The following is a 57,671-nucleotide window of genomic DNA, read 5'->3' as shown; positions in this document are numbered from 1 at the left end:
GCGGCACCATGCGCCTGGGTGCGCAAACCTGCGCCATTCGCCCTGACACACTGGCCGCAGAAATCTACGGCAACGTCGTGACCGAGCGTCATCGTCATCGTTATGAAGCAAATAACCATTACCTTGGTCGCGTGGAAGCTGCGGGCCTGATCGTTGCTGCCCGTACGCCGACAGAAGATTTGTGTGAAATCATGGAATTGCCACGTGATGTGCATCCATGGTACCTGGGTGTGCAATATCATCCGGAATTCAAATCGACACCACGTGATGGTCATCCTTTGTTTATCTCGTTTGCCAAGGCAGCAATTGCGCATAAAAATGCGCTGGCCAGCAAGGATTGAAGTAGTTATTGACCACGTTGATGCAGCGTGTGATGCAATGTCATTACGTGGTCAGAAGATGGGTCAGATTCGTTTTTACTTTGTTCGCAATATTGATTGTTTAGGAGAATTGAATGAGTGCCATCGTTGACATTATCGGTCGTGAAATCCTGGATTCACGCGGTAACCCAACTGTTGAATGTGATGTACTGCTGGAATCCGGTGTCATGGGTCGTGCTGCTGTGCCTTCTGGCGCATCAACCGGTTCCCGCGAAGCGATAGAGTTGCGTGATGGCGACAAGTCCCGCTATCTGGGCAAGGGCGTGTTGAAAGCCTGTGAACATATCAATACAGAAATCGCTGAAGCCATCATGGGCCTGGACGCCAATGAACAGGCTTTCCTTGACCGTACCCTGATTGATCTGGATGGTACTGAAAACAAGAGCCGCCTGGGTGCGAATGCCATGCTGGCGGTTTCCATGGCCGTAGCAAAAGCAGCTGCTGAAGAAGCCGGCCTGCCACTGTACCGTTATTTTGGCGGTTCTGGTGCCATGCAATTGCCAGTGCCTATGATGAACGTCATCAACGGCGGTGCACATGCTGACAATAATCTGGATATTCAGGAATTCATGATCATCCCGGTTGGCGCGCCAACTTTCCGTGAAGCAGTTCGCTACGGTGCAGAAGTATTCCACGCATTGAAAAAAATCCTGCATGACAAGGGTTTGACGACAGCAGTTGGTGATGAAGGTGGTTTTGCTCCTTCTGTTGATAACCACGAATCAGCGATCAAACTGATTATTCAGGCGATTGAAGCAGCCGGTTATGAACCAGGCACGCAAATCGCGCTTGGCCTCGATTGTGCTGCCAGCGAATTCTACAAAGACGGCAAATACCATCTGGAGGGCGAAGGCCTGACACTGTCTTCTGCTGATTTCACCAATCTGCTGGCAACCTGGGTCGACAAATATCCTATCATCTCCATCGAAGATGGCATGGCAGAAGGCGATTGGGATGGCTGGGCTATCCTGACTGAAAAACTGGGCAAGAAAGTCCAGATCGTGGGTGATGATCTGTTCGTCACCAATACCAAGATCCTGAAAGAAGGCATACAAAAAGGTATCGCCAACTCTATCCTGATCAAGATCAATCAGATCGGTACCCTGACTGAAACTTTCGCTGCCATTGAAATGGCCAAGCGTGCCGGTTACACAGCAGTGATCTCGCATCGCTCCGGTGAAACTGAAGACAGCACGATTGCAGATATCGCTGTTGGCACCAATGCCCTGCAAATCAAGACCGGTTCGTTGTCCCGTTCTGATCGTATGGCCAAGTACAATCAATTGCTGCGTATTGAAGAAGATCTGGGCGAAATCGCCAGCTATCCTGGTCGTGATGCCTTCTACAATCTGAAGTAATTTGGTTTGGTAAAAAAGGGGGAACGCCGTTCCCCTTTTTTTCTGAGTGACAAGTTTTGAACCGATAGCCTTGCGCCCGTGCGTTTAATAGCTCTTTCCTTTGCTGCGCTGTTGCTGCTGATCCAGTACCCCTTGTGGCTGGGTAAAGGGGGATGGCTGCGCGTTTGGGAACTGGACCGGCAGGTATCGCAAGTCAAAGCCAATAACGATAAACTCAAAGAACGTAATGGCAAACTGGAGTCTGAAGTACAGGATTTGAAAAACGGTACCGATGCCGTCGAAGAACGTGCCCGCTTTGAACTGGGCATGATCAAGAAAAACGAAATTTTCGTCCAGATTCTGGCCCCGAATGCTGTCATGGCAAATAAACCTGATCACCCCGTTCAGGAAACAGCTAAGCCTTAAGCAGGCTTTTTGAAGTGATTTTGCCGTCAACTGGCATCAATCACATCCTTTCGCATTGATTGAAATTCGTTTGCTAATTTATTTGCAGAATTTCTTGATTGATTGAGCGACAAAACGCTTTTTTCAATGTTAGAATCGCAATTCTTTATTTTACAGTTCGTTACAAGTTCTTTTGCGCAGCGATGAATGCAGCTGTCGCTTAAATAGTTGCCTGTTGCGACGGACTCTTATCCGGCATTCACTCATGAACAAAATCAATCGTCCTGTTATCGCCACTAGCTTGCTCGCTCTGGCACTGGCTCTGAGTGCCTGTGGTGGAGGTGGATCGTCCACTCCAACGGCATCCAATGCGACCTCTGCCATTGCAGCAAACAGCAGTCGCCAGTTCAATGGTCTGGCAGCAAAAGGCAGAATCACTGGCGCACGCGTACAGGCTTTTTCACTTGATGCATCTGGTAAAAAAGTAGGTGCAGCTTTTGCCGATACCATTACTGGTGGTGATGGTGCTTACACGATTTCTGTTCCTGCCGGCATGTCCAGTTTTTTGATTGAAGTCGGCACTGCCCCTGGCGCCCTCATGTATGACGAGGCTACTCAGGTCAATTTACCTTTTCCTGATGAATTGAAATTGCGCAGCGTGGTCAGGCAGGGTGCCAATCCCGAGCTTGTATATTGGGGTAGCGTTACGCCATTGACGGAATTGATTGTGCAGGCCGCAGAAAAAGCGGGTGGCCTGACTGCTAGCAATATTGATCGCGCCAGGGCCGGTGTGCAGGCGTTACTGGGTTTTGATCCGCAAAGGGTGGCTGTGGTTCACACTGTCAGCGATAACGCGGCCGATGCGTACGTCGATGAAAAGCTGCAGGCCCTTAGTCTGACCGCCATTTCTCAATTGGCGCTGGACAAGGCATTTTCATGCAATGCCGATAGCCAGGGCAAGCGTGTAGTCTGTGTTGTCAGCCAGATCGCCAATGCCGGCAAGCTTGATGGTAATACCTTCCTGTTTAATGAAGATGTACGCCTTGCCTTGCGTTCTGCACTGGAAAAAGTGACCGCTGACGACAGCGTCAATAAATCCGGTAAAACTTCGGTGGACGGGGTCAGCACTTTTATCAGCAGCAGCCTGCCTGCACCAGCTCCCGAGACGGACAAGGTAGCGGCAACCAGGCAGTTCTTTTCCAGTCTGCGCAACAATATTTACTCGCTGACGAACGGGCAGCAAAACGGGGCCATCGATATGCGTCTGAATGCAGTCAAGGCTGATTTTGAAAAAGCCAGCGCGCCTATGGACAAGGATTTGCTGATCTGGTCGAAAACACTGACGGAAGGCATCGATCAGTTTAACAAGTTCAAGGCTGGCACCAGTAAGGATACATCGGTTAATGGCCTGTTTTATGGCGCCACAGCCTTATGGAGTGGTTATCAGAATGTCGGTAATCTGGGCGATTGCAGTGTCATGCGTGACAAGGGCAACGTCGCGCGCACGCCGGCAGAAGCGTTGGGTCTGGAATGCCGTTTTTCCCGTGTTGTGTTGCCTGGTACTTTTAAAGCCAGTTATCGCTACCAGGTGGAGTGGATGGAAATCATCGACCGGGTGTGGCTGGAACCTGTCGCCGGTGATTCAGGGAGATTCAGTTATAAATCTGAACTGGTACAGCAAAAGACCGTATTTGGCTGGAATCAGGATAAATTCGATTTCATCAGGACGGCAGCCAATGATGCCAATGCAACGGTCATCAGTGGCTATTCCACGAATGCATTTACTGGTCAGATCAGTTATGCCATGCAGGGCAAGAATGTGACAGCCTTGATTGTGGATGGCCTGATGCCGCCGCGTACCGACGGCAATGGCAAATTGCTGACTGACTTTGAAAGCTGGAATCTGCGTGTGGATCGCAATGATACTGCTGACGGTTTTTATCGTTATGATTTTAGCGGTGAACTCAAGTCCTATGTGTCAAGCCAGGTCAGCTCCAGACTGGCCATAGAAAAGGGGTCCTATGCCAAAGTAAGCCTGGACAGCAGCGGCAGGCTGGCTAAATTTGGCGCGAAAGAATTTGCCTTGCTGCTTACTGGTGAAGCAGGCAAAAGCAAGGTGCATGGAGAATTGAAGCTGTCGAACGCCTCAGCCGACAAAAATGGGCTGAACTATGCGCCAAACCGGGTCGATTTTACTGGCGTTATCAGCAACAGCACAGGCCTGGCTACTGCACTGGAATTTTTTAACGGCAAGTTAAGCGTGGAACGTTTTGGGTATACCAGTTTTGACAATAGCAAACCTGAATCTGCAAGCAATTTTGCCCGCACCTCAGCCGCGATTGTTGGCGTGATACAGCTACCTGATCGCCCACCGCTGAAGTTGAACGTCAGTGGCAGTAGTGATGCTTTCAATAGCAGTAGTATTTTCGCGCAATATGATGATGGCAGTAATGTCATTAATGCCAACCTGACGGATAGTCCGGGCAAGACAAGAGTGTTGCGTGTCAGCAGTGCTACCGGCGTGTCTTTTGACTTATATGGCAGCAATGAAGTGGCCGACATCCTGAAAGATGGTGCCAAGGTCGGCTGGCTGGATTTGAAGGCAGGCCGTATCAGTTATGTCGATGGCAGTTTCGAATCCATAAAGTAAGTTGAATTTTTTCAGAGTACGCCCGCTGCCTGTCAGCGGGCTATTTTTTTGAGTGTATTCCATGTTCTTATCCAGACTGACCGTATTGCTAGGCACGGCTTTGCTTGCTCATCAGGCATATGCCATGGATGAACTGTGGTCGCAAAAAAATGACGACGGCTGGCGTAGCTTTGCCAGTATTGACCTGTGGGAAGCGTCTGATTTTATGCCTGCTCGCAAAATAGAGGGTGACTGGAGCGGTGATTTTTCGCCCAAAGAAGGTCAAAATGTCAGCCTGCGCCGTTATCGCACAGAACTGGGCATGGGCTACAAAGAATGGCGTTTGAATCTGGAAGGACGCCAGGAAGGCATGCTGAAAGCCAGTGCATCTACCCTGGCATTTGTGAAAGCGTATAAGCAGAGTGGTTTGCCGCAGCAGGCAGTCAGCTACCAGCTTGGGGCACAGATGGAAAGCTGGTCAGGCTTCGGTCTGCGGGCAGGGCGCTGGTTCAGTCTGGGTGATGAGTATCAGCCGCGCTTCTTTGCCAGTGCCGTGTATTACATGAAGCCGCAATACCGCTCGGTACAGGCAACAGGGGCTGCCAGTTACGTCGACAATCAGCACTACAGTTTTTCTGCAACCGAGCTGGATGTCAATAGCCGCTATCAATACCTGTTTCAGCAATTTGAACCTGAGGCCAAAGGCTATAGCTCCAGTCTGGCTATGGATTGGCAAATCAATCCGGCATGGCGTGTGCAATACCAGCTTGAGGATGTATTCAACCGTCTGGCATGGCAGAATTTGCCTGAGTTGCAGCAAAGCCTTAGCTCTGCGGTTGTGCAATATGACAGCAAGGGTTATTTGAATTACGCACCTTTGTTACAAGGCGTAAACCGCCAAAGAACCCGCTCAGTCTCGGTGCCGCAAACACATACTGCGCGTGTTGCCTATCAAAACCAGCAATGGGAATTTGCCGCGCAAGTCCGGCATTTTTACGGCGTTAATCTGCCGACCCTGAGTGTCGCCAATAACTCGGTCTATGGCCGCTTTGATGCCAGTTTTGATACGCGCTATAAATCAGTTGGTATAGGCTGGAGTAACCGTATCGTGGGCCTGCATTTACAGACAGATAATCTGAACTTGAGTCACGCCAAAGTGCTTGGTGTGGGTGTGCAAGCTCAGTACAAGTTCTGAATCGCTGTACTTGAATTGGGTCAGACACCCACATACTTTTGCCAGGTCTCTGGTGATTGCCTCAGGCTTTCGCTATTGCCATGCCAGACTATCTTGCCCCGTTCCATGATGCTGTGCTGGTCTGCCAGAGGGATGAGTTTTTCTACATATTTATCGATAACCAGTGTGGTTTGCCCCTGATCGCGCAGTTTCCGCAGGCAGACCCAGATTTCTTCACGCACCAGTGGTGACAGGCCTTCCGTCGCTTCATCCAGTATCAGGAGATGTGGATTGGTCATCAAGGCGCGTGAGATGGCCAGCATCTGCTGTTCACCACCAGATAACTGGTTACCCATATTGCCGGCGCGCTCGGCCAGACGCGGGAAGAGTTGGTAAATTTCTTTCAGGCTCCATGGCGTTTTGCTTTGATTGCGATTGACTGCAAAGGCGATGAGGTTTTCCTTGACGGTCAGGTTAGGGAAAATCTGTCGGCCTTCCGGCACTAGGGCTATGCCCATCCTGGCGATTTTATCTGTCGTCATTTTTTCTATGCGCTGGCCCATGAAATGGATATGGCCGCTATGCGCTGGTGTCAGACCCAGTATTGAACGCAAGGTCGTTGTTTTGCCTGCGCCATTGCGTCCCAGCAGGCTTGCGACTTCGCCCTGACGTATATGCAGGTCTATGCCAAACAAGACCTGGCTGTGTCCATAGGCGGTAGCGATATGTCCGACTTCCAGTATGGTCTTCATGCAACCTCCTTGAGTGCGCTGTCCATTTCATCACCGAGATAGGCTTTCTTGACTTCCGGGTTCTGGCGTATTTGTTCTGCCGTGCCAGTAGCAATGATGGAGCCTGCCACTAAAACAGAGATGCGGTCAGCCAGTTTGAAGACGGCATCCATATCATGTTCTATCAAGATCACGGCTGCCTTGCCGCGCAGGGCTGCGATCAGATCCAGCATCTTGCCTGATTCTTCATGTCCTGTGCCTGCCATGGGCTCGTCCAGCAGGAGCAGTTTGGGTTCAGTCGCCAGGGTCAGTCCCAGTTCCAGCTGGCGTTGCTCACCATGCGCGAGTTCACAGGCTTTGCTGTTGCAGTGCTCGGCCAAACCTATGTCGCTGGCGAGCTGCCGGGCTTGCTCAAAAAGTGCCTGTTCATCTATGGCCTTGCGCCAGAATCGCATGCTGCTGCCTGAGCGCGCCTGTATTGCCAGACTCAGGTTATCGATGACCGTATATGACTGGAAGATATTCGTGATCTGGTAAGACCGTGCCAACCCAAGTCTGACACGTTCATGCATGCTGGTGGCAGTAACATCCACGCCATTGAATATGATTTGTCCCTGATTGGGTGTAATGGCACCGGATATCTGATGTATCAGCGTGGTCTTGCCTGCGCCATTCGGACCTATGATGGCGTGGATTTCGCCGGGCAAGATATCCAGGCTCAAATTGTTGGTAGCAACCAGGCCGCCATAGCGTTTGACCAGGCCTTTTAACTGTAAAACGCTCATGCCTGATCCTCCTGCGGTTTTTTGATGGGCATGAATTTTTGTGGCAGGCTGGCCAGGCCATTTGGCAATAGCATGACCACCAGCAGCAGGATAATGCCCAGATACAGTTGCCAGTGTATGGTGTAGCCAGACAGGATTTCTTCCAGCATCAACATCACTACCGCACCCAGTATGCCGCCAGATAGATAACCTACACCGCCCAGTATCACCATCACCATCAGGCTGCCGGATTGTGTCCAGTGCAAAAGATTGGGGCTGACCAGCATGTTCTGGTTTGCCAGCAGGGCACCGGCCAGACTGGCGATGCTGCCTGCAATCGCAAAACACAGCAGTTTGTAGCGAAACACCGGGTAACCTATGGCTTCCATACGGGTTTCGTTTTCCTTGATGGCTTGTATCACCCGTCCAAAATGGGAATTGATAAGTCTATAAAGAACGAAGAGAAATATGGTGCAAATAACCAGCACCAGATAATAAAAATTGCTGTCATTTGCCATATCCAGACCAATGGCGGAACGTTGCGCCAGGCTCAGGCCATCGTCACCACCATAATTTTTCAGCGACACAAACAGAAAGTACAGCATCTGCGCAAATGCCAGCGTGATCATGATGAAATACACGCCGCGCGTCCTGAGTGAGACACTGCCTATTGCCAGTGCCAGCACAAAGCCGGTCAGCATCGCCGCCGGCCAACTGATCCAGGCAGATGAGACTCCGTGCTGCATCAGTATGCCCACAACATAAGCACCACTGCCAAAGAAGGCGGCATGCCCGAGGCTGATCATGCCGCCAAAACCCAGTATCAGGTTCAGGCTGCTGGCTACCAGGGCAAAAATCATCAAGCGGCTTAACAGGCCTATATAAAATTCCTGGGCGAAGTAGGTCGCCAGCAGGGGGAAGGCAAGCAGCAGGAACAGAATGCCGGTGCTGGACTTGCGCGATATGCTGTGATGTAGGCTGCTTTGCATGATGACTCCCTTAGCCTCGCGCAGGGAACAGGCCCTGGGGTTTGTAAAACAGCACGGCTGCCATCAATACATAAATAAGTATTGACGCCAGGGCAGGGCCGAGGTTGGTGGCCATCTCCAACGGCATCAACAATTTCAATGCGCCGGGCAGCAAGGTTTTACTTAAAGTGTCAACCAACCCCACCAGCAATGCGCCTGCCAGTGCCCCACGTATCGAGCCTATGCCGCCAATGACGATGACCACAAACGCCAATATCAGGATACTTTCACCCATGCCCACCTGTACTGCAAGTATGGAACCTAGCAGCGCACCAGCGATGGCGCACAGGGCTGCACCAAAGGCAAACAGCAATGTAAACACCAGCTTGATATTGATACCCATGGTGATCGCCATTTCACGGTTCGATGCCCCGGCCCGTACCAGCATACCTATACGGGTTTTGGTAACCACAAAATACAGCAGGCCAGCGACAGCCAGCCCGGTGGCAATGATGAACAGACGGAAAGAAGAGTAAAAGAAGTCAGGCAGCAATTCCACTGGCTGTGCCAACTGCGGCGGAATATTCAGCATCAGCGGCTGTGCACCCCAGATCATGCGCGCGCCTTCGTTGAAGATCAGTATCAATGCAAAAGTCGCCAGCACGTGGGACAAATGATCGCGCTGGTATAAATGCCGGAAGACCACCACTTCCAGTATCACACCCAGCAGCGCAGTCGCTATCACCGCTGCCAGCAGGCCCAGCCAGAAAGAACCTGTCATGCCGGTAAAGCTGGCGGCGAAATAAGCACCTGCCATGTAGAGAGAGCCATGGGCCAGGTTAATGAAATCCATGATGCCAAAGATCAGCGTCAGGCCCGCTGCCAGCAGGAAAAGCATGAGGCCAAATTGCAGGCCGTTTAAGCCGTGCTCCAACAAAAGCGTGATGTTCATTCTGATATCCCTGATGGTGCTGCTTAGGTATTCGATGAAATTACTTTAGGCCTAAAATATACTATAAGCGACGCATTTGAAAATATTTTCTTTGAGAAAAACTGGATTCTGATGTGAAAAAACACTTTACCTAAAAATAGTTTAGGTTTAAAGTAGTTTGGTGTTTTCGGGGTTGCTGTATCTATATTGTGTACCAAAGCCGGAGAAGAAATGAATTCAACTGCGCTACCAGGGTCTGCCCATCTGGATACCTTTGCTTTTGATCACTTGCCGCCACGCGAGCAATGGCCGGAACTGATTTTTTCTTTGCCTGAGTTGCAATACCCTGAACGTCTGAATTGTGTCGCCGATTTGCTCGACAAGATGTGTGCGACCGGCCATGCAGACAGCATTGCCATCCGCAGCCAGACAGAAAACTGGACTTACTCCCATTTACTGGCCACCGTCAATCGTATATCCCACGTCTTGCTCGAAGATATGCGTTTGCAGCCTGGTAACAGGGTATTGTTGCGTGGCGCTAATAATCCGATGATGGCTGCCAGTGTACTGGCTGTCATCAAGGCCGGTTGTATTGCTGTTCCCACGATGCCATTGTTGCGCGCCAAGGAATTAGGCGTGATCGCGAACAAGGCTGAAATTGCCGCTGCACTCTGTTCAGAAAATCTGCGCGAAGAGATGGAACTGGCGGTGCAGGCCAATCCCATATTGACGCAAGTGCTGTACTTCAATCACAAGGGTGATGATGGCCTGGAAGCACTCATGGCTGGCAAGTTAACTGAATTTGCCGCTGTCGATACCCTGGCCGAAGATGTCTGTCTCATCAGCTTTACTTCTGGCACGACCGGCATGCCCAAGGGCACCATGCATTTTCACAGGGATGTGCTGGCGATCTGCGATTGCTTTCCACGCTCTACCTTGCAGTCTGCACAAAGCGATATTTTCATAGGCACACCGCCATTGGCATTTACATTTGGCCTGGGCGGTTTGCTGCTGTTTCCCTTGCGCGTAGGTGCAACTGCGGTGCTACTGGAAAAACTGACGCCGGAATCCTTGCTGAAAGCCATAGACGAATTCAAGGCCACAGTCTGTTTTACCGCGCCTACCTTTTATCGCCAGATGGCCACGCTGGCAAAGAATTTTGACTTATCCAGCCTCAAGAAAACCGTTTCTGCCGGTGAAGCGCTGCCTGCCGCAACCCGTGAAGCCTGGCGTCAGGCGACTGGTCTGGTCATGATAGATGGCATAGGCGCGACCGAGATGCTGCATATATTTATTTCTGCCGCAGGTGACGAGGTGCGGGCAGGGGCAACCGGCAAGCCCATAACCGGCTACCAGGCTTGTATATTTGATGAGCATGGTGAAATGGCAGGCCCCGGTGTGGTTGGCCGCCTGGCAGTCAAAGGGCCGACAGGTTGTCGTTACCTGGCTGACGACAGACAAAAGAAATACGTCCATCAAGGCTGGAATCTGACAGGTGATGCTTATGAAATGGATGCCGATGGATACTTCTGGTACCGCGCCCGCACTGACGATATGATCATTTCTGCTGGCTACAATATTGCCGGGCCAGAAGTGGAAGAAGCCTTGCTGAAACATCCTGCTGTAGCTGAATGCGCAGTCATAGGCCAGGCTGACGAAGAGCGCGGTCAGATCGTCAAGGCTTTTGTCGTATTGAAGGCAGATGCCCATGCATCAGCAAGTCTGTGCAAGGAAATCCAGGATTTCGTCAAGAACAGTATTGCCCCCTATAAGTACCCGCGCGCCATAGAATTCATGACGAGTTTGCCGAGAACAGAAACCGGAAAACTACAGCGCTATAAATTGCGTACGCCTGCTGCCAGCTCCAGCTAACTATAACGTTTGAAAATATTCGTCCATGCCCATTAACCCGAAGGAGACGCTCGTGAAAAAGACCTTGCTGTGTTTATTGTTATCCAGTATTGCCGCAACGAATGCGAACTGTGCTTTTGCTGCAGACAAAGTCAAAGTCGGCATGGTCACCACCTTGTCTGGTGCGGGCGCTGGACTGGGTGTTGACATACGCGATGGCTTTTCCCTGGCCATGAAACATCTGGACAATAAATTTGGTAATTTGCCTGTCGAAGTCATCACGGGTGATGATCAGCAAAACCCTGACGCGACCAAGCAGTTGGTGGACAAGCTCATCAAGAAAGACAAGGTCGATTTGATGACCGGTATCGTGTTTTCCAATCTGATGCTGGCAGTGGGGCCAACGATTTTCGGTGCCAAGGTGCATTACATCAGCGCCAATGCCGGTCCTTCGCAATATGCGGGTGAACAATGTAATCCCTATTTCTTTAACGTGGCCTGGCAGAACGACAGCCTGCATGAAGCTGTCGGCAAACAGGTCAATGACAAAGGTTTTAAGAATGTCGCTCTGGTGGCACCTAATTATCCGGCAGGTAAAGACGCATTGACAGGCTTCAAACGCTATTACAAAGGCAAGGTTGCTGAAGAAATTTATACCAAACTGGGACAGCTTGATTATGCGACTGAACTGGCACAGATACGTGGCCTGAAGCCGGATGCCGTGTATATTTTCCTGCCCGGTGGCATGGGTATCAATTTCATCAAGCAATTTGTGGATGCCGGTTTATCCAAAAATACCCAACTCTTTGGACCAGGCTTTTCTGCCGATGAAGACATCATCAAAGCAGTAGGTGCGCCCATGCTGGGCATGTTCAATGCATCGCAGTGGGGGCATGATATGGATAACCCGCAAAACAAACGTTTTGTAGCCGACTTCCAGAAAGAATATGGCCGCCTGCCATCGCTGTATGCATCGCAGGGCTATGATGCTGCCATGTTGATGGATAGTGCCGTGCGCGGTGTCAAGGGCAAGATAGAAGACAAGGACGCGCTGGGTAAAGCCATCAAGGCAGCCAACTTCAAATCTGTACGTGGCGACTTCAAGTTCAACAGCAATCATTATCCTGTGCAAAATTATTATGCACGCATCATCAGCAAGGATGGTCAGGGCAGGGTGACCAACAAAACCCTGGGCGCTGTATTTACCAATCACCCTGACGCTTATGTCGCCTCTTGCAAAATGCAATAGTGCATTGATTGATCAAACAAAAAATTAATCTTCAAGGTAATTTAATGAACATCCTATGCATAGGTGGTGGTCCGGCTGGCCTGTACTTCAGCCTGCTGATGAAAAAGAACAACCCGGCGCACCAGATTACCATCGTCGAACGCAATCGCGCTTACGATACCTTTGGCTGGGGCGTGGTATTTTCTGACCAGACCCTGGGTAACCTGGTGAATGCCGATGAGCAGACAGCCCGTTCCATCTTGCAGTCTTTTAATCACTGGGATGATATTGATACCCATTTCAAGGGGCAGGTTGTTACCTCTGGTGGCCACGGGTTTTGCGGCATAGGTCGCAAGCGTTTGCTGAATATTTTGCAAGAGCGTTGTGAAGAACTGGATGTCAAGCTGGTCTTTGAAACGGATGTGACAGACGATCAGGCACTGGCGCTGGAATATGATGCTGATCTGGTTATTGCTTGCGACGGCCTGAATAGCCGCGTGCGTACCCGTTACGAGCAAAGCTATCAACCTGATATTGATACCCGCAAATGCCGTTTCGTCTGGCTGGGTACCAAAAAGCTGTTCTCGGCTTTTACCTTTGCCTTTGAAGAAACCGAGCATGGCTGGTTCCAGGCACATGCCTATCAATATGATGGTGATACCGCGACCTTTATCGTCGAGACACCGGAAGAGACATGGATCAAGGCTGGCATAGATAAAATGAGCCAGGAAGGAGCCATCGCTTTTTGTGAAAAACTGTTCGCCAAATATCTGGATGGCAATGTCCTGATGTCAAATGCTACGCATTTGCGCGGCTCTGCCAACTGGATCAAGTTCCCGCGCATTATCTGCAAGAACTGGGTGCACTGGAATCAACTAAATAATAAGCGTGTGCCTGTAGTTTTGATGGGCGACGCTGCCCATACTGCCCATTTCTCCATAGGCTCAGGCACCAAGCTGGCATTGGAAGATGCCATAGAACTGGCACGCAGTTTCGAGAAGCATGGCGAGCAAGGCATGGATGCCGTGCTGGAAGCCTATCAGGATTTGCGTTCCATAGAAGTCTTGAAGATACAAAGTGCTGCCCGCAATTCCATGGAATGGTTTGAAAACGTCCAGCGCTATACCGCCATGGAAGCGCCGCAGTTTGCCTATTCCATGCTGACGCGCAGCCAGCGTCTGTCGCATGAAAACCTGCGGGTAAGGGATGCTGCCTATGTACGCAGTTTTGAACACTGGATAGCTGAGCAGGCTTATGTCAAAGCTGGCTTGCCTGTGCCCAAAACAAAAACAGCGATCCCACCCATGCTGACGCCCTACAAGCTTCGCGATGTGGTGTTGAAAAATCGCATAGTCGTCTCACCCATGGCGCAATACTCTGCGGTAGATGGCGTAGCCGGTGATTATCATCTCGTGCACTTGGGTAGCCGCGCCATGGGCGGTGCGGGCCTGGTGTTTGCCGAGATGACCTGTGTCTCTGCCGATGCCCGTATCACGCCAGCTTGCCCCGGCCTGTATGCACCTGAGCATACGCAAGCCTGGAAACGCGTCGTCGATTTCGTTCATGCCAATACTGATGCAAAGATTGCCGTGCAGCTCGGCCATGCCGGAGCCAAGGGTTCCACCTGCGTGGCCTGGGAAGGAACAGATCAGCCATTGAAAGAAGGCAACTGGCCGCTGGTGTCAGCGTCTGAACAGCAATACCTGCCTGGCATTTCGCAAGTTGCGCGTGCTGTCACAGCGGCAGACATGCAGCGCATAAAAGATGATTTTGTCCAGTCGACCAGGGCAGCAGCAGAAGCAGGCTTTGACTGGCTGGAACTGCATTGCGCTCATGGTTACTTGCTATCAAGCTTCATTTCGCCACTGACCAATCAGCGCGAAGATGAATACGGTGGTTCGCTGGAAAACCGTTGTCGTTATCCGCTGGAAGTGTTTGCCGCCATACGTGCTGTCTGGCCTGTGGATAAACCGATTTCCGTGCGTATTTCTGCGCATGATTGGGTAGAGGGCGGTATTGCGCCGGATGATGCAGTTGCCATTGCTCGCCTGTTTAAGACCGCAGGTGCAGACATGATAGATTGTTCATCCGGCCAGGTCAGCAAGCAGGAAAAACCTGTCTATGGCCGCATGTTCCAGACGCCGTTTGCTGACCGCATCCGTAATGAAGTACAGATACCCACCATCGCCGTTGGTGCGATTTTTGAAGCGGATCATGCAAACAGCATCATCGCCGCTGGCCGTGCTGATTTGTGCGCCATCGCCAGGCCACACCTGGCCGACCCTGCCTGGACTTTGCATGAAGCAGCCAAACTGGGTTTCAATGATATGCCCTGGCCCAGGCAATATGTCGCCGGAAAAATGCAGCTGGAACGCAATCTCGAACGTGATCGACAAGTCGCCGCAGCCAGCGCTGGCCTGACGCCACAACAAGTTGCCGCCAAATTGCTGGAAGGATGAGCATGACTGTGCATCAGGATAAATTGCAAGGCAGGCATGCGCTGATCACCGGTGGTGGCAAAGGAATAGGCCTGGCGATAGCACAAGCCTTGCTCAGCGAAGGTGCGACAGTGACACTGGCAGGTCGCAGTGAAGCGACTCTGCAACGCGCTGTGACCTCCCTGTCTAATGCCAAAGTGCAGTATGTAGTCATGGATGTCAGCGATGTGGAATCAGTGCAGGCAGCTTTTCAACTATCGCAGGGCAGGGATGGTCGCATCGACATCCTTATCAATAATGCAGGGCAAGCCAGTTCCGCTTCTTTCCTGAAAACCGACGCCAAATTGTGGCAAAACATGCTGGATGTGAACCTGAATGGCAGCTTCATTTGCATGCAACAGGCTTTGCCTGCGATGCTGGAAGCGGGCTGGGGACGTATCGTCAATGTGGTCAGTACCGCAGGGCTAAAGGGTTATGCCTATGTCTCTGCCTATTGTGCTGCCAAGCATGGCGTCATAGGTTTGACGCGCGCAGTAGCGCTCGAAGTTGCAGCCAAAGGCGTGACCGTGAATGCGGTTTGCCCCGGCTATACTGAAACCGATATCGTTAAAGAAGCTGTTGCCAATATCGTTGCCAAAACCGGTCGGACAGAAGAACAGGCGAAAGCTGAACTGGCCGCTGGCAATCCACAAAAACGCCTGGTGCAACCGCAAGAAGTCGCAGATGCCGTGTTGTGGCTATGTATGGATGGTGCATCAGCAATGAATGGGCAGTCTATTGCCGTAGCCGGTGGCGAAGTCATGTGATGAAACCTGAAGAGCAGACAAAATTAAGTATGAAAGAAGACAGTAACCCCGTATTCGACATGGAAACCCGTCTGACGCAAGATGACCATCAGTCCTTGCGCCTGTGGTTACGCATGCTGTCTTGCACTGTGATGATAGAAGGTGAAATCCGCAGTCGCTTGCGTAGCGAATTTGGCATCACTTTGCCGCGCTTTGATCTGATGGCGCAACTGGAACGGCATCCCGAAGGTTTGCGCATGGGTGAACTGTCCAAGCGCATGATGGTCACGGGTGGCAATATCACCGGCATTACCGATCAACTGGAACAGGAAAAACTGGTGACCCGTGTCGCCGATCTCAAAGACAGGCGTGCTTACAGCGTCAAGCTGACACCCGCTGGTCGACGTGCCTTCAAACGTATGGCTGCTGTCCATGAAGCATGGATAGCCGATATGTTTTCTGGCTTGCAGGCAGAGCAGAAAAGTAAATTATTTGAATTATTGTCGCAAGTGAAAACTCATTTGCATGAGCCGGGTACTGATAGTGGCCTGGACAACAAACCTTTGCAGGAAGAATCCACATGAAATACCTACCCGGACAACCGCAGGACTTGCCTGGCAATCGCCAGCAACTGGCAAACTATGCGGCTCAGCATTTTACTTATGCCGTCAATGCTGGCGTTGCCACCATTACCCTGAACCGGCCAGAACGCAAAAACCCGCTGACCTTTGATTCTTATGCAGAGTTGCGCGATTTGTTCCGCACTTTGTCGTATGGCGATGATGTCAAGGCCATCGTGATTACCGGCGCGGGAGAGAATTTTTGTTCTGGTGGCGATGTGCATGAAATCATCGGCCCGCTGACCAAACTCGATATGCCGGGCTTGTTGAGCTTTACCCGCATGACGGGTGATCTCGTCAAAGCCATGCGTGCCTGCCCGCAGCCGATTATTGCGGCGATTGATGGCGTCTGCGCTGGCGCTGGTGCCATCCTGGCGCTGGCCTCTGATATTCGCATAGGCACAACACGTAGCAAGACTGCCTTCCTGTTCACCCGCGTTGGTCTGGCAGGTTGCGACATGGGTGCCTGCTCCATTTTGCCACGCATCATAGGGCAGGGGCGTGCTTCGGATTTGTTGTATACCGGACGCTCCATGTCGGGCGAAGAAGCAGAACGCTGGGGTTTCTTTAATCGCCTTGCGGGACCGGAAGATTTGCTGGCAGAAGCGCAGGCCTATGCAAAAAATCTGGCCGAAGGCCCCAATTTTGCGCACGGCATGACCAAGAAAATGCTGCAACAGGAATGGAATATGGGTGTCGATGAAGCCATAGAAGCAGAAGCACAGGCTCAGGCGATCTGCATGATGACTAACGATTTTCATCGTGCCTACCATGCCTTCGTTGCCAAACAAAAGCCGGTTTTTGAAGGGGATTGAACATGACACATATGATGCATGACACCAGCTACCTGGACTGGCCCTTCTTTGATGATAAACACCGTGAGCTGCAACGCACGCTGGATGCCTGGTCTGCAGAAAACCTGCCTGATCACCATGCCGCTGATGTCGATCAGACTTGCCGCGATCTTGTCAAGCAACTGGGCGCCGCTGGCTGGCTCAAAAATGCCATAGGTGGTAGCGCTTATGGCGGCAATGCTGATGTGATCGATACCCGCGCCATTTGCCTGATACGCGAAACCCTGGCCCGTCATTCCGGCCTGGCAGATTTTGCCTTTGCCATGCAGGGCCTGGGATCAGGTGCAATCAGCCTGCATGGGACGGAAGCGCAAAAGCAAAACTATTTGACCAAGGTAGCCAAAGGCGAAGCGATTGCTGCCTTTGCCCTGTCTGAGCCAGAAGCTGGCTCGGATGTCGCAGCCATGCAATGCGCGGCAGAATTTGTCGCTGATGCAAACGGGGGGCACTATGTCTTGAATGGGGAGAAAACCTGGATTTCCAATGGTGGCATTGCTGACTTCTATGTATTGTTTGCCCGCACTGGCGAAGCACCGGGGGCACGTGGCATAACTGCCTTTATCGTCGATGCTGGCTTGCCTGGCTTTGAAATTGCTGAACGTATCGATGTGATAGCCCCGCATCCGCTGGCACGTCTGAAGTTCACTAATTGTCGTATCGCGGTTACGCAGCGTCTGGGTGAGGCAGGGCAGGGTTTCAAGGTAGCGATGGCGACGCTGGATATCTTCCGCACGTCTGTGGCTGGTGCTGCACTTGGCTTTGCCCGCCGCGCCATGGATGAAGCCATGCACAGAGTAACGACACGCAAAATGTTTGGCCAGACCCTGGCTGATTTTCAATTGACACAGGCCAAGCTGGCGCAAATGGCTACTACGATAGACAGCTCAGCCCTGTTGATTTACCGTGCAGCCTGGCAAAGAGACCAAGGGCGGAAGGTCACCAAAGAAGCCGCCATGGCAAAACTGACTGCGACAGAAGGTGCGCAGCAAGTGATAGATGCAGCGGTGCAGATGTTTGGCGGCCTGGGTGTCGTCAGTGAAGTGCCGGTAGAGCGTCTGTATCGTGAAATCCGGTCCCTGCGTATTTATGAAGGGGCGACGGAAGTGCAACAACTGATCATAGGCCGTGAATTGCTCAAAGAGTTTGCCTCAACATGATTTTTGAAGCTGAATTGCCCATACGTTTTGCGCATTGCGACCCGGCGGGTATCGTGTTTTATCCGCGCTATTTTGAGATGATGAATGGCGTGGTGGAAGACTGGTGCGCGCAAGGACTGGGCTGCAGTTTCCATGAAATGCATATGGTACGTGGCACAGGTTTGCCAACGGTACACCTGGAAACAGATTTCATCAGGCCAGCACAGCTTGGCGAAACTTTACTGGCCGAATTGACTGTGCTGAAGCTGGGTAATACCTCGGTAGAGATACAAGTATGCTTTTGTGGCCAGCAGCACGATGTGCGCCTGAAAGCCCGCCTGGTTCTGGTCATGATGGATCTGAGCTTGCGTGAGGCGATGGTGATACCGGATGAATTGCGTGCTGCCATGTTGCATTATTGTGCAGCCAAAGATGAAAAGCTTGCGTCTGCTTAAGCAGAAAAACTAAGCAAACAAACCTCGTTTGAGATATAAATAACAGACTTTTTGTGTTGAAAGACATGAAAAGTCATAGTCGAAAGGATGGATGATGGATATTTTGCAACCTCAGGGTTGGGCCAAGCCTCGTGGCTATTCGAATGGTGTTGTTGCCCGTGGTCGCACAGTGTGTGTCAGTGGTATGGTGGGCTGGGATGCGCAATGCGTGTTTCATTCTGATGACTTTGCCACCCAGGTCAGGCAGGCTTTACAGAATATTGTTGAGGTGCTGGCCGAGGCAGATGCCGACCCCGAACACATAGTCCGCATGACCTGGTATGTGTTGGATAAAAAAGAATATGTCGGTGCCTACAAGGAAGTAGGAGAAGCGTACCGCGATATCATAGGTCGTCATTTTCCGGCCATGACCGCGGTACAGGTAGCCGCCCTGATCGAAGACAGGGCGAAGGTTGAGATAGAAGTCACCGCCATCGTGCCGGAGTGAATATGAAAACAAGCATAGGTGTAGTTGGTATCGTCGGTGCAGGTGCGATGGGACGTGGTATTGCCCAGATCGCAGCCCAGGCTGGCTTTGCCGTTCTTTTGTTCGACGTGCAGCCAGATGCTGCCCGTAAAGCCAGCCAGTTGATTGCTGATCAATGGCAAAAAATGCTGAACAAGGAAAAACTCACCGAAGAAGAATACCAGGATGCACTGGAAAACCTGCAAGTCGTGGACGGTATGCAGGAACTGGCTGATTGCGATCTGGTCGTGGAAGCCATAGTCGAAAAGCTCGACGCCAAGCGTGGCCTGTTCCAGCAACTGGACGGCATCGTCAGCGATGTCTGCATACTGGCGACAAATACGTCGTCGCTATCTGTAACCGCGATTGCGGCTGGCAGCAAAATACCGGAGCGCGTGGCCGGGCTGCATTTCTTCAATCCTGTACCGCTGATGAAAGTAGTGGAGGTTATTGATGGCTTGCTGACCAGTGCTGATGTTGCTGCGCAGTTGATGGCATTTGCCAGTCGCACCGGGCATTTACCAGTGCGTGCCAAGGATACGCCGGGCTTTATCGTCAATCACGCAGGTCGTGCTTATGGCACTGAAGCCCTGCGCATATTGCAGGAAAATGTCGCTACTTTCCGTCAGATCGACCAGATCATGCGCGAAACTGCCGGCTTCAAGCTGGGGCCGTTTGAATTGCTGGACCTGACTGGGCTGGATGTATCGCATCCGGTGATGGAAGCAATTTATCACCAGTATTATGAAGAGCCACGCTATCGCCCCAGTGTCATCACCGCACAGCGCGTACACGCAGGGGTGCTGGGACGAAAAACCGGGCGTGGATTTTATTCCTATAGCGGGCAGGACGACGTGCCGGCCCCGGCAGAAAATTATCCAGCCTGGACTGATGCAGTCTGGATCAGTCAGGCCAATCCGGATGCAATTCCTGCATTGATTGCGCTGTTTGAACGTTGCGGCGCAAGTATTGAAACAGGTGCGCATCCTTCGGACACGGCCTTGTGCATCGTCAGCCCATATGGCGCAGATGTCAGTAGCAGTGTCGCCAGTGAAGGTCTGGATGCCCGCCGCACCTTGGGTATTGATGCCTTGCTGGCCTGTGAAGGACACCTGACCCTGATGACCAACCCGGCTACCGATGCGCTCATTGCTGCACGTTGCCAGTCATTGCTGTTGCGTAGCGGCCAGGGTGTCAGCCTGATACAGGATAGCAGTGGTTTTGTCGTGCAGCGCATGCTGGCTTGCATCATCAATATTGCCAGCGATATCGTGCAGCAGGGGATATGTACGCCGCAGGATCTGGACAGGGCCGTCACTTTGGGGCTGGCTTATCCGGTCGGGCCGCTGGCCTGGGGTGATAAACTGGGCGCTTCGCGTATACTAAGCGTTTTGCGCAATCTGTTGAGCAGTACAGGCGATCCGCGCTACCGCCCCAGCCCATGGCTGGTGCGCCGTGCGCAGTTGGGTTTGTCGCTGTTGCATACAGAAAAACACACAGCAAATTAATATCAGCATGCATGTCTGATACCCGCCAATATAGCCAACATAGTGGGCAGGGGGGGCGTGATGGCAGGTAAATAAAGTAATTCATACAATCAGGAGAAACAGATGGCCAAGGCTGTATTTAGTTGGGAAGATCCCTTGTTATTGTCTTCACAGTTAAGCGATGAAGAACGCATGGTGCAGGATGCCGCACGCGTTTATTGTGAAGAAAAGCTGACGCCGCGCGTACTGGAAGCTTTCCGTCATGAGAAAACAGATCCCGCCATTTTTCGCGAAATGGGTGAGCTGGGCCTTTTGGGTTCCATGATCCCCACACAATATGGTGGCGCTGGTCTGAACTATGTCTGCTACGGCCTGGTGGCACGTGAAGTGGAACGTGTGGATTCCGGTTATCGTTCCATGATGAGCGTGCAAAGCTCCCTGGTCATGGTGCCTATTAACGAATTCGGCAGCGAAGCACAAAAACAGAAATACCTGCCCAAGCTGGCAACGGGTGAATGGATAGGCTGCTTTGGCCTGACTGAACCTAACCACGGTTCTGACCCTGGCAGCATGGTGACCCGTGCCAGGACTGTGCCGGGTGGTTATTCCCTGAGCGGTGCCAAGATGTGGATTACCAATAGTCCTATCGCTGATGTCTTCGTGGTCTGGGCAAAAACAGATGATGGCCGTATCCGTGGCTTTATCCTGGAAAAAGGCTGGAAAGGCCTGACGGCACCGGCGATACATGGCAAGGTCGGCTTGCGTGCTTCCATTACCGGTGAAATCGTCATGGATGAAGTTTTCGTACCTGAAGAAAACCTGATGCCAAACGTGGAAGGTTTGAAAGGCCCGTTCACCTGTCTGAATTCTGCCCGTTACGGTATCGCCTGGGGTGCTTTGGGTGCGGCAGAATTCTGCTGGCATACCGCACGTCAGTACACCATGGACCGCCTGCAATTTGGACGCCCGCTGGCAGCCAATCAACTGGTACAGAAAAAACTGGCTGACATGCAGACTGAAATCACGCTGGCCCTGCAAGGTTGCCTGCGCCTGGGGCGCATGAAGGATGAAGGCACGGCTGCGGTGGAAATCACGTCCATCATGAAGCGTAATTCCTGCGGTAAATCACTGGACATCGCCCGTACCGCGCGCGATATGCTGGGCGGTAACGGTATCTCTGATGAATTCGGCATCGCCCGTCATCTGGTGAACCTGGAAGTGGTCAATACCTATGAAGGTACGCATGATATCCACGCCCTGATACTGGGTCGTGCCCAGACAGGGATTGCTGCTTTCTAGATTGGCCCATTCATCCTGTGGGTGATATGGTTTACATGGCTGGCATGCCTTCTGAAATGCCAGCCATGTTCCTGCTGATGGATGGAGACGGGTACTACATCAAAAAAGACTGCGTAATAATGCGTGCTTGCAAAGCGCCATCAATACTCGCAGACAGGCTGCCGTAAATCCTTCCGTTGCCTGCATCGGTGCGACTATGCAGGAAAGCCTCTGCAACATCGGTTTTTGCATGTTCACACATGAGAAAAGCCTGGGCTGTCAGTACCAGTTTCTGCGCAATGCGGCGAGCGCTCATCTCTTTCAATTCTGCGGGTAACTGTAAATCGACCTGCAAGTCCTGTGTCATCTGCCGTACTTCCTGTGCTGGTGAGGCTGCCCATTGTTGCAGCAGCATTTGCGCGCCCAATGGGTCGCGCTCCATGGCGCGCAGTACGTCGAGGCACATCACATTGCCTGAACCTTCCCAGATGGAATTGACCGGTGCCTCGCGATACAGACGGGCCATGGGGCCGCTTTCCACGTAGCCATTGCCGCCCCAGACTTCCATGCATTCACCGGTAAATTCCAGTGCGCGTTTGCAGACCCAGAATTTGGCAGCAGGCGTTACTATGCGCCGCCAGGCGCGTTGCAGCGGGTCGTCAGCATTGTCCAGCGTTGCTGCCAGGTGCAACATCAGACGGGTGGCGGCTTCACTTTCCAGCGCCATATCGGCCAGTACATTGCGCATCAGTGTCTGTTCGACCAGTTTCTTGCCAAAGGCATGGCGATGGCGTGCATGATGTATGGCCTGCACCAGAGCCTGGCGCATCAGCGCGGCACTGCCTATTACGCAATCAAGACGGGTCAGGTTCGCCATTTCTATGATGGTGGGGATGCCTCGGCCTTCATTGCCGACCATGACGCCGTAGGCATCCTGAAATTCAACTTCGCTGCTGGAATTGGATTTATTGCCCAGTTTATCCTTTAATCTTTGCACGATGACGGCATTCTTGCTGCCATCTGGCCTCCAGCGTGGTACAAAAAAGCAGGACAAGCCAGCTTCGGTACCTGCCAGCACCAGATGGGCATCGCACATGGGAGCAGAAAAGAACCATTTGTGACCAGTAATGACATATTCGCCGCCACGGCCGCCAGCACCGCTTGCGCTTGCCTTGCTGGTATTGGTGCGTACGTCCGAGCCCCCCTGTTTTTCTGTCATGCCCATGCCTATCAGCATGGATGTCTTGTCGGCAAGCGGCAAATCACGGGCATCATGTTCATTCGAGTACAACTTGTCTTTCAGATCAGTGAACAGACGTGCTTCATTTTGCAGTACGGGTATGGACGCAAAGGTCATGGTGGTTGGGCATAGCGAGCCGGATTCCACCTGCGCCTGCATAAAATAACCGGCGGCTCTGGCAACATGGGCCCCTGGGCGAGGCGTGTGCCAGGGGTTGGCATGCAGACCCTGTTTGCGCAACAAGCCCAGCAACTGGTGCCAGCTTGGGTGGAAATCAACGCGGTCTATGCGTTTGCCATGGCGGTCATGCGTATGCAGTTCTGGCAGGTGGGTATTTGCCAGCGCGCCCAGTTCCAGTACTTCACGGCTACCCAGCTCTTGCCCGGCTTCCAGCAGCGCAGCTTGATTCCAGTCGGCCTGATAATGACAACTGCCTGTCATTAGAACCTCATCACTAGAGAAAATATTGTAGTCTTGCAGGTCTGGAGCCTGGTTGCTGATTTCATGGGTTTGCCATTGCATGGTCGCCTCGTTCCGCAATTGAATTTACTTATAGTTTAGCGTGATGCTTGCGTTCAGATGTTCGCCTTTCCCAACATGCCGCCTGGCGGTAGATAAAAACAGATGACAGAGACTGCCAGCCCATTGAAATTAAGGCGCAAGCCGGTTCAGCAACGGTCAAGAATGACGCAATTGGCGATTCTGGATGCCTTTGTTCGGCTTTTGGTTGAAAAAAGCTATGCTGACCTGACCATGCGCGATATCGCCCTGGTGGCAGGGGTAGGGCTGGGTACGTTGTATGAATATTTCCCCGGGAAAAAATCCATAGCAGCACATTGCATCCATGAACGCTTCAAAAGCATAGGTACGCAAATGCGCTTGTGGATAGATTCACAACGCGGCCAGAGTTTGCCGGACCTGGTGCAGTTCATGATAGAAAAAATCATACAACTGCATGCAGAAAAAACCGATGAGTGGTCAGCCCTGATTTTTCTGGAGCGGCAAATATCCGACATCCAGGCTTACAGCGTCTTGTATGGTCAGGTCGTGGCGATCTGGGAGCAGGCTTTTGCTGCCAGTAGTGACCGCGCCAGATATGTGAGGGTCAGTCCGGAAGTGGTGCATGCAGCCATTTACGGTGTGCTGTATCAGACCCTGATGTTGTCCCCGCAAAGCCTGCAGGATGCTGATTTTCGCCTGCATATGAAAAACTTGGTGCTTGGATATCTGCAAATCAGTGGTCAGTCAGCCTGAATAAGGTAAAATCGCAAGATGTCCTATCAAGTCCTCGCCCGAAAATATCGCCCAAAGAGCTTTGAAACGCTGGTTGGGCAGGAGCACGTGGTTCGTGCCTTATCTCATGCGCTTGAGCAGCAGCGGCTGCATCACGCCTATTTATTCACAGGTACACGCGGTGTCGGCAAAACGACCTTGTCGCGCATACTGGCCAAATCCTTTAACTGCGAGACGGGTATTACTGCCCATCCTTGCGGTGTCTGCGAGGCCTGTACGGCAATTGATGCCGGTCGCTTTGTTGACTATATAGAAATGGATGCCGCGTCCAATCGCGGTGTTGATGAAATGGCCTCGCTGCTGGAACAGGCCATTTATGCCCCGTCGAATGCACGTTTTAAAGTGTATATGATCGACGAGGTGCACATGCTGACCAACCATGCTTTCAACGCCATGTTGAAGACGCTGGAAGAACCGCCTGAACACGTCAAATTCATACTGGCAACAACAGATCCGCAAAAAATCCCGGTCACGGTCCTGTCGCGTTGCCTGCAGTTCAATCTCAAGCAAATGCCACCTGGCCATATAGTGGGTCATCTGGACAATATTCTGGGGCAGGAGCAGATCGAATTTGAATTGCCTGCCTTGCGCCTGCTGGCTCAAGGCGCCCATGGTTCCATGCGTGATGCCCTGTCACTGACGGATCAGGCAATTGCCTATGCTGCCGGCAAGGTGACTCTGGATGCCGTCCAGGGCATGCTGGGCGCGCTGGATCAATCGTATCTGATTCGTCTGCTTGATGGCCTCGTCGCGCAAGATGGCAAGGCCTTGCTGGATGTGGCAGATGAAATGGCTGCCCGCAGCCTGTCTTACAAAGCCGCACTGCAAGACCTTGGTAGCTTGCTGCACCAGATTGCCATTGCGCAACTGGTACCTGCAGCGGTAGCCGATGATATTCCTGAGCGTGAGCAAGTCTTGCGTCTGGCACAGTGTTTTGCCAAAGAAGAAATTCAGTTGTTTTACCAGATTGCCGTACATGGCCGCAATGAGCTGGCACTGGCACCGGATGAATATGCCGGTTTCAGCATGACCTTGTTGCGCATGCTGGCATTCAAGCCGACAACGGGTGAACAGGATGCGATTCCACCAGCAGGTGGCAGGCCGTCTGCCCCACAGGCATTGCCATCGAATGCCGGGGCAGGTCGCGCTGTTCTTGCAGGCGGGTCAGCTCCTGTCGGCATGACGGCAACACCGGCACCGGCGGCACCAACAGTATCAGCCGCACCAGCAGCGACATCGATTGCAGGCAGGACACCTGTTGCCACGCCACAGGCCGCAGCAGCCAGTGTGCCAGCAGTGCAGACAGCAACACCGGTAGCAGCTACCCCGGCAGCACCAGCCACTGGCGTACGTCAAAGTCCGGTACTGGCGGCACTGGCAGCAGCCCGCGCGGCCAGCGGTAAACAGGCGACGCCAGGTGCCAGACCTGCACCTGCACCCACAATCGTTGCTGATAAGGCTCCCGCACCGGCTCCGGTCGCAAAACCAATCCCGGCACCAGTCATGCCTGCCGCCGTAGTTGCACCGCCACCAGCACCAGCCATGCCAGTGCCTGATGTCGTAGCGGCAGCGGTATCGGCAACACCTGCGCCAGCTCAGCCAGCTTCACCCATAGCCAGAACACCGGTATCCGCACCAGCCCCCATGATCGCCGAGCAGGATGCACAATCTGCAGGCATGGACGACATGCCGCCGCCCTGGGATGAAGAAATGTTCTTTGAGTCGGCACCGGCCAAGCCCATGGATGCAGGTAGGGGCGCAGGCAGTGCTGCGTCGCGGTCTGCCATGCCTGCCGCCAGACAAGAAGATGAAGGCATGCTGGCCGTCAGTAGCAATAATGGAAATGGCAGTAGCAGCATAAGCAGCAGGCAGGATGATGTCAGACCGGCAGAGAAAGCAAAACCGGAAATCGCTGCGACCAAACCTGAAGCGCTCGGTGCTATCGTGGCAGACCGGCAGATTTCCAACCTGCCTGTGCCAGAATTGAACTGGGATGGTTTCTGGCCAAATCTGGCGGCCAGCCTGCCCATGCGCGGCGTAGCGCAGCAGTTGGCGCAGCAAAGTGAACTGGTCAGTTGCAGGCAGGATGGCAACGCCCATGTGTTCCGCCTGCGGGTTCCATTGCCGACCTTGTTGTCGTCAGGTAGCCTGGACAAGCTTACTGCTGCCCTGACAGAGCGGTTTGAAAAAAATATCCGCGTTGAAACGGAAATCGGTGCAGTTGAACAAACTGCCAATGCCCAGGCTGTGGCTGAACGCGAAGTGCGTCAGCAACAGGCCGAAGCTTCCATACAAGGCGACTCTTTCGTGCAGACATTGATGCGCGAATTTGGTGCCACCATCGTCACAGGTAGCGTCAGGCCGGTTTAATCCGGTTTCATGCAGCGAACAGCTTATCTGGACACTTATTTGATACTTATTTAACTACAATATCTTCGGAGAAATTCTTATGATGAAAAATCAACTTGCCGGTTTGATGAAACAAGCCCAGGCCATGCAGGACAACATGAAAAAAGCCCAGGATCAGCTGGGTCTGGTGGAAGTGGAAGGCCAGGCTGGTGCGGGTCTGGTGAAGGTTGTCATGACCTGCAAAAACGATGTCAAGCGTGTCACGATAGACCCGTCACTGCTGGGCGATGACAAGGACATGCTGGAAGATCTGGTCGCTGCTGCCTTTAATGATGCCGTGCGCAAGGCAGAAGCAACATCGCAAGAAAAAATGTCTGCGCTGACCGCTGGCATGCCTTTGCCACCTGGCTTCAAAATGCCGTTCTGAGTGTGAAGAAAATCGGTAGTCTGGATGCCTTGTCTGAGGCTTTGCGCCGTTTGCCCGGCGTAGGGCCAAAGTCTGCCCAGCGCATGGCTTACCACTTGCTGCAGCATGACCGCGAAGGTGCGGCCGTGCTTGGGCAGGCGCTGACGCATGCAGTGGAACGCATACAGCATTGCGCATCCTGCAATACCTTCACAGAAAGTGAAGTCTGTGAAACCTGCCTGGATACAGTGCGCGATGCCAGCATGCTGTGCGTGGTCGAAACGCCATCTGATCAGATGATGATAGAGCAGACACTGACTTACAAGGGCCTGTATTTTGTCCTGATGGGGCGCCTGTCGCCGCTGGATGGCATAGGGCCGAAAGACATACACCTGGAAAAGCTGATTGCCCGGGCAACTGACGGTGTCGTCAGGGAAGTCGTGCTGGCCACCAATTTCACCAATGAAGGTGAGGCGACAGCCCACTACATCAGTGAAAATCTCAAGGCCCGTGGTTTGCAGGTCAGTCGCCTGGCGCGTGGCGTACCAGTCGGCGGCGAGCTCGAATATGTCGATGCGGGCACTATCGCGCGTGCCATGCTGGATCGTCGGACAACCTGACGGTAGCTGCCATGTTCCTGATCTCCACTGAGCAAAAGAAGCAGTTACGGCAGCAATGGCTGGACCTGATCCAGAGCCTGGCCGGTAGCCCTGGTCAGGCTGAAAAAGCCTGGGGCTTGCTGGACAAGCATTATTCCGAACCCCATCGCAGTTACCATAATTTTTCTCATATCCAGGCTTTGCTGCAGCATGCAGACAAGATGAAGGCAGAGATACGTGATTTTGCCGTTGTTGCGCTGGCGATCTGGTTTCATGACATTATCTACGATACCCGTGCCAGCAATAATGAACTCAAGAGCGCTGAGCTGACCGGTGAAATATTAAGTCGTCTTGAAATTGATGTGCTTGTCATACCTAAAGTGCAGCAATGTATTCTGGCAACGGCCAGGCATGAAGTGCCACAGTTTAAAAACCAGGCGCATGATCTGCCACTTTTTCTCGATCTTGATATCGCCATACTTGGCGCTACACCGGATATCTACCAGCAATACAGCCAGGCCATACGCCATGAATATCGCTGGGTGATGGCACCTATGTACCGGACTGGCCGGGTCAAGGTACTGAAACGTTTTGCCGAACGTGAAAAACTGTTCTTTACTGCCACCATGGCAAGTCGTTTTGATGCACAGGCGCGTGCCAATCTGCTCTGGGAAACCAAGAAACTCACCTTTTTTTAAGGGATGTCAAGAGATGAACTTGCAATCATGAAACCACAGGCAAATACACATGGCCCCCTGGCGGGGATCAAGGTTCTGGAGCTGGGCACACTGATTGCCGGGCCCTTTTGTTCACGCATGCTGGCTGAATTCGGGGCTGAAGTGATCAAGGTGGAAGCACCGGATGGTGGTGATCCCCTGCGTCAGTGGCGCGTCCTGAAAGACGGAACCTCGCTGTGGTGGAGCGTGCAGGCAAGGAATAAAAAGAGCATCACCCTCAACATGAAGCAGCCAGAGGCGCGTGAAATCGCTAGAAAACTGGCGCTCGAAGCTGACATCATCATCGAAAATTACCGTCCCGGTGTGCTGGAGAAATGGGAGCTGGGTTACGAGGATTTGAAGGCCATCAATCCGGCCACCATCATGGTGCGCCTATCCGGTTATGGACAAACCGGCCCGATGAAGGATTTGCCAGGTTTCGGTGCTATTGGTGAATCGATGGGTGGCTTGCGCTATGTGTCCGGTCATGCAGACCGGCCACCGGTGCGGGTTGGTATTTCCATCGGTGATTCGGTTGCTGCGCTGCATGGTGTGATTGGTGCCATGATGGCATTGCGTCATCGCGATGTCAGTGGTGGTCGCTGGAATGGCAAGCAGGGTGATGACTGTGTGGCGGGCCAGGGGCAGATGGTCGACGTTGCCCTGTATGAATCCGTATTCAACCTGATGGAATCTTTGGTGCCGGAATTTGATCATGCCGGTGTCGTACGCGAACGTACTGGCGGTGCCTTGCCAGGTATCGTGCCATCGAATACCTATACCACGGCAGAAGGTGAAAATATTGTCATTGCAGGCAATGGCGATGCTATTTTCCACCGGCTTATGAAAGCCATAGACCGGCACGATCTTGCGAATGACCCAGGCCTGGTGCGCAATGATGGGCGGGTGCCGCGTACGGCAGAAATCGATACTGCAATTCAGGACTGGTGTTCGGAGCGTGATATAGATGCTGCCTTGCAGATACTCAAGGCGGCAGATGTACCGGTAGGGAAGATATATTCTGTACGCGACATGATGAGTGATCCACAGTTTCTGGCGCGGCAGATGTTTGAACAACATGCATTTGAAGATGGCACACCCGTCAAGGTGCCAGCCATTACACCAAAAATGTCGGCTACACCAGGCCAGACGCAATGGCTGGGCCCACGCCTGGGGCAGCATAATCAGGAAATCTTGCGTAGCCTGGGTTACAGTGATGCTGATATCGCCAGCATGAGCGCCAATAAAATCATAGGATGAGGAAGACAATGAACCGCCAGAACCTGAAACAATTCCTGATTGCCCTGGCCCTGTTTTTACTCGGCTACTTTACCTTTAATCATTGATTCAAAAGCACTGCTGGCAGACAAACTTGCTACAGGGTTTTCAGATAATCCCTGATCCCTGCAAGCAGCATTTCTACCGACATCGCCGTCAGTATCAAGCCCATCAGGCGTTCAAACGCCGTCATGGCACGCACACCCAGTACTCTTTGCATGCGTTCGGCGCTCAGCAAGACGATCAGCCACACAACCGCAACCGCAGTCAGCGCGGCCAGATGCACCATCATGTCTTGCTTGCTGTCGGATGAAAACAGCAGCACGGTTGCCAATGCTGAAGGTCCGGCCAGGGCAGGGATGGCCAGCGGGACGATAAAGGGTTCATGCCCATCTTCGACATCACCGAAAATCCCGCCTTCCTGCGGGAATACCATGCGCAAGGCGATCAGGAACAAAATCACGCCACCACCTATGCGCAATGACACTTCTGTCAGTTGCAGCGCGGTCAGGAAATGTTTGCCAAAAAACATGAACAACAACAGCAGGGCAAAGGCAATTGCGCATTCCCGTACCACAACCCGCCAGCGTCTTTCTGGCGCGACATGCGACAAGGCACTGACAAAAATCGGGACATTGCCAAACGGGTCAGTCACCAGTACCAGTAAAATCAGTGATTGGAAAAAATCTTGTGTCATGCGGGCCTTGTTGTGAGGCAAAAATAAATCAGGAAACTCGGTTTAAGTAGTGGTACCAGTTTTGAACTGGTGACCGATGAAATCTAGTCGGTGAAAGATCGTGGATGAAAGACGGCCGAACCAGGCACTAAATCAGTGCCAGCGTGGCTTTGACTGCGGCTTCAATGCCGGTGGCAGCGTCTGCAATATTCTCTGCCAGCATATAGGCTGGTGTGCTGACCAGTTTTCTATCTTTGTCGATGACAAATTCCTTGACCGGGCAACTGATATGCTGCCCGCCCATGGCCGTGATGGCGGCTGCAGTTGCTTCGTCTGTACCTATGGTGACGGCGGTTCCGCTACCATATACATGCGGGATCATGGCGGGAGCTATGCAGATATAACAGGCCGGTTTGCCTGCTGCGGCGACGGCTTTGGCAAAACGCAATACGTCTGCCTGTATCTGGCAATCAGCCCCCTTGATGGCAAAGTCAGACAGGTTTTTGGCTGCACCAAAACCACCGGGAAAGAACACTGCTGCATAATCGCCCACGTTGGCTTGTGCTATGTCCTTGATTTTACCGCGGGCTATGCGCGCAGATTCAACCAGTACGTTACGGCTTTCGCCAGATGCGACCTCGCCGGTGAGATGATTGACGACATGCAACTGTGGAATATCCGGTGCCAGAAATTCTGGCTCAGCGCCTGCCCTGACCAGGGCCAGCATGGTCAGCACGCTTTCGTGAATTTCAGCGCCATCGTAAACACCACAACCTGACAATATGACGGCAACTTTCATGATGAGCTTTCCTGAGGATGATTAGGATGACTAAAGGCTGAAGCATAATTTTCCTGCCGAAGCCTGCCGCATGTCAACAAAACCCGGCCTGACGTGGAAAATAGAGTATCTGTACCAATGGTTTTCGGTGCATTTATATTACTATTGCTCAGCAAAAATGCAGCAAAAAGCGAACGCCCATCTTATTATTGGCATGCAGTGTATATTCTGTCCGCAGTATCCTTTAATAAGTGCAGGAACGTTTCAATAATGACAGTGATAAAGACAGATAGCAAAGAACGCCCGGACACACCCTGCGTTGCCGTTTGCTCAACAACGTTTGATGATGTGTGCCGTGGCTGTGGCCGCACGGTGGCAGAAGTGGCAGAGTGGGTGTTTATGACACCTGAACAAAAAGAAATTGTCTGGACCCGCATCCTGGCAGAAGGTTATCCACGCAGGAATACCTGAGCTTGCCCTTGCTGGTATCAGTCAATTCAAAAAAATAACGGAGACCTGCATGTCGCAACCCAAAAAGAAATCACGTCGCCGCTTTATTCTTGGTGGCCTTGGGCTAACCGGCGCCTTGCTGGTTGGCTGGGGTTTCTTGCCACCACGCCAGCGCCTGAATGCAGCCCATGATTTACCTGTACATGATGGTGAGGTAGCGCTGAATGGCTGGATCAGCATCGCCGCTGACGGCAGCGTCAATGTAGCCATGCACAGAAGCGAGATGGGGCAGGGTATTCATACTGCTTTGCAGATGCTGGTGGCAGAAGAGCTGGATGTGCCATTGAGTCGGGTAAAGCCCATGTATGTACCGGCAGACAAGATCTATGGCAACCTGGCTGCGATTGCAGATGGCCTGCCTTTTCATCCGGATGACCAAGGTAGCCTGAAGCGTGTTGCCCACTGGATCACGCTGAAGTTCGCGCGCGAACTGGGTGTGCAAATGACCGGTGGTTCATCCAGCGTCAAGGATGCGTGGCTGCCGATGCGCGAAGCTGGCGCTACGGCGCGTGCCATGCTGATTGCTGCTGCCGCCAAAAAATGGCAGGTGGCTGTTGCCGAATGTAGCACCCTTGATGGTGCCGTCCTTCATGCATCAGGCAAGCGTGCCACCTATGCTGACTTGGCGGCAGATGCTGTCCATAGTCAGCCAGGCGAAGTGCAATTGAAGCATCCCCGGGATTTCAAACTGATAGGCACGTCACAACCGCGTACCGATGCACTGGCCAAGGCTGACGGCAGTGCCCATTTCGGTATTGATGCGCGGCCAGAGGGCATGCTGTATGCCGCACTCAGACAAAGTCCTGTTATAGGTGGAAAAGTAAAAAATTTCGATGCCGCCAGCGTCATGAAAATGCCAGGCGTGATGCATGTCGTGGATTTTTCCATGCCGGATATGGTGGCCGGTGTAGCCGTGGTTGCCAAATCTTACTGGCAGGCGAAGCAGGCGATGGCCGCGCTGGCCATAGTCTGGGAACCAGGCGATAACGCCAGACTTTCCACAGAAGGCATATTCAAGGAATTCGCCACTCAGCTGGATAAGGAAAGTGGTCACGCGTATTACCAGACCGGCGACGCCGCAGAAGCACTGGCCGGAAAAAACGTGGTGCAAACAGTGGAAGCCGAATACCGCGCGCCTTTCCTGGCACATGCAGCGATGGAGCCGATTAATTGCACGGCTCAGGTGAGCGACAGCAAGGTTGATATCTGGGTATCGACCCAGGTGCCTGGCATTTCAGTTGATCTTGCTGCCAAAGTGGCGAACATCAAATCTGACTATATCAATTTGCATATGGCTTACCTGGGGGGCGGTTTTGGCCGCAGGCTGGAAGCCGATATGGTTGCCCAGGCAGTGCGCATCGCCATGGAAACCAGGGGTTTGCCAGTGCAACTGATATGGAGTCGCGAAGAAGACATCAGTCATGACATGTATCGCCCGGCGGCACTGGCACGCTTCAGGGCAGGTTTGGACAGTGCCGGCAAGTTGATTGCGTATGACAACAAGTCGGCATCGGGTGCGATTGCGCATCAGTTTCTCAAGCGTGCTTTCGGGTTTGCCGGTGCCGGACCAGACAAGACAACGGCCGAAGGCGAATTTGACATGCCGTATGAAATACCGAATCAGCGCATTGCCCATGTGATCGTGCCCAGTGCTGTGCCGATAGGCTTCTGGCGTTCGGTCGGTCATTCGCACAATGCTTTTTTCAAGGAAAGTTTTATCGATGAACTGGCCCATGCCGCCAAGCAGGACAGCGCAGCCTTCCGGCGCGCTTTGCTGGTACGCCATCCACGTCACCTCGCTGTACTTGACGCGGCTGTCAGCAAGGCCGGGCAGGTGCCGGCAGGCCGGGCGCATGGCCTGGCCCTGCATGAATCCTTTGGCACCATCGTTGCTCAGGTTGCCGAGGTATCGGTGCAGGATGGTCAGATCAGGGTGCATCGGGTCGTATGCGCGTTGGATTGCGGCATTGCCGTCAACCCGAATATCATTGCCCAGCAAATGGAATCCGCAGTCGTATTTGGCCTGAGCGCTGCATTGTATGGTGAAATTGTGATCAGGGATGGGCAGGTGGTGCAGACCAATTTTGGTGATTATCCGGTCTTGCGTATCAATGAGGCGCCAGAAGTGGAAACCGTGATCATCAAGAGCGCCGAACCACCGCAAGGCATCGGTGAACCCGGGGTGCCGCCAATAGCCCCGGCGGTAGCCAATGCCGTATTCAAGCTGACTGGCAAGCGCCTGCGCAGTTTGCCCTTGAAATTGAGTTGAAATTGAGTTGAAATATACTGGTGGTAGTATCTTGCCCTTTGTGTAGGCATAATCCACTGATATAGCCACTCATACACTGCATTAAAGATGGGTAAGATAGATGTTTTTGAGTGGTTTTAAGCCAGGAAATAGTTACTCTGATCTTTCTGTTACGATTGGATACAGAAAGCAGTCGTAATCCAGATTCCAGGATTTATACTGCATGCGCACGACGTTTGTCGTGCCCTGGCGGTTTTGAACGTTTTTATTTATTGATTTTAGCTATGTCCAATACATTTGCAGTTCCACGTGTTCGTCCTGCCTCTGCATCCTCACGCGGCTTTACGCTGATTGAGATCATGGTGGTGGTGACGATTATTGCCATTCTTGGTGCATTCATGGTGCCCAAGCTGACAGGTTTTACCCATGAAGCGAGGGTCACTGCTGCCAAGCAGGATATTTCCACCATCATGGGCGCTTTGAAAATGTATCGCCTGCATAACCAGCGCTACCCGACAACAGAGCAGGGTTTGCAGGCATTGATAGAAAAACCGACTTCCGGCCCGGCTGCCAATTCCTGGCAATCTGGCGGTTATATAGAAAAACTGCGGAATGATCCATGGGGCAAGCCATATCAATACCTGTCACCAGGCATACGCGGTGAAGTGGATGTGTTTTCTCTGGGCGCTGACGGCCAGCCTGGCGGTGCCGGTGATGATGCCGATATCGGTTCCTGGGATTTGTAAGACGCTTACATGATAAACAAGGGCAGGCAGCGTGGTTTCACGCTGCTGGAGTTGCTGGTGGTGTTGGTTATTTTCGGCCTCATTCTGGGGGCCGTGAGTATTAACGCCATGCCGGGTGCGCAGCAGCGCCTTGAAAGTGATGCAAAGCGTATTTCCCTGCTATTGCAATTGGCGCGCGATGAAGCCATCGTACGTAATCTGCCGGTGGCTTTTGAAGTGGATCAAACCGGATACCGTTTCTATGTCCGCGAAGACCGGATCTGGTCACCGATCAAGGATGAAATGTTGCGCGAGCGTTTTTTTCAGCTGGCACCGGTGCAATTGTCGCTGCAGCCGCAGTCTTCCGATGCATCTACCATACGTATCATGTTCGGGCGTGAACCAGTGGATAAACCTTTCATCCTGACCATCAAAGCTGCGGACAGGCAAGTCAGTGTGCGTGCTGACGGCATTGGCCATTTTTCAGTGGAATAAGATGCGGCATTCATCCAATCAATCCGGCTTTACCCTGCTTGAAGTGCTGGTGGCGCTGGTCATCGTGGGCACGGCGCTGGGGGCCAGCCTGCGTGCAGTCGGCAGCCTGACGCAAAACAGCAATAATCTGCGTGGTTCCATGATGGCGACCTGGTCAGCCGAAAACCGGCTGGCGCAAATTCGCCTGGCACATGAATGGCCAGAGTTTGGCGAGCGCACTTTTGCCTGCCCGCAGGGTGATTTGCACCTGATGTGTGAAGAGCATGTAATCGCCACTCCGAATCCCTCGTTCCGTCGGGTCGAAGTGTTTGTATTTGAAGCCGACAAACCCGAACGTCGCATCATCAAACTGACGCAGGTGGTGCCGAATGCGTTGTAGAAGTAGCAGCAAATTGCGCCATCCAACTCAAACCGGATTTACTCTGATAGAGCTGCTGGTGGCAATCACCATACTGGCGATCATTGCGGTACTGGGTTGGCGCGGGCTGGATAGCATCGTGCGGGCGCGGGCCGGCCTGACCGCTGAAATGGAACAGACACGCGGCATACAACTGGCATTTGCACAGATAGAGAACGATTGCGCGCATCTGGTTGACCCCATTAATTTACCCGGACGTGAAGTTTTGAGTGCACTTGGCTCCAGGCTGGTACTGGTACGCACGGTATTTGAAGAAAATCAGCCCAGCCGCTTGCAGGTAGTGGCTTACCGCCTGCGTGAAGGTGTGCTGAGCCGTAGCGAGATGCTACCTACGCGTGAACTGGCGGCGCTGGATCAGGATTGGCAAAATGCCATGTCGGATGTGGATGTCAATCCTGCCATCGCCTTGCAAAGTCAGGTCTTGAGCCTGGACATGCGGACCTGGCGAAATGGAGAAAATGGCTGGCGCATGGGCGGCTCTGAAGCAGATGGTGCTGCGACACCACAAGCAGGAACTGGCGCGCCAGCGACCAAAAGTGGCAAGCTGACCGGGCTGGAGTTGTCTGTGCAACTGACCGGGCGCGAGCTTCCTGTCACCAAAGTCTTCTTGCTGGGGGCAGTATGAGGCAGCAACCAGTCTACTCTGGCAGGCAGGCAGGGGTAGCCGTCATTACGGCATTGCTGCTGACGACGTTGGCCATCACCATCGTTGCCAGCCTGTTCTGGCAGCAACAGGTGCAGGTCAGGTCCATAGAAAATCAGCGGATGCAGTTGCAGAAAAAGTGGATTTTGCGCGGGGCCATCGACTGGGCCAGGCTGATCTTGCGCGAAGATGGCAAGCAATCGGCGAACGTAGATCACCTTGGGGAGCCCTGGGCCGTAACGCTGGCCGATACCCGGCTTGATCAATACGTGGAAAATGGCCGTGCTGAAGGTGAGGATAGTGATGCTACCCTGTCAGGCCAGGTCAGTGATGCCCAGGCCATGTTCAACCTGAATAACCTGGCTACTGACGGTATTGTGGATCCGCGTGAACTGGCGGTATTTGCCCGTTTGCTCACCAATTTGCGCCTGGACCCGCAACTGGCTGAACCAGTGGCAACCATGGTGGCAAAAACCCAGGCCAGGGTTGCTGCGGCCCCCGGTTCAAGCACGGCCGAGTCAGGAACTGGAAAAACCTCGTCAGACGAGTCGTTTCCTGAAGTACAATTCCTGCGCTTTACCCAGATTGATGATTTGTTGGCAGTCAGCGGTTTCAATACGGAAATGCTGAATCGTCTGAAAACGGCAGTGACGGTATTGCCACGCAAGACCTCGATCAACGTCAACACCACGACGGCTGAAGTCCTGGCGGCCAGGATCGAGGGACTTAGCATGAGTGACGCCGCGATGATGATCGCCAGCCGTGACAGGGCGTATTTCCTGACGGTAGATGATTTCAAGCGGCGCTTCGACGATAAGACAAAAACGGTGACCGATAAGGATGTGTCTGTTTACACCCATTTTTTTATCGTGAATGGTAAAGTGAAAATGAATCGTTCGGCACTGGATGTCAGTGCCTTGATCGAGCGGGCAGAGGGTAGTACGTCGACCATGCCCGTGACAACAACGGTGCTTTGGGTACGGGAAAACTGAATAAAAATATGGCAAGCACACTGTATATTTCTTTGCCCTCCAGGGCAGCAGCACAAAACAGGCCCGACTGGGCTGGGCAAAACCTGTCCTTTGCGCTGATGACAACTGAAGGACGGTTGCAGCAACAGGGCCAGATGACGCTGGCTGACCTGAAGTCATTGGCCGCAGGGGCAAAGCAAATCGCATTTTTGCTGGCGGCGACCGATGCCAGCCTGCTGACAGTCAAGGTGCCGCCGATGTCGGCGGCCAAGCTCAAAACAGCCTTGCCGAATTTGCTGGAAGAACAACTGGTCAGTGATCCGGCAGACCTGATACTGGTTTCCTCGCCTGTTGTCGATGGTGAAATCAGCGTGGCCGTGGCAGACCGTCTGTGGCTGGAAGATGTCGCCAAACGCGTCAAAGACTGGCCAGCCCGCAAATTGTCGGCATATCCAGCACAACTGGCATTGGCCTTTCATCCTGCTGTGGATGGGCAGAGCGCGGCAGCCAGTGCCCTGATAGAAGAAAAAGACAGTGCACTTGAACTCTGCCTGCGTAATGGTGAAAAGCACGGCATAGGCCTGAGCCTTGATCTGACAGGACAGGCCGATGCGCTGGCCATGCTGGGGCATTTAAGTGAACTGCCCAGGGTTGATGTCCATGTGCCTGCGGCTGAGCTGGATGCCTATCAGCAACTGGTTGGCCAGTTGGGGCTACAAGATGGCATCAATCTGTCGGCCATCAGCTGGGTTACCCGGGTGGATGGCATCAGCCAGGCAACACCAGACTTGATGACAGGTATAGCGGCGGAACACATGGCCAGTTTTGACTGGAGCAAGTGGCGCTGGCCGCTGCGCCTGGCCCTGGCGCTACTGATTGTGAATCTGGCAGCATTGAATTTTGAATGGTTGAGCAAACGTAAAGAAGCGCAGGATATCAGCAAATCCCTGACGCAAACTTACAGGAACAGCTTCCCCAAAGAGACCGCGATACTCGACCCACTGTTGCAAATGCAGCAGAAAGTGAATGTGGCCAAGCGTGCTGCCGGGCAATTTGCAGCCAACGATTTTGCCGTCATGGCATCCCAGTTTGCCCAGATATGGGACAGATTCGGCCCACCCGGCGGGATCGCCGGCATCGAGTATAAGGAACGGGCCTTATTCATCAGAACCAAGCCCGGCATACAGGTGCCGCTGGATAAATTGCGCATGGGCCTGGCAGAACAGTCGCTGGAAATCAGTTCCGCTACGGATGGTACCCTGCGTGTGACAGCAGGAGGGAAACGCTGATGATTTATGCACTGAAAGAACAATTCAATTTCTTTTGGCTGGCCCGCGCCGAGCGTGAACGCCGCATGTTGTTGATTTGCGCGCTGGTGATTACCCTGGCACTGGTGTACGCAATTTTTCTGGCACCGGCACTGAGTGGACTGAAGCAGCTACAAACCAGTATTCCGGTATTGAATCAGCAACTGGCAGAAATGGCTGAACTGAGCAAGCAACAGTCACAGCTGGCAGCCAGCCTGTCTGAAACGATTTCACCTGTCAGCAAGGAACAGTTGGAACAGTCGCTGACACGGCGTGGTATCAAGCCCCAGACCATAGGCGTGAATGACGATATCGTCAGGGTGCAAATCCCTGCAGCTGGCTATGCCAATTTGATGGAATGGCTGGTAGAAGTACAGAAAGCGTCAAGACTGACAGTGGAAGAGGCAAAACTGGTTTCCCTGCTGGAAAGTGGTCAGGTCAGTGCCACGCTGACATTGAGACAGCAAAGAAGCAGCCAGTGATGGCAGGTAGAAAAGATGCCCATTTTTAAACGTTTAAGCTGGATTGTCGCCGCGTTCGTCAGTGTGCTGGTCACGGTGATGCTGTTTTTACCGGCCAGCTGGCTGGGGTTGGTGGTGGAAAAACAAAGCCGGGGTCGTCTCAGTCTGGGTGATATCCAGGGAACATTCTGGCAGGGATCGGCTTTTGTCGGTGTCGCGGCGGATGGCCGTGGCCCTGTCACTCCCTTGTTCCCAGGGCGTTTTCAATGGCATATTTCACCTATGATCTTGCTGGGACAGATCAGGCTGGAGCTGGAAAATCCAGCTTCCCTGAATGTCCCGGTCAGGCTGGCTGGCAATTTTAGCCAGTGGCAATTGAGCCCGGCAGTGTTGTTATTGCCACCAGAACGCCTGGAAGGATTGGGCGCTCCCTTAAATACCATAGGGCCAAGCGGGATATTGCATTTATCATGGAATGATTTGCTGTTTTCGCGTGCCAATGGACAGGTCAGCGTAACTGGCCATGTACAGCTGGAAATGGCAGAAATGGCATCGCGCCTGTCGCCCATCAAGCCTTTGGGCAGTTACCAGATGGGCTTTGATTTGCGTGGAACAGAAGCCGACATGCAGTTATCGACCATGAAAGGGCCGATGATGCTGGAGGGAGCAGGTAAGATGTTGTCAGGACGTTTCCAGTTTTCAGGGAAAGCCTGGGCACAGGCAGGGCAAGAGGCTAAATTGGCAAATTTACTGAATTTGCTGGGACAGCGCCGCAGTGACGGCGATAAAGATGTAATTGCATTAGAGTTCAAATGAAAACATTTCCATTAAAGCACAGGGTCGCCATGACAAGAAATTCGATACGCAAACCGATACAGCAATTGTCTGCCATCACAGGTGTTGCGGTATTGACGGCCGGCTTCCTGCTGACGCCAGCGGCCATGGCGCAAGTTCCGGCAAAAAATACGGCTGACCTGAATTTTGTCGGTGCCGATATTGAATCCGTCATCAAGGCGATCGGTCACTATACGGGTACCACCTTCATCATTGATCCGCGCGTCAAGGGCCAGATCAATCTGGTGTCAGAAACTCCTTTGACCAAGGATCAGGCTTTCAAGCTGCTGACATCCACCTTGCGTCTGCAGGGCTATGCCGTGGTGACAGCCGATGGTTATTCCAAAGTGGTGCCGGAATCAGATGCCAAACTGCAGCCAGGTCCAACCCAGACCATGCATGCAGAAAAAAATGAATCGGCCAAGGGGGATCAGGTCGCTACTCAGATTTACAAGCTCAATTATGAATCTGCGGCGAATGTGGTGACCATCCTGCGCCCGCTGATTTCACCAAATAACACCATCAATGGCAATCCTGGCAATAACACGGTAGTCATTACCGATTATGCCGATAACCTGAAGCGTCTCAACAAGATCATTGCAGCGCTGGATGTGCCTGCTTCGGTCGATATGGATATCATTCCCATCAAGAACGCCATCGCATCTGATGTGGCGGCGTTGATCAACAAGATCATGGATTCCGGCACCGGCGCTGATCCTACTCGTGCGGTATTGATGTCTGATCCCCGTTCCAATTCCCTGTTATTGCGTGCATCGTCTGTTGCCAGGGCAAACCAGATCAAATCTCTGGTTGAAAAACTGGATCAGCCTAGCTCCACGCCTGGCAATGTCCATGTGGTGTACCTGAAAAATGCCGAGGCTGAGAAACTCGCCCAGACCCTGCGCTCAATCGTTACTGGTGATACGTCCAGTTCACGGTCGAGTTCCAGTGTGTCGAATTTCGGCAGTTCGGCAAACGGTACTAATAGTCCGCTGGCTTCGTCGAATACCAGTGGTATCGGTGGTGCTTCCACTACACCTTCACTGCCGACTTCCAGCACATCCACGTCTTCTACAGGTGGCGGTGGTGCCGCTGGTTATATTCAGGCGGACACGGCAACCAATACCCTGATCATCACGGCCAGCGAACCCGTGTATCGCAATTTGCGTTCGGTCATTGATCAGCTTGATGCGCGTCGCGCCCAGGTGTATGTTGAAGCGCTTATCGTTGAAATCACCGCAGACAAAGCCAATGAGCTGGGTGTGCAGTGGATGGGCCTTTCCGGCGACAGCACCAGCAATTATCGTGTAGGTGGTGGTACTTCGTTTTCAACAGCAGGTAATAACCTGCTGACGCTGGCGGCTGGTAATGCCACGACAACGGGTTCGGTCCTTCCAGGGAAAGGTTTGTCTCTTGGTATTTTCAAGCAGATCAATGGTCAACTGGGTCTGGGCGCGCTGGCACATGTATTGCAAACGGATGGGAATGCCAATGTGTTGTCTATCCCTAATCTGGTGACGCTGGACAATGAAGAAGCCAACATCATCGTCGGCAAGAATGTCCCGTTGATTACCGGGCAGTTCACCACGGCCACGTCCGGTACTGCAGGCGCAAATCCTTTCCAGACCATAGAACGTAAAAACGTAGGTCTGAAGTTGCGCGTCAAACCGCAGATTTCTGAAGGCGGCACAGTCAAGCTGGCGATCTATCAGGAAGTATCCAGTATTGATGACACCACCAATGTATCGGGCATCATTACCAAAGAACGCTCTATCTCCACCAATGTGCTGGTGGATGACGGCCAGATTATCGCGCTGGGTGGCTTGATTGAAGACAGCACCACGGATGGGGTAGAAAAAGTAACAGGTCTGGGTGATATACCGATTCTGGGCAACCTGTTCAAATACCAGTCCACCAAACGTGGCAAAACCAATCTGATGGTGTTTTTGCGTCCTACTGTGATACGCAGTGCAGAGCAAAGCAATAATGTATCCGTTGACCGGTATGACTACATGCGCACGCAACTGGCGCCAGGCAAAGAAGGAATGGCTGATGCCCTGTTGCCGAATATAGAAAAAGGCAAATTGCTTTCTACACCTTTGACCATACCGCCAGAATCCGGCAACAACAAGCAAGGGAAATAATTGAACCATGCTTGAGAATCGTTTATTGCCTTACGGTTTTGCCCGCGATTTTTCTGTCCTGGCGGTCAGGGACAGTGCCGTCGTCAATGGCGCGGTTGAAATACTGGTGTCCAAGCTGACACCCTCGGCGGCGATTGCCGAAGTAGGGCGCAGGTTTGGCAAGGTAAAACTGGTGATGTTGCCGCATCCGGAATTGTCCGAGGCCATTGCGAAAGCCTATGCCGGCTCTGGCGGTGATGCTGCTGACGTGGTGGGTGAAGTTGAGTCGGACCTGGATCTCGCCAAGCTGATGATGGACATGCCAGCCGTTGAGGATTTGCTGGAGTCGGCCGATGATGCGCCTGTTATCCGCATGATCAATGCCTTGCTGACCCAGGCCTTGCGGGATGGCGCATCGGATATCCATGTGGAACCGTTTGAGCAGATATCCATAGTCCGCTTCCGCGTTGACGGTTCGCTGCGGGATGTGGTGCGCCCGAAGAAAGCAATACATGCTTCCCTGATTTCGCGTATCAAAATCATGGCGCAACTGGATATCGCCGAAAAGCGTTTGCCGCAGGATGGCCGCATTACCCTGCGCATAGGTGGCAAGCCGGTTGATGTACGGGTATCGACGCTGCCTACCGGCCATGGTGAAAGAGCTGTACTGCGCTTGCTGGACAAGGAGGCAGGCCGGCTGGATCTGAGCCACCTGGGCATGAGTGCAGATGTACTGACCCAATTTGATAAACTGATTGCACAACCGCATGGCATTGTCCTGGTGACTGGCCCTACAGGATCGGGCAAGACCACCACGCTGTATGCTGCTTTGTCGCGTGTGAATGCCGGCACCACCAATATCCTGACGGTAGAAGACCCTATTGAATATGAGCTGGCCGGTGTCGGTCAGACCCAGGTCAACGCAAAAATCGAGATGACATTTGCGAAGGCCCTGCGTGCAATTTTGCGCCAGGACCCGGATGTCATCATGATCGGTGAGATCCGTGACCTGGAAACAGCACAGATTGCCGTGCAGGCATCGCTGACCGGCCATCTGGTGCTGGCAACCCTGCATACCAATGATTCTGCGGCCGCTGTTACCCGTCTGCTGGATATGGGCATAGAACCTTTCCTGCTGTCGTCATCCTTGCTGGGTGTCGTTGCGCAAAGGCTGGTGCGCAAGCTGTGTATCCATTGCCGGGTTGAAGACAATGGCAACTGGCGTGCCGTCGGCTGTGAACATTGCGGCCATACCGGCTATCAGGGCCGGGTGGGCGTGTATGAATTATTGCAGACCACCGATGCCATCCGTGCGCAGATTCATCACCAGGCAGCAGAGGCGGAAATCCGCGTCGCGGCCCAGGCTGATGGCATGAAAACCATGCGTGAAGATGGCGAGCGCTGGCTGAAGGCGGGTGTCACCACGCCGGAAGAGTTATTGCGCGTTACCAAGGAATAAGGAATAAGTCGTATGCCTGCATTCCGATATGAAGCGGTAGACAAGACTGGTCTGACCAGCAAAGGCGTGCTGAATGCCGATAGCGCGCGTTCTGCCCGTAGTGAATTGCGTGGGCAGGGCCTGGTGCCGGTGATCGTCGAATCCATAGACCATCAACTGGATGCATCGGGCAAGCGCAAGCGTGCTCTGTTTGGCGATCGCCTGTCTACCGTTGAAAATGCCTTGTTCACACGTCAATTGTCCAGCTTGCTGGAGGCTGGTTTGCCGCTGGAGCAGTCTCTGTCTGCCTTGCTGGAACAGTCTGAGCGCTCGTATGTGCGTGATCTTGTAGGCTCCATCCGGTCCGAAGTCATGGCTGGTTCAGCCCTGTCAGATGCACTGAAACAGCATCCGGACGATTTTGCTGATATCTATTGTGCGCTGGTGGCATCCGGTGAACAGATAGGTCATTTGTCCCGGGTTTTGTCACGTCTGGCGGATTATATCGAACGGCGTAACGCCTTGCTGCAAAAAGTCCGGCTGGCATTTACCTATCCGGCGATCGTGACCGTAGTGGCGTTTGCCATAGTGATTTTTTTGCTCACGTATGTGGTGCCGCAAATTGTCTCGGTGTTTGCCAATACCAAGCAAAAACTGCCATTCCTGACCCTGATGATGTTGGCCATCTCCGATTTTGTACGGGCCTATGGCTGGCTGGTGGCGCTATTGCTGGTGGCTGCTTTTTTCCTGTGGCGTATGGCTTTGCGCAATCCGGAATTCAAGATGCGCTGGCACCGCTGGCTGTTGACTGCACCTCTGTACGGCAAATTTGAACGCAGCCTGAACACCGCCCGATTTGCCAGCACGCTGGCCATTACAACTGGTTCTGGTGTGCCTATCTTGCGTGCCTTGCAGACCAGTCGCGAGACGCTGTCGAATGTAGCCATGCGCGCCCAGGTCGAGGATGCGACTGCCAGCGTACGTGAAGGTGTCGGCCTGGCGCGTGCCTTGTCCGCCCACAAACATTTTCCTCCCATGCTGATTCACATGATACGGGCCGGTGAGGTGACTGGTGAATTGCCTGCCATGCTCGAACGCGCTTCGAATACCCAGGAGCAGGACCTGGAGCGGCGCGCCATGACAATGGCCGGCTTGCTGGAACCGGTATTGATCTTGACGATGGGTATAGTGGTCTTGTTGATCGTGCTGGCCGTGCTCATGCCTATCATAGAAATAAATCAGTTGGTACGCTGATAAGGATAAAAATGAAACGCCTGCCTATAGTTGTTACTTTTCTGGCCTTTGTGGCCTTGTGCATGTCCCTGAGCTTTTGGGGGCTACGCCTGTTCAAGCCACAGGCCAGAAGTGTCTCTGCTGCATTTCAGCAAGGCAGTTATGAGCCGGGTGCCGGTCAGTGGGGTGGCGTCTTCGGAACCAGCCAGGTCATGCAGGCGAATGCCAGCAATTTCCAGTTGAAGGGGGTGGTCCTGGCCAAACGTTCGGAAGAAAGCCTGGCCATCATCAGTGCCAACGGCAAGCCTGGACTGTCAGTGGCCCTGAACAAGGAGGTCATGCCTGGCGTGACCCTGAAGGAAGTGCATGACCTGTATGTTGTGATCGTGGATGCCGGTGTGGAGCGCCGTATTGATTTGCCCCAGGTGCAGGAAGTCAGCCGGATACAGACGGCACCTGTGTTCATCAGTCAGCCAAATCAGCCAAATCAACCCAATCAAGCCAATATGAATCCTGGGAATACTGTTCCTCCCCAGGTGGCACCCCCCAATTCATTTGCAGGACACCGTAGCATGCCGGCACCCGGTGGACCCATAACACCGGCTGTACCTATGGTAACCCCGGGTTTGCCTACGGCTTCTTTGCCCACAGTCATGCCGGGCAATCCACAATGAGTCCTTGGTCCGAGGTGTGTCCGGATGATGTACACCTGTCTTTGTCGCAGGTACATCCGTCCTGGGCAGAAGTCATCGATGCCGGCTTGAATGCAGTGCATCAGGCTAATCCAGATTATTTGTCGGGTTTGAAATCCAGCGCGTATTTGCCGGAGCAGGGCAGACTGTTTGCTGCTTTTTCCATGCCTATGGACAGTGTCCGCTATATTCTGGTGGGTGAGGGCCCTTATCCTCGCGCCGATAGTGCGACTGGTTACTGCTTCATGGATGGTGCTGTCAAAAACTTATGGTCGGATGAAGAGGGCGGCGGTCTGTCGAAAAAAGTCAACCGGGCTACATCCTTGCGCAATTTCATGAAAATGTTACTGGTTGCATCCGGAGAGTTGCAGGTAGATGCGACTACCGGCACGGCCATGGCGGTAATTGCAGAAAAGGCACGACATCCCGATTCTGATTTCATACAGACCCTGGCAGCTTTACAAATCAATATGATTTCCCAGGGTTTTTTGTTGCTGAACGCCAGCCTGGTATTTCGAACTGACACAGCGCCAGTGAAGGATGCCAAAGCCTGGCAACCCTTCCTGGAAAAGATGTTATCCATGTTGTTGCAACGGCGTCAGCATGAAAATTTTCCGGCGCCGTCACTGGTCTTGTGGGGTAAGATTGCAGAGCAATTGCGACAGATGCCTGTTGTGAGCAAGTATCAGCAAATCAGTGCAGAGCATCCGTATAATTTGAGCTTTATTGGCAATCAGACCATGCAGGATTTTTTCCGTCCCATGAATTTGCTTGTCAAGTAAATTGCCCAAAGGAAAATTTTTGTGAGATGCTGACCGAAGCGCTGGCTTGCAAGCCATCTTTGTAGAATAATTGACGAATGATGTTGGGCTTTGCCTGGTCTCCTCGTAAATTTACTTATCTCCCGCCAATGTTGAAAAAAATTGAAATTGATCAGCTGAGGGTTGGCATGTATGTGCAGGAGTTGTGCAGCTCCTGGATCGATACGCCGTTTTGGCAAAAATCTTTCATGCTGGTTGATCCTGAAGAATTAAAAAAAATTCAGGCCACCCGCATTCGTCAGGCCTGGATAGATACCGACAAAGGGCTGGATGTGCTGTCGGAAGCAAGCAGCAAGCCCAAGGCAGAACCCGCTCCCACAGCAGAACCCTTGCCACCTTCAGAGCCTGCACCACCAGTTGCACCACCAGCGCCGCGACAGATAACGGCTGTGTCGATGGATGATGAGCTGGGACGTGCTTCGCAAATCGTGAACAAGTCCAAGCAGGCCGTGTACTCCATGTTCAATGAAGCGCGCATGGGTAATGCCGTAGACGTCGGCAATGCGCAAAACATGGTGGAAGAGATCGCGGATTCCGTCATGCGCAATCCGGGCGCACTGATTGGTCTGGCAAGATTGAAAACCAAAGATGACTATACCTATATGCACTCGGTCGCCGTGTGTGCATTGATGGTGGCCTTGGCCAAACAACTTGGCTTGAATGATGAAGAAACTCGCGAGGCAGGTTTGGCTGGCTTGTTGCATGACATCGGCAAGATGATGGTGTCGGCAGATATCCTTAACAAACCGGGCAAGCTGACCGACGCTGAATTTGTCTCGGTCAAGGAACATCCTGTTGCCGGCTACAAAATGCTGAAAGAATCTGAGGCAGTCAGTGCAATTGCACTGGATGTATGTTTGCATCACCACGAAAAGATCGATGGCTCAGGCTATCCGAATCGCCTGAAGGGTGAAGAAATCAGCCTGTATTCGCGCATGGGCGCAGTATGCGATGTGTATGACGCGATTACCTCGGACCGTCCTTACAAGCAGGGTTGGTGTCCGGCAGAGTCATTACGTAAAATGGCTGAATGGAGTAGTGGTCATTTCGACGAAAAAGTCTTCCAGGCTTTTGTGAAAAGCATAGGTATTTTCCCGGTTGGCACCCTTGTCAGGCTGGAATCAGGCAGACTGGGGGTGGTGGTTGAGCAGCAGGTAGGCAAATCCTTGTTATTGCCCAAGGTAAGGATATTTTTCTCGCTGCGTTCCATGGGCTATATCGCGCCTGAGCTGATTGACCTGTCCAGACCGGGCATGAATGACAAGATTGCCAGTCGCGAAGATGCAGCCAAATGGGGGCTCAAGGATATTAATCGTTACTGGCTGGGGGATGCTGCAGTCAATCGCTAAGTTAATTGCTAGTTAATCGCTAGGCTATGCATGGCTGGCGCAAAATTTAGTCAATATAAAAAGCTAAGGGCTTCGTTATACGAAGCCCTTATTTTCTTGTTTTTTACTTCTTTATTTGTTCGTTTTCAGGCTCATTGTTCCGGCTGAATGACGACTTTGCCAGTGACCTTGCGTGCCGCCAGGTCGTTCAGGGCCTGGGCTGTATCTTTGAGTGCATAGCGACCCGAAATGTGCGGCTTGATTTTTCCTTCGTGCAGCCAGGTCATCAATTCGCGCATGGCTGCCAGGTTGGCTTTGGGTTCACGTCGGGCAAACTCACCCCAGAATACACCCACCAGCGAAGCACCTTTCAGCAAGGTCAGATTCAAAGGCAGTTTAGGGATTTCGCCATTGGCAAATCCAACCACCAGATAGCGACCACGCCAGCCGATTGAACGGAAGGCTGGTTCAGCATAAATGCCGCCAACCGGGTCATAAATTACATCGGGGCCTTTGCCTTCGGTAGTTGCCTTGATGGCTTCCCGTAAATCTTCCTTGCTGTAATTGATGGTAAGGTCTGCGCCATGCTGTTTGCAAATGGCCAGCTTTTCATCGGTCGATGCTGCGGCAATCACACGTGCACCCAGTGCCTTGCCGATTTCTATCGCTGCCAGACCAACGCCACCGGCGGCACCCAGAACCAGCATGGTTTCGCCAGCTTTCAGTTGTGCGCGGTCAACGACAGCATGGTGGGAAGTGCCGTACGTCAGGGTGATTGCGGCTGCCGTGTCAAAGTCCATGCCGGGTGGCATGGGCATGATGGCATGGGCCGGAACCACCACCTGTTGTGCAAATGCACCATTGCCGATAAAGGCGATGACCTTGTCGCCCACTTTGACATGGCTGACACCTTCGCCAACTGCACGGACGACGCCGGATAATTCACTGCCAGGTGTGAAGGGCAATTCAGGTTTGAACTGGTACTTGTTCTGTATGATCAACACGTCAGGAAAATTCACCCCTGCCGCCTTGACATCTATCGCAACCTGACCCTGTCCGGGTACAACATCTGCCAGATCTTCAATCACTAGCGTGTCGGGTAAACCCCAGTCTTTGCAAACAACAGCTTTCATTTTGATGTCTCCATAAAATAGTACGACCGTTTGATTTTGTGATTATGCCGCAAAAATCTATTCTCTGTAGAAATTTATATTTCAGCATCAGGTAGAATACAAAGCATGAAAATTCTGATCAGTAATGATGATGGTTATTTGGCCCCGGGCATCGTTGCACTGGCGGCTGCAATGTCTGCATTTGCCGAGGTCACGGTGGTAGCGCCTGACAGTAATCGGTCCGGCGCATCGAATGCGCTAACCCTGGATCGCCCCTTGAGCGTGCAGCGTGCTGCAAATGGATTTTATTTTGTGAACGGCACACCGTCTGATTGCGTGCATATCGCCCTGACTGCAATTATGAAAGACAAGCCTGATCTGGTCGTGTCGGGTATTAATCAGGGCCAGAATATGGGGGATGACACCCTGTACTCAGGCACCGTGGCGGCTGCAACCGAAGGATTTTTGTTTGGCATCCCGTCTATTGCCTTTTCGCAAACCGAGAAAGGCTGGCAGCATCTGGATGCCGCCGCAAGGGTTGCAGAAGAGATCGTCAAGCGTGGCTTTCCCGAACTGCCTGCACCATTTTTGCTGAATGTGAATATTCCCAATCTGCCTTACAAGGATATCAAGGGCATACGCAAGTCGCGGCTGGGCAAACGGCATACTTCAGAACCCGTGATCCACATGACAGACCCGCATGGCCGTGATATTTACTGGATAGGCCCGCCGGGTGCTGCCAGCGATGCCAGTCCCGGAACGGACTTTGATGCGACAGCCAGAAATTTTGTTTCAGTCACCCCTTTGCAGATAGATTTGACGAATACCCGGCAACTGGCACACTTGAATCTGGATTTCGCATGACAAGCAAAGACAAGCGATTTCCTTTGCCCTTGTCATCGGTCGTCAACCAGAAAGACAAAAGCGGTGACCGTTCGTTGAACCGCACGGCAATGCCGCAGACGGCCATGCGTAATGCAGCCCATCATCTGAGCGGCAAGGCTGCACACCAGACCGCACCCAGGGCCGAACCCAGGTTTTCTCAGGGTGGAAATGTTGGCAATGCAAGCAATACAGGGACAGCAGGCCTGTCACCCTCATTACTGTCCGGCCCTCTGGTGTCCGAAGGTGTGCGGCGGGCCATGGTGGCCAGGGTTGCACAGCAGGGCGTGAGAGATACGACGGTGCTGGCGGCCTTGCAGGCAGTGCCACGTCATTTGTTTCTTGAATCCGGGATGGCAAGCCAGGCTTATGTGGATGCGTCTTTGCCGATTGGTCATCACCAGACCATTTCCCAGCCTTACATCGTGGCACGCATGCTGGAGATCATGCGTAATGGCGCGAATCTGGGGCGTGTGCTGGAAATTGGTACCGGCTGTGGCTATCAGGCGGCAGTGTTGTCGGTGGTGGCGAAAGAGGTGTATTCGATAGAGCGTATCAAGGCCCTGCATGAGCTGGCAAAAACCAATTTGCGCCCCATGCGGATTGCCAATATACGCCTGCATTATGGCGATGGCATGCTGGGTTTGCCTCAGGAAGCACCGTTTGACGGTATTATACTGGCTGCTGCCGGTATGGAAGTGCCGCAGGCCCTGTTGCAGCAATTGCGCGTTGGCGGAAGACTGGTGGCGCCGGTAGGTGGCAGAAACCAGGTGCTGCAACTGATAGAACGGGTTTCAAATTATGAATGGACTCGTGCAGTCATGGAGCAATGCCATTTTGTGCCTTTGCATTCTGGCGTCATTTAGGACGCGTTGTCAGGTGGCAGCGAATTTAACTGATTAAAAAAGAGAAATGAAGACAATACAGCAGATATTACAAGCAGGTGTCGTGCTTACCGTACTGGCGGGATTGAGTGCCTGTACAACCAATTTACCTAATCGCGCACCTGTAGTGGAGCGCGGTGTCGAGCAAAAACCAAGTGACACTCCACCCGTCGAGGTCGCGGTCAAACCGCCTGTCAAGGCGCCGGATAATACCCGTGGCACCTACGTTGTCAAACGTGGTGATGGCTTGTACCGTATCGCTCTGGATCACGGGCAAAGCTATGCCGACCTGGTCGCATGGAATGACTTGAAAAATCCAAATGACATCAAGGTGGGGCAAGTATTGCGCGTAGCACCGCCAGATGGTACTGCAACAGCACAAACTTCAGGTATTGCCAATTCCTCAGTTGAAGTAAAGCCACTGACGAATCCTGCTACCAACAAGAATAATCCTCGTGGCGACAAACGCCCTTATTCTGAAGGTAATCTGGCTGAGTTGCAGAAAACAGACGCGACAGTTGTTGCAGCTGTAATACCCACACCGGCAGTCAAGCCTGACGTGCCTGTGCCCGCCAGGGCGGCAGAGCCAGTGGCAGCAGAATCTGATTCCGTAGAATGGATGTGGCCGGCCGAAGGTAAAGTCGTGGCAAGCTACGATGATGCAAAAAATAAAGGACTGGATATCGCCGGTAAACTGGGGCAGGATATTCTGGCGGCAGGTGCAGGTAAAGTCATGTATGCCGGTAGCGGTATACGCGGATATGGTAATCTCGTCATTATTAAACACAACAGTAGTCTGTTATCTGCGTATGCACATAACAAGGCGATTCTGGTGAAAGAAGGGCAGTCCATCACCAAAGGGCAAAAAATAGCCGAGATGGGTAATTCTGATAGTGAAACGGTGAAGCTGCACTTTGAAATACGATTACAAGGCAAGCCGCTGGACCCGATGAAATACTTGCCAGGACGTTAAGCTGATATATGTAGGAAGCTTGATAAGCGTTGTAAGATGTCTCCGGGAGTCCCTGTCTGTGAGGTTGAGGAAGATTCCCTAAAGAATAAATGCCCAGATGGAATGAATTTACCGGATACGTGAATCAATACAGGTCATCATGCACAACAACTTAAGTACTTACAAGCTGGGAAATTCTGCCGCAAGTGACGACCTGGATGCTGCAGGTGAAGCCGCGGATGCAGATGCACGTTTGCAGGGTGATGTTGCCGATGATATGGCGGACGATGCAGGCGAGATTTCCCGCGAATCTCAGGAAGAGCAGGGCGATGATCCGGCTACCCTGATTGTTGCCCCTATTGATGAATTGAAAACGGTACTGGCGGCAGAGTTGTCTACCGACACCACACAGTACTATCTGAACCAGATTGGTACCCGTCCGCTGTTTGCTTCTTCTGAGGAGTTGCATTACGCAACACTGGCAAAGCAGGGTGATTTTGAAGCCAGACAAAAGATGATCGAACACAATCTGCGTCTGGTAGTGTCGATTGCCAAGCATTACATCAATCGCGGTGTTGCCCTGCTCGACATGATAGAAGAGGGCAATCTTGGGCTCATGCATGCGATAGACAAGTTTGAACCCGAACGCGGTTTTCGTTTTTCCACCTATGCTACCTGGTGGATACGCCAGAGCATAGAGCGCGCCATCATGAACCAGGCCAGGACCATACGCCTGCCAGTGCACATGGTCAGGGAATTGAACCAGATACTGCGTGCCAAATACCACCTCGAATCACAAAGGCGGGATGGCCGCGATGCCGCGCTGGAAGATATTGCCTTGCTGGTCGACCGGCCAGTGGATGAGGTGCAGGATATTCTCACCCTGTCCGAACATGCTACATCGCTGGATACGCCGCTGGATAATGATCCGCAATCCAGTCTCATGGATATGCTGCCAGGCGACAGTGACGATGCGCCGGACATCCGTGCAGAACAGCATGAGATGACCATCCTGGTGCGTGACTGGCTATCCAAGTTGCCTGACAAGCAGCGTATCGTCATCGTGCGCCGCTTTGGTCTCGATAATGATGATCCGGCAACCCTGGAAACCCTGGCCGATGAAATGGGTATCACCCGTGAGCGTGTGCGCCAGATTCAGCAAGAGGCCCTGATCAAATTGAAGCGATCTTTTGCTTCGCGCGGCGTTGGGCGGGATTCTGTGCTTTAGCTGGCACCTGCCTGCTTGCCTGCTACTCGTTTCGCTTTTTTCGCATTGTCATCGTTACTGGTGATTGCTGGCATGGCCGGTCTTGAATGGTTGATTTCAACTATTTTTGGGCGCATGTCTGTGCATCTCTTATAATTCCGTCTTTTAAAATTCCACTTCTCAGCGGTGCGGCGTGTAGGTCGTACTGTCAATTTCCATGAATACACTAGAAATTCGCTCTTTAGATATGGACGCACGTGGCGTCGGTAATTTGCAAAACGAAGACGGTTCGACTGGCAAGGTCGTCTTTGTAGATGGCGCACTGCCGGGCGAGCTGGTCGAATTCAGTACCTATAAAAAGAAAGCCAGTTGGGAAGCAGCGACCATGACCAGTCTGGTGCGTGAATCATCGCAAAGGGTGGAGCCGAAATGTGAATTTTTTGGCACTTGCGGTGGCTGTTCCATGCAGCATCTCGATGCCAATGCCCAGGTGGCAATGAAGCAGCGGGTGCTGGAAGATAATCTTTCGCATATAGGTAAGGTCAGGGCAGATATCATGATGCGCCCCATCATCGGACCAACCTGGGGTTATCGCTATCGTGCCCGTTTGTCAGTGCGCCATGTGATCAAAAAAGGTACGGTTCTGGTGGGTTTCCATGAGAAAAAATCGCGCTATGTCGCGAATATGGAAACCTGTGAAATCTTGCCGCCCCATGTTTCAGCCATGCTGATGCCTTTGCGTGGCCTGGTGGCATCCTTGTCCATCGTCGAAGCATTGCCGCAAATCGAACTGGCGATAGGTGAGGGTGTGACTGCCATGGTGTTGCGCATCATGGCGCCGCTTTCCAAAGACGATGAAGTCAAACTGAAGGCGTTTGCCGATCAGTATCAGGTGCAATGGTGGTTGCAGGTCAGGGGGCCGGAAACGGCAGAGCCGTATTACCCACCGCGAAGTGATTTGCATTATCTATTGCCGGAATTTGGTATCAAAATGCCATTCAAGCCAACTGATTTTACCCAGGTCAATCACCATATCAACCGGGTACTGGTGGCGCGGGCCTTGCGTTTGCTGGATGTGCAAAAAGATGAGCGTATCGCTGATCTGTTCTGTGGTCTGGGTAATTTTACTTTGCCTATTGCTACATTGGCAAAGGAAGTGGTCGGTATAGAGGGTAGTGATACCCTGACCGAACGTGCGCTGGAAAATGCCCGCCATAATGGCCTGGCAGATAAAACCTCATTTAGTACCAGGAATTTGTTTGAAGTCACTGCGGATGATTTTGTAAAGTTGGGTAAATTTGACCGTTTCCTGATTGATCCGCCGCGTGATGGAGCCATGGCGGTTTGTCAGGCATTGATAGATTTGAGTCAGACTGCGCCGCAACTGTTGCCCAAACGCCTGGTCTATGTATCCTGCAGTCCCTCAACCCTCGCCAGGGATGCTGGTATGCTGGTCAATCAGGCTGGCTACCGTCTCAGTAGTGCCGGTGTTGTCAATATGTTTCCACATACCTCGCATGTGGAATCCATGGCAGTATTTGACCTTGTTTAGTTTTAACCAGACCCGATAACGATGTCTTGACGCAGTGCTGGTACTCGCTTCCGCTTATTTGTCGGTTTGCCGGTGCCGCGAATGGCTTTGGGGGGTAAGGTCCCGAAGTCATTTGATTCATTGTATTTCTTGAAAGACATATCTGATATTGTGGTTTCATGGTAAAATCTAAGGTTAGATGAATTCTCGAATTTTTTCTTAACCCTTTCTTTTTATTGGAGTTTTTAGATGGCTATTGAACGTACATTGTCTATTATTAAACCTGACGCAGTTGCAAAAAACGTGATCGGTCAAATTTACAGTCGCTTTGAAGGCGCTGGCCTGAAAGTAGTTGCTGCTCGCATGGCACAATTGTCCCGCGCTGAAGCTGAAGGCTTCTACGCTGTTCACAGCGCACGTCCGTTCTTCAAGGACCTGGTTGACTTCATGATCTCCGGCCCGGTAATGATCCAGGTTCTGGAAGGCGAAGGCGCAATTTTGAAAAACCGTGACCTGATGGGCGCGACGGATCCTAAGAAGGCAGATGCTGGCACTATCCGTGCGGATTTTGCTGATTCTATCGATGCAAACGCTGTTCACGGTTCCGACGCTGCTGAAACAGCTGCTGTGGAAATCGCTTACTACTTCCCAGCGTTGAACGTGTATTCACGTTAATTCGGACTTTATCTGAATTTGACGTTTTAAGACTTCACCCCGTGCGGCGTTGTGCTGCACGGGGTGCGAAAGAAAGATCATGACGGTGCTCACAAATTTATTGGATCTGGATCCAGCGCAACTCGTCGCTTATTGCGGCACGTTGGGTGAGAAGCCGTTTCGCGCCAAGCAGTTGCAACGCTGGATACACCAGTTTGGTGCCAGCTCGTTTGAAGAAATGACTGACCTCGCGAAATCCTTGCGCGAGAAGCTCACCACGCGGGCCACTATTACCGCTCCCGCCATTATCAGCGACCATACCTCTACGGACGGTACGCGCAAATGGCTGGTTGATGTCGGGCAGGGCAATGCGGTTGAGACTGTTTTTATCCCTGAAGAAAATCGCGGCACCCTGTGTATTTCCACCCAGGCTGGCTGTGCGGTGAATTGCCGTTTTTGCTCTACCGGCAAACAGGGTTTTAACCGGAATTTGAGTGTAAGCGAAATTATTGGCCAGTTGTGGATGGCCGAATTCGAATTGCGCAGAACCAAAGGTATTGTTCCCGGCCCTAAGGGCGAGCGTCAAATCACCAATGTGGTGATGATGGGCATGGGCGAACCCTTGTTGAATTTTGAACCCACGGTGACAGCATTGCGCCTGATGCTGGACGATAATGCCTATGGTCTGTCACGTCGCCGTGTGACGGTTTCCACCAGTGGTGTGGTGCCGATGATAGACAAGCTGGCGCAGGAATGCCCGGTAGCTCTGGCAGTATCGCTGCATGCATCGAACAATACCTTGCGTGATGGTCTTATTCCCCTGAATAAAAAACATCCGCTGGAAGAGTTGAAGGCGGCCTGCAAGCGCTACCTTGAATTTGCGCCACGCGATTTCATTACCTTTGAATACTGCATGCTGGACGGCGTCAACGACACCGATGAACATGCGCGTGAACTGATTCAACTGGTACGCGATGTGCCTTGCAAGTTCAACCTGATTCCGTTTAATCCCTTCCCGGAATCCGGGTTGAAGCGTTCTGCCAATCCCCGTATCAAGGCGTTTGCACAGATATTGCTTGATGCAGGCATCGTTACCACCACGCGTAAAACCCGTGGCGATGATATCGATGCGGCTTGCGGACAGTTGGCCGGTGAAGTGCAGGACAGAACACGCGTGCAGGAACGCATGCAAAAGATGGCGGAATATCAAAAGAAGTTTGGCGAAAATTTTGGCAAGATCGTGGAGATCAATCAGTGAAAATTTTTCAAATGCGTCACCACCTGTTGACCGGCATGTTGATCGTGCTGGCATTGGGGCTGTCAGCTTGTGGGTCCAAGCCGCGTCTTGAAGGCGATCAGCCTGAAGAGAATGTCTCAAGCGAGAAAATGGAAGCGCGCAAGCGTGCCTCCATCAGGATGCAACTGGCAATCGACTACTACAAGCAGGGTCAGCAAAAAGTCGCATTGGAAGAAATACGTCAGGCCTTGTTGATTACGCCTGATCTGGTTGACGCGTATAGCGTGCGTGCCCTGATTTTCATGGAGAGCGGCGAGAAGCAGTTGGCTGAGGAAAACTTCCTGTATGCGCTGAAGCTGTCGCCAGGAAATTCGGATATCGAAAATAACTACGGCTGGTTTCTGTGTCTGAATGGCCGTGAAAAGCAGGGTCTGGTCTATCTGGACAAGGTTATCAAGGATCCTGCTTATGCGACGCCGGGCAAGGCCTTGAATAATGCCGGCCTGTGCAGTTTGCGTTTGAAGGACCCGCTGGGTGCCGAGCGCTATTTCCTGCAGGGCTTGCGCGAAGATCCGGCCAGCCCGGCAATCAACGCCAACCTGGCCAAGATACTGTTTGACCGTGGTGAATATTCGCAGGCGCGTTTTTATATCAATCGCGTATTGAAATTTGATGTGTTGGCGGCAGACGTCTTGTGGCTGGCAATCAGGATAGAAAAGAAAATGGGCGACGAAGGCGCTGTCAGTGGCCTGGCGACTCAATTGCGTCGTCGTCATCCAAATTCCAAAGAATATTCTTTGTATCAGCGTGGGGTGTTCAATGAGTGAAGCAGGAATGAATTCACCTGTCGAGCCGATAACGCCTGAACAGACTGAAAGTAAGGTCGCACTGTCAGTGGTGCAGACTGCTGGCTCACAATTATCTGCTGCGCGTATCCAGCAGGGCATGAGTCTGCAACAGGTCGCCGACCAGTTGAAGCTGTCGCAAAGACAAATCCAGGCACTGGAGAATAATCAGTTTGAACTGTTGCCTGCTATGGTGATCGTGCGTGGTTTTGTACGTTCCTATGCAAAATTGTTGCGACTCGACCCGGCGCCGATCATCGCCTGCCTGCCGAGTGAAGCAGGGGTTCCTGGTCTGGATGCGGATTTGCGTCCTACATTGGCGACCCCTTTCATGGAGTCGCGCACACCGTTTTTGGGACGCCAGGACAACAATAACCGCAAGTATCTGATTGGTGCAGCCTTGCTGGCCGTATTTGCCTTGCTGTTTGTTGGCGGTCAAAAACTGGAACAGTCTGGTTACTTCAAAGGTTTGTTGACACCATCCACCACCAAAACACCTGAAGATGTCAGTGCCAGCGTGGATCCGGTTGCGGCCAGTGTTGTAAATGAGTCGACGGCTCCAAAGCTGGCCGAGGCACCAGCCTCAAGTGTCGGCATGGCCGGGAGCAGTACCCGCCTGGAAAATCAGGAGCAGGCTGCATCAGCAGTAAAATTGTCTCAGGATGTGGCGCCGGCTTCAGTCGCGACACCAGCACCTGTGCTTGCACCGGTTGCCGCCTCAGTTGCCCCTTCAGTTGCTCCCTCAGCTGCCGCTGCGCCCGTTAGCGTGCCTTCTCTGAGTACACCGCTGGTAGTCGCCAGTCCGGCCACTGCCGAGACTGGAAACAAT

The 57,671-nt window shown here is 52.6% G+C and carries 55 protein-coding genes (2 of these 55 only partly in view); 47 read left to right on the top strand and 8 right to left on the bottom strand.

Translation table 11 applies throughout. From position 1 onward, the window contains the following. The 5 genes from H8L32_RS08145 to H8L32_RS08125 form a co-directional block, all read left to right on the top strand. Window positions 1-341 carry the 3' end of a CTP synthase gene (locus H8L32_RS08145; RefSeq protein WP_186946654.1) on the top strand. It extends 1,303 nt beyond the left edge of the window, so 341 of the gene's 1,644 nt are visible here — the last part of the coding sequence; the start codon falls outside the window, past its left edge; its stop codon occupies window positions 339-341. Window positions 342-454: 113 nt separating this feature from the next. Further along, window positions 455-1,738 (top strand): phosphopyruvate hydratase, encoded by a 1,284-nt coding sequence (eno, locus tag H8L32_RS08140; protein ID WP_186946653.1) that lies wholly within the window; start codon window positions 455-457, stop codon window positions 1,736-1,738. A 78-nt stretch (window positions 1,739-1,816) separates the two neighbouring features. Further along, window positions 1,817-2,143, top strand: coding sequence for a cell division protein FtsB (gene ftsB / locus H8L32_RS08135; protein WP_186946652.1), 327 nt, complete (start codon window positions 1,817-1,819; stop codon window positions 2,141-2,143). A gap of 244 nt (window positions 2,144-2,387) precedes the next feature. After that, complete coding sequence (locus tag H8L32_RS08130; RefSeq protein WP_186946651.1) at window positions 2,388-4,772, top strand: hypothetical protein; 2,385 nt, start codon at window positions 2,388-2,390, stop codon at window positions 4,770-4,772. 61 nt (window positions 4,773-4,833) lie between these two features. Then, window positions 4,834-5,946, top strand: a complete 1,113-nt coding sequence (locus tag H8L32_RS08125; protein ID WP_186946650.1) for a hypothetical protein — start codon at window positions 4,834-4,836, stop codon at window positions 5,944-5,946. A 20-nt stretch (window positions 5,947-5,966) separates the two neighbouring features. Here the strand turns inward: H8L32_RS08125 and H8L32_RS08120 are convergent, their stop codons facing one another. From H8L32_RS08120 to H8L32_RS08105, 4 genes are read right to left on the bottom strand one after another with little or no spacing between them, the layout of a single operon-like run. Further along, complete coding sequence (locus H8L32_RS08120) at window positions 5,967-6,677, bottom strand: ABC transporter ATP-binding protein (RefSeq protein ID WP_186946649.1); 711 nt, start codon at window positions 6,675-6,677, stop codon at window positions 5,967-5,969. Next, entirely contained in the window at window positions 6,674-7,441 is a 768-nt protein-coding gene (locus H8L32_RS08115) for an ABC transporter ATP-binding protein (RefSeq protein WP_186946648.1), read from the bottom strand. The genes H8L32_RS08120 and H8L32_RS08115 overlap by 4 nt, the downstream gene beginning before the upstream one ends. Beyond that, window positions 7,438-8,409 (bottom strand): branched-chain amino acid ABC transporter permease, encoded by a 972-nt coding sequence (locus tag H8L32_RS08110; RefSeq protein ID WP_186946647.1) that lies wholly within the window; start codon window positions 8,407-8,409, stop codon window positions 7,438-7,440. The genes H8L32_RS08115 and H8L32_RS08110 overlap by 4 nt, the downstream gene beginning before the upstream one ends. A gap of 10 nt (window positions 8,410-8,419) precedes the next feature. Continuing rightward, complete coding sequence (locus H8L32_RS08105; RefSeq protein ID WP_186946646.1) at window positions 8,420-9,340, bottom strand: branched-chain amino acid ABC transporter permease; 921 nt, start codon at window positions 9,338-9,340, stop codon at window positions 8,420-8,422. Between the two features lie 210 nt (window positions 9,341-9,550). On the opposite strand from H8L32_RS08105, the gene H8L32_RS08100 reads away from it, so the two are divergent. The 11 genes from H8L32_RS08100 to H8L32_RS08050 all read left to right on the top strand — a co-directional run bounded on the left by H8L32_RS08100 (window position 9,551) and on the right by H8L32_RS08050 (window position 21,977). Further along, complete coding sequence (locus H8L32_RS08100; RefSeq protein WP_186946645.1) at window positions 9,551-11,191, top strand: AMP-binding protein; 1,641 nt, start codon at window positions 9,551-9,553, stop codon at window positions 11,189-11,191. A 25-nt stretch (window positions 11,192-11,216) separates the two neighbouring features. Continuing rightward, on the top strand, window positions 11,217-12,419 hold the full coding sequence (locus tag H8L32_RS08095) for an ABC transporter substrate-binding protein (RefSeq protein WP_186946644.1): 1,203 nt from the start codon (window positions 11,217-11,219) through the stop codon (window positions 12,417-12,419). Window positions 12,420-12,463: 44 nt separating this feature from the next. After that, window positions 12,464-14,857 (top strand): bifunctional salicylyl-CoA 5-hydroxylase/oxidoreductase, encoded by a 2,394-nt coding sequence (locus H8L32_RS08090; RefSeq protein WP_186946643.1) that lies wholly within the window; start codon window positions 12,464-12,466, stop codon window positions 14,855-14,857. 2 nt (window positions 14,858-14,859) lie between these two features. Next, the gene (locus H8L32_RS08085) at window positions 14,860-15,642 is read left to right on the top strand and encodes an SDR family NAD(P)-dependent oxidoreductase (RefSeq protein WP_408058832.1); all 783 of its coding nucleotides are present in this window, start codon (window positions 14,860-14,862) and stop codon (window positions 15,640-15,642) included. 29 nt (window positions 15,643-15,671) lie between these two features. Beyond that, on the top strand, window positions 15,672-16,205 hold the full coding sequence (locus tag H8L32_RS08080) for a MarR family winged helix-turn-helix transcriptional regulator (protein ID WP_186946641.1): 534 nt from the start codon (window positions 15,672-15,674) through the stop codon (window positions 16,203-16,205). Continuing rightward, the gene (locus H8L32_RS08075) at window positions 16,202-17,056 is read left to right on the top strand and encodes an enoyl-CoA hydratase family protein (protein WP_186946640.1); all 855 of its coding nucleotides are present in this window, start codon (window positions 16,202-16,204) and stop codon (window positions 17,054-17,056) included. Before H8L32_RS08080 ends, H8L32_RS08075 begins: the two co-directional genes overlap by 4 nt. A 14-nt stretch (window positions 17,057-17,070) precedes the next feature. After that, window positions 17,071-18,252 (top strand): acyl-CoA dehydrogenase family protein, encoded by a 1,182-nt coding sequence (locus H8L32_RS08070; protein ID WP_186946804.1) that lies wholly within the window; start codon window positions 17,071-17,073, stop codon window positions 18,250-18,252. Continuing rightward, window positions 18,249-18,686 (top strand): acyl-CoA thioesterase, encoded by a 438-nt coding sequence (locus tag H8L32_RS08065; protein ID WP_186946639.1) that lies wholly within the window; start codon window positions 18,249-18,251, stop codon window positions 18,684-18,686. Before H8L32_RS08070 ends, H8L32_RS08065 begins: the two co-directional genes overlap by 4 nt. Window positions 18,687-18,780: 94 nt before the next feature. After that, a complete protein-coding gene (locus H8L32_RS08060; RefSeq protein ID WP_186946638.1) occupies window positions 18,781-19,173 on the top strand; it encodes a RidA family protein in 393 nt (130 codons plus the stop codon). A 2-nt stretch (window positions 19,174-19,175) separates the two neighbouring features. Further along, window positions 19,176-20,699, top strand: coding sequence for a 3-hydroxyacyl-CoA dehydrogenase (locus H8L32_RS08055; RefSeq protein WP_186946637.1), 1,524 nt, complete (start codon window positions 19,176-19,178; stop codon window positions 20,697-20,699). Window positions 20,700-20,801: 102 nt separating this feature from the next. Then, window positions 20,802-21,977, top strand: a complete 1,176-nt coding sequence (locus H8L32_RS08050) for an acyl-CoA dehydrogenase (protein ID WP_186946636.1) — start codon at window positions 20,802-20,804, stop codon at window positions 21,975-21,977. 94 nt (window positions 21,978-22,071) lie between these two features. Here H8L32_RS08050 and H8L32_RS08045 read toward each other — a convergent pair whose 3' ends face one another. After that, window positions 22,072-23,718, bottom strand: a complete 1,647-nt coding sequence (locus H8L32_RS08045) for an isovaleryl-CoA dehydrogenase (RefSeq protein WP_186946635.1) — start codon at window positions 23,716-23,718, stop codon at window positions 22,072-22,074. Window positions 23,719-23,820: 102 nt separating this feature from the next. Here H8L32_RS08045 and H8L32_RS08040 point away from each other — a divergent pair, with 102 nt between their 5' ends. The 6 genes from H8L32_RS08040 (at window position 23,821) to H8L32_RS08015 (ending at window position 29,819) form a co-directional block, all read left to right on the top strand. Next, complete coding sequence (locus tag H8L32_RS08040; RefSeq protein WP_186946634.1) at window positions 23,821-24,450, top strand: TetR/AcrR family transcriptional regulator; 630 nt, start codon at window positions 23,821-23,823, stop codon at window positions 24,448-24,450. Window positions 24,451-24,468: 18 nt separating this feature from the next. Next, a complete protein-coding gene (locus tag H8L32_RS08035; RefSeq protein ID WP_186946633.1) occupies window positions 24,469-26,859 on the top strand; it encodes a DNA polymerase III subunit gamma/tau in 2,391 nt (796 codons plus the stop codon). 79 nt (window positions 26,860-26,938) lie between these two features. After that, window positions 26,939-27,265, top strand: coding sequence for a YbaB/EbfC family nucleoid-associated protein (locus H8L32_RS08030; protein WP_110253135.1), 327 nt, complete (start codon window positions 26,939-26,941; stop codon window positions 27,263-27,265). Between the two features lie 2 nt (window positions 27,266-27,267). Then, window positions 27,268-27,864, top strand: coding sequence for a recombination mediator RecR (gene recR, locus H8L32_RS08025; protein WP_186946632.1), 597 nt, complete (start codon window positions 27,268-27,270; stop codon window positions 27,862-27,864). Between the two features lie 11 nt (window positions 27,865-27,875). Beyond that, window positions 27,876-28,541 (top strand): HD domain-containing protein, encoded by a 666-nt coding sequence (locus H8L32_RS08020; RefSeq protein ID WP_186946631.1) that lies wholly within the window; start codon window positions 27,876-27,878, stop codon window positions 28,539-28,541. A gap of 27 nt (window positions 28,542-28,568) precedes the next feature. Beyond that, the gene (locus H8L32_RS08015) at window positions 28,569-29,819 is read left to right on the top strand and encodes a CaiB/BaiF CoA transferase family protein (protein WP_186946630.1); all 1,251 of its coding nucleotides are present in this window, start codon (window positions 28,569-28,571) and stop codon (window positions 29,817-29,819) included. A gap of 115 nt (window positions 29,820-29,934) precedes the next feature. Here the strand turns inward: H8L32_RS08015 and H8L32_RS08010 are convergent, their stop codons facing one another. Together H8L32_RS08010 and elbB are read right to left on the bottom strand one after the other, a co-directional pair. Continuing rightward, window positions 29,935-30,534 carry a MarC family protein gene (locus tag H8L32_RS08010; RefSeq protein WP_186946629.1) on the bottom strand — a complete coding sequence of 200 codons (600 nt, stop codon included), beginning with the start codon at window positions 30,532-30,534 and terminating at the stop codon, window positions 29,935-29,937. Window positions 30,535-30,661: 127 nt separating this feature from the next. Then, a complete protein-coding gene (gene elbB / locus H8L32_RS08005) occupies window positions 30,662-31,312 on the bottom strand; it encodes an isoprenoid biosynthesis glyoxalase ElbB (RefSeq protein WP_222619280.1) in 651 nt (216 codons plus the stop codon). Window positions 31,313-31,567: 255 nt separating this feature from the next. Between elbB and H8L32_RS08000 the strand changes: the two genes are divergently transcribed. From H8L32_RS08000 to H8L32_RS07925, 16 genes are all read left to right on the top strand, one after another. Further along, window positions 31,568-31,762, top strand: coding sequence for a DUF1289 domain-containing protein (locus H8L32_RS08000; protein ID WP_408058831.1), 195 nt, complete (start codon window positions 31,568-31,570; stop codon window positions 31,760-31,762). A 49-nt stretch (window positions 31,763-31,811) separates the two neighbouring features. Further along, window positions 31,812-34,070, top strand: a complete 2,259-nt coding sequence (locus H8L32_RS07995) for a xanthine dehydrogenase family protein molybdopterin-binding subunit (RefSeq protein WP_186946627.1) — start codon at window positions 31,812-31,814, stop codon at window positions 34,068-34,070. Between the two features lie 263 nt (window positions 34,071-34,333). After that, window positions 34,334-34,795, top strand: coding sequence for a type II secretion system major pseudopilin GspG (gspG, locus tag H8L32_RS07990; protein WP_186946626.1), 462 nt, complete (start codon window positions 34,334-34,336; stop codon window positions 34,793-34,795). 9 nt (window positions 34,796-34,804) lie between these two features. Then, window positions 34,805-35,269 (top strand): type II secretion system minor pseudopilin GspH, encoded by a 465-nt coding sequence (gene gspH / locus H8L32_RS07985; protein ID WP_186946625.1) that lies wholly within the window; start codon window positions 34,805-34,807, stop codon window positions 35,267-35,269. A gap of 1 nt (window position 35,270) precedes the next feature. Further along, window positions 35,271-35,648 carry a type II secretion system minor pseudopilin GspI gene (gspI, locus tag H8L32_RS07980; protein ID WP_186946624.1) on the top strand — a complete coding sequence of 126 codons (378 nt, stop codon included), beginning with the start codon at window positions 35,271-35,273 and terminating at the stop codon, window positions 35,646-35,648. 13 nt (window positions 35,649-35,661) lie between these two features. Then, window positions 35,662-36,312: a PulJ/GspJ family protein gene (locus tag H8L32_RS07975; RefSeq protein ID WP_230412112.1), complete on the top strand. Its 651-nt coding sequence runs from the start codon at window positions 35,662-35,664 to the stop codon at window positions 36,310-36,312. Then, complete coding sequence (gspK, locus tag H8L32_RS07970; RefSeq protein WP_186946622.1) at window positions 36,309-37,322, top strand: type II secretion system minor pseudopilin GspK; 1,014 nt, start codon at window positions 36,309-36,311, stop codon at window positions 37,320-37,322. Before H8L32_RS07975 ends, gspK begins: the two co-directional genes overlap by 4 nt. An 8-nt stretch (window positions 37,323-37,330) precedes the next feature. After that, complete coding sequence (gene gspL, locus H8L32_RS07965) at window positions 37,331-38,590, top strand: type II secretion system protein GspL (RefSeq protein WP_186946621.1); 1,260 nt, start codon at window positions 37,331-37,333, stop codon at window positions 38,588-38,590. After that, window positions 38,590-39,090, top strand: a complete 501-nt coding sequence (gene gspM, locus H8L32_RS07960; RefSeq protein ID WP_186946620.1) for a type II secretion system protein GspM — start codon at window positions 38,590-38,592, stop codon at window positions 39,088-39,090. The genes gspL and gspM overlap by 1 nt, the downstream gene beginning before the upstream one ends. A gap of 15 nt (window positions 39,091-39,105) precedes the next feature. Next, window positions 39,106-39,885: a type II secretion system protein N gene (gene gspN / locus H8L32_RS07955; protein ID WP_222619279.1), complete on the top strand. Its 780-nt coding sequence runs from the start codon at window positions 39,106-39,108 to the stop codon at window positions 39,883-39,885. Next, on the top strand, window positions 39,882-42,047 hold the full coding sequence (gene gspD, locus H8L32_RS07950; RefSeq protein WP_230412111.1) for a type II secretion system secretin GspD: 2,166 nt from the start codon (window positions 39,882-39,884) through the stop codon (window positions 42,045-42,047). Before gspN ends, gspD begins: the two co-directional genes overlap by 4 nt. Before the next feature lie 7 nt (window positions 42,048-42,054). Then, entirely contained in the window at window positions 42,055-43,485 is a 1,431-nt protein-coding gene (gene gspE, locus H8L32_RS07945) for a type II secretion system ATPase GspE (RefSeq protein ID WP_186946618.1), read from the top strand. A gap of 12 nt (window positions 43,486-43,497) precedes the next feature. Further along, window positions 43,498-44,718 carry a type II secretion system inner membrane protein GspF gene (gspF, locus tag H8L32_RS07940; protein ID WP_186946617.1) on the top strand — a complete coding sequence of 407 codons (1,221 nt, stop codon included), beginning with the start codon at window positions 43,498-43,500 and terminating at the stop codon, window positions 44,716-44,718. Between the two features lie 11 nt (window positions 44,719-44,729). Then, window positions 44,730-45,371: a type II secretion system protein N gene (locus H8L32_RS07935; RefSeq protein WP_186946616.1), complete on the top strand. Its 642-nt coding sequence runs from the start codon at window positions 44,730-44,732 to the stop codon at window positions 45,369-45,371. Beyond that, window positions 45,368-46,171 (top strand): uracil-DNA glycosylase family protein, encoded by an 804-nt coding sequence (locus H8L32_RS07930; RefSeq protein WP_186946615.1) that lies wholly within the window; start codon window positions 45,368-45,370, stop codon window positions 46,169-46,171. Before H8L32_RS07935 ends, H8L32_RS07930 begins: the two co-directional genes overlap by 4 nt. 128 nt (window positions 46,172-46,299) lie before the next feature. Continuing rightward, on the top strand, window positions 46,300-47,559 hold the full coding sequence (locus H8L32_RS07925) for an HD-GYP domain-containing protein (protein ID WP_186946614.1): 1,260 nt from the start codon (window positions 46,300-46,302) through the stop codon (window positions 47,557-47,559). Between the two features lie 131 nt (window positions 47,560-47,690). On the opposite strand, the gene H8L32_RS07920 is transcribed toward H8L32_RS07925, so the two are convergent. After that, complete coding sequence (locus H8L32_RS07920) at window positions 47,691-48,671, bottom strand: NADPH:quinone oxidoreductase family protein (protein ID WP_186946613.1); 981 nt, start codon at window positions 48,669-48,671, stop codon at window positions 47,691-47,693. Between the two features lie 105 nt (window positions 48,672-48,776). On the opposite strand from H8L32_RS07920, the gene surE reads away from it, so the two are divergent. From surE to H8L32_RS07875, 9 genes are all read left to right on the top strand, one after another. Next, window positions 48,777-49,514 carry a 5'/3'-nucleotidase SurE gene (surE, locus tag H8L32_RS07915; RefSeq protein WP_186946612.1) on the top strand — a complete coding sequence of 246 codons (738 nt, stop codon included), beginning with the start codon at window positions 48,777-48,779 and terminating at the stop codon, window positions 49,512-49,514. After that, window positions 49,511-50,398: a protein-L-isoaspartate(D-aspartate) O-methyltransferase gene (locus tag H8L32_RS07910; protein WP_186946611.1), complete on the top strand. Its 888-nt coding sequence runs from the start codon at window positions 49,511-49,513 to the stop codon at window positions 50,396-50,398. Before surE ends, H8L32_RS07910 begins: the two co-directional genes overlap by 4 nt. Before the next feature lie 46 nt (window positions 50,399-50,444). Further along, window positions 50,445-51,389: a peptidoglycan DD-metalloendopeptidase family protein gene (locus tag H8L32_RS07905; RefSeq protein ID WP_186946610.1), complete on the top strand. Its 945-nt coding sequence runs from the start codon at window positions 50,445-50,447 to the stop codon at window positions 51,387-51,389. Between the two features lie 139 nt (window positions 51,390-51,528). Continuing rightward, window positions 51,529-52,596, top strand: coding sequence for an RNA polymerase sigma factor RpoS (rpoS, locus tag H8L32_RS07900; protein WP_408058829.1), 1,068 nt, complete (start codon window positions 51,529-51,531; stop codon window positions 52,594-52,596). Window positions 52,597-52,792: 196 nt separating this feature from the next. After that, window positions 52,793-54,127, top strand: a complete 1,335-nt coding sequence (rlmD, locus tag H8L32_RS07895; RefSeq protein WP_222619278.1) for a 23S rRNA (uracil(1939)-C(5))-methyltransferase RlmD — start codon at window positions 52,793-52,795, stop codon at window positions 54,125-54,127. 228 nt (window positions 54,128-54,355) lie between these two features. Continuing rightward, the gene (gene ndk, locus H8L32_RS07890; protein WP_186946609.1) at window positions 54,356-54,781 is read left to right on the top strand and encodes a nucleoside-diphosphate kinase; all 426 of its coding nucleotides are present in this window, start codon (window positions 54,356-54,358) and stop codon (window positions 54,779-54,781) included. A gap of 76 nt (window positions 54,782-54,857) precedes the next feature. Then, window positions 54,858-56,018, top strand: a complete 1,161-nt coding sequence (gene rlmN / locus H8L32_RS07885; RefSeq protein WP_186946799.1) for a 23S rRNA (adenine(2503)-C(2))-methyltransferase RlmN — start codon at window positions 54,858-54,860, stop codon at window positions 56,016-56,018. Continuing rightward, on the top strand, window positions 56,015-56,824 hold the full coding sequence (gene pilW, locus H8L32_RS07880) for a type IV pilus biogenesis/stability protein PilW (RefSeq protein WP_329605161.1): 810 nt from the start codon (window positions 56,015-56,017) through the stop codon (window positions 56,822-56,824). Before rlmN ends, pilW begins: the two co-directional genes overlap by 4 nt. Window positions 56,825-56,831: 7 nt before the next feature. Beyond that, on the top strand, window positions 56,832-57,671 hold the 5' portion of the coding sequence (locus H8L32_RS07875; RefSeq protein ID WP_222619273.1) for a helix-turn-helix domain-containing protein. Its footprint extends 231 nt past the window's final position; only the first 840 of its 1,071 coding nucleotides appear in the window; the start codon lies at window positions 56,832-56,834; its stop codon lies beyond the right edge, outside the window.

Source organism: Undibacterium hunanense, assembly GCF_014284335.1.
In the GTDB taxonomy this organism is placed as follows: domain Bacteria; phylum Pseudomonadota; class Gammaproteobacteria; order Burkholderiales; family Burkholderiaceae_D; genus Undibacterium; species Undibacterium hunanense.
This window is presented reverse-complemented; position numbering and strand designations above follow the sequence as displayed.

Coding starts and splice junctions, on each gene's coding strand:
- eno (WP_186946653.1), top strand. CDS start 455: ATGAGTGCCATCGTTGACATTATCGGTCGTGAAATCCTGGATTCACGC.
- H8L32_RS08130 (WP_186946651.1), top strand. CDS start 2,388: ATGAACAAAATCAATCGTCCTGTTATCGCCACTAGCTTGCTCGCTCTG.
- H8L32_RS08125 (WP_186946650.1), top strand. CDS start 4,834: ATGTTCTTATCCAGACTGACCGTATTGCTAGGCACGGCTTTGCTTGCT.
- H8L32_RS08120 (WP_186946649.1), bottom strand. CDS start 6,677: ATGAAGACCATACTGGAAGTCGGACATATCGCTACCGCCTATGGACAC.
- H8L32_RS08115 (WP_186946648.1), bottom strand. CDS start 7,441: ATGAGCGTTTTACAGTTAAAAGGCCTGGTCAAACGCTATGGCGGCCTG.
- H8L32_RS08110 (WP_186946647.1), bottom strand. CDS start 8,409: ATGCAAAGCAGCCTACATCACAGCATATCGCGCAAGTCCAGCACCGGC.
- H8L32_RS08105 (WP_186946646.1), bottom strand. CDS start 9,340: ATGAACATCACGCTTTTGTTGGAGCACGGCTTAAACGGCCTGCAATTT.
- H8L32_RS08100 (WP_186946645.1), top strand. CDS start 9,551: ATGAATTCAACTGCGCTACCAGGGTCTGCCCATCTGGATACCTTTGCT.
- H8L32_RS08095 (WP_186946644.1), top strand. CDS start 11,217: ATGCCCATTAACCCGAAGGAGACGCTCGTGAAAAAGACCTTGCTGTGT.
- H8L32_RS08090 (WP_186946643.1), top strand. CDS start 12,464: ATGAACATCCTATGCATAGGTGGTGGTCCGGCTGGCCTGTACTTCAGC.
- H8L32_RS08085 (WP_408058832.1), top strand. CDS start 14,860: ATGACTGTGCATCAGGATAAATTGCAAGGCAGGCATGCGCTGATCACC.
- H8L32_RS08080 (WP_186946641.1), top strand. CDS start 15,672: ATGAAAGAAGACAGTAACCCCGTATTCGACATGGAAACCCGTCTGACG.
- H8L32_RS08075 (WP_186946640.1), top strand. CDS start 16,202: ATGAAATACCTACCCGGACAACCGCAGGACTTGCCTGGCAATCGCCAG.
- H8L32_RS08070 (WP_186946804.1), top strand. CDS start 17,071: ATGCATGACACCAGCTACCTGGACTGGCCCTTCTTTGATGATAAACAC.
- H8L32_RS08065 (WP_186946639.1), top strand. CDS start 18,249: ATGATTTTTGAAGCTGAATTGCCCATACGTTTTGCGCATTGCGACCCG.
- H8L32_RS08060 (WP_186946638.1), top strand. CDS start 18,781: ATGGATATTTTGCAACCTCAGGGTTGGGCCAAGCCTCGTGGCTATTCG.
- H8L32_RS08055 (WP_186946637.1), top strand. CDS start 19,176: ATGAAAACAAGCATAGGTGTAGTTGGTATCGTCGGTGCAGGTGCGATG.
- H8L32_RS08050 (WP_186946636.1), top strand. CDS start 20,802: ATGGCCAAGGCTGTATTTAGTTGGGAAGATCCCTTGTTATTGTCTTCA.
- H8L32_RS08045 (WP_186946635.1), bottom strand. CDS start 23,718: ATGCAATGGCAAACCCATGAAATCAGCAACCAGGCTCCAGACCTGCAA.
- H8L32_RS08040 (WP_186946634.1), top strand. CDS start 23,821: ATGACAGAGACTGCCAGCCCATTGAAATTAAGGCGCAAGCCGGTTCAG.
- H8L32_RS08035 (WP_186946633.1), top strand. CDS start 24,469: ATGTCCTATCAAGTCCTCGCCCGAAAATATCGCCCAAAGAGCTTTGAA.
- H8L32_RS08030 (WP_110253135.1), top strand. CDS start 26,939: ATGATGAAAAATCAACTTGCCGGTTTGATGAAACAAGCCCAGGCCATG.
- H8L32_RS08020 (WP_186946631.1), top strand. CDS start 27,876: ATGTTCCTGATCTCCACTGAGCAAAAGAAGCAGTTACGGCAGCAATGG.
- H8L32_RS08015 (WP_186946630.1), top strand. CDS start 28,569: ATGAAACCACAGGCAAATACACATGGCCCCCTGGCGGGGATCAAGGTT.
- H8L32_RS08010 (WP_186946629.1), bottom strand. CDS start 30,534: ATGACACAAGATTTTTTCCAATCACTGATTTTACTGGTACTGGTGACT.
- elbB (WP_222619280.1), bottom strand. CDS start 31,312: ATGAAAGTTGCCGTCATATTGTCAGGTTGTGGTGTTTACGATGGCGCT.
- H8L32_RS07995 (WP_186946627.1), top strand. CDS start 31,812: ATGTCGCAACCCAAAAAGAAATCACGTCGCCGCTTTATTCTTGGTGGC.
- gspG (WP_186946626.1), top strand. CDS start 34,334: ATGTCCAATACATTTGCAGTTCCACGTGTTCGTCCTGCCTCTGCATCC.
- gspH (WP_186946625.1), top strand. CDS start 34,805: ATGATAAACAAGGGCAGGCAGCGTGGTTTCACGCTGCTGGAGTTGCTG.
- gspI (WP_186946624.1), top strand. CDS start 35,271: ATGCGGCATTCATCCAATCAATCCGGCTTTACCCTGCTTGAAGTGCTG.
- gspK (WP_186946622.1), top strand. CDS start 36,309: ATGAGGCAGCAACCAGTCTACTCTGGCAGGCAGGCAGGGGTAGCCGTC.
- gspL (WP_186946621.1), top strand. CDS start 37,331: ATGGCAAGCACACTGTATATTTCTTTGCCCTCCAGGGCAGCAGCACAA.
- gspM (WP_186946620.1), top strand. CDS start 38,590: ATGATTTATGCACTGAAAGAACAATTCAATTTCTTTTGGCTGGCCCGC.
- gspN (WP_222619279.1), top strand. CDS start 39,106: ATGCCCATTTTTAAACGTTTAAGCTGGATTGTCGCCGCGTTCGTCAGT.
- gspD (WP_230412111.1), top strand. CDS start 39,882: ATGAAAACATTTCCATTAAAGCACAGGGTCGCCATGACAAGAAATTCG.
- gspE (WP_186946618.1), top strand. CDS start 42,055: ATGCTTGAGAATCGTTTATTGCCTTACGGTTTTGCCCGCGATTTTTCT.
- gspF (WP_186946617.1), top strand. CDS start 43,498: ATGCCTGCATTCCGATATGAAGCGGTAGACAAGACTGGTCTGACCAGC.
- H8L32_RS07935 (WP_186946616.1), top strand. CDS start 44,730: ATGAAACGCCTGCCTATAGTTGTTACTTTTCTGGCCTTTGTGGCCTTG.
- H8L32_RS07930 (WP_186946615.1), top strand. CDS start 45,368: ATGAGTCCTTGGTCCGAGGTGTGTCCGGATGATGTACACCTGTCTTTG.
- H8L32_RS07925 (WP_186946614.1), top strand. CDS start 46,300: ATGTTGAAAAAAATTGAAATTGATCAGCTGAGGGTTGGCATGTATGTG.
- H8L32_RS07920 (WP_186946613.1), bottom strand. CDS start 48,671: ATGAAAGCTGTTGTTTGCAAAGACTGGGGTTTACCCGACACGCTAGTG.
- surE (WP_186946612.1), top strand. CDS start 48,777: ATGAAAATTCTGATCAGTAATGATGATGGTTATTTGGCCCCGGGCATC.
- H8L32_RS07910 (WP_186946611.1), top strand. CDS start 49,511: ATGACAAGCAAAGACAAGCGATTTCCTTTGCCCTTGTCATCGGTCGTC.
- H8L32_RS07905 (WP_186946610.1), top strand. CDS start 50,445: ATGAAGACAATACAGCAGATATTACAAGCAGGTGTCGTGCTTACCGTA.
- rpoS (WP_408058829.1), top strand. CDS start 51,529: ATGCACAACAACTTAAGTACTTACAAGCTGGGAAATTCTGCCGCAAGT.
- rlmD (WP_222619278.1), top strand. CDS start 52,793: ATGAATACACTAGAAATTCGCTCTTTAGATATGGACGCACGTGGCGTC.
- ndk (WP_186946609.1), top strand. CDS start 54,356: ATGGCTATTGAACGTACATTGTCTATTATTAAACCTGACGCAGTTGCA.